This window comes from Chloroflexaceae bacterium (assembly GCA_025057155.1).
Classification (GTDB): Bacteria; Chloroflexota; Chloroflexia; order Chloroflexales; family Chloroflexaceae; genus JACAEO01.
The window spans coordinates 115,344-160,678 of record JANWYD010000013.1 but is presented as its reverse complement, the minus strand read 5'-3'; the positions used below and the strand labels follow the sequence as shown (position 1 = coordinate 160,678).

At 65.2% G+C, this 45,335-nt stretch carries 39 protein-coding genes (1 of these 39 only partly in view); 20 read left to right on the top strand and 19 right to left on the bottom strand.

The window, feature by feature from the left end; all coding sequences use genetic code 11:
* Both NZU74_13600 and NZU74_13595 read left to right on the top strand, forming a co-directional pair.
* The coding region (locus NZU74_13600; protein MCS6882362.1) for a UDP-glucose 6-dehydrogenase at positions 1–525 on the top strand (525 nt) is incomplete at its 5' end.
* 94 nt (positions 526–619) lie between these two features.
* Positions 620–1,651 carry a 2-dehydropantoate 2-reductase gene (locus NZU74_13595; GenBank protein ID MCS6882361.1) on the top strand — a complete coding sequence of 344 codons (1,032 nt, stop codon included), beginning with the start codon at positions 620–622 and terminating at the stop codon, positions 1,649–1,651.
* 126 nt (positions 1,652–1,777) lie between these two features.
* On the opposite strand, the gene NZU74_13590 is transcribed toward NZU74_13595, so the two are convergent.
* From NZU74_13590 to hoxE, 15 genes are all read right to left on the bottom strand, one after another.
* Complete coding sequence (locus NZU74_13590) at positions 1,778–2,272, bottom strand: hypothetical protein (GenBank protein ID MCS6882360.1); 495 nt, start codon at positions 2,270–2,272, stop codon at positions 1,778–1,780.
* Between the two features lie 212 nt (positions 2,273–2,484).
* Positions 2,485–2,901 carry a MaoC/PaaZ C-terminal domain-containing protein gene (locus NZU74_13585; GenBank protein MCS6882359.1) on the bottom strand — a complete coding sequence of 139 codons (417 nt, stop codon included), beginning with the start codon at positions 2,899–2,901 and terminating at the stop codon, positions 2,485–2,487.
* Positions 2,902–3,187: 286 nt separating this feature from the next.
* The gene (locus NZU74_13580; protein ID MCS6882358.1) at positions 3,188–3,640 is read right to left on the bottom strand and encodes a MaoC family dehydratase N-terminal domain-containing protein; all 453 of its coding nucleotides are present in this window, start codon (positions 3,638–3,640) and stop codon (positions 3,188–3,190) included.
* On the bottom strand, positions 3,637–5,247 hold the full coding sequence (locus tag NZU74_13575) for an AMP-binding protein (protein ID MCS6882357.1): 1,611 nt from the start codon (positions 5,245–5,247) through the stop codon (positions 3,637–3,639). The genes NZU74_13580 and NZU74_13575 overlap by 4 nt, the downstream gene beginning before the upstream one ends.
* A gap of 275 nt (positions 5,248–5,522) precedes the next feature.
* Positions 5,523–6,035 carry a YbjN domain-containing protein gene (locus NZU74_13570; protein MCS6882356.1) on the bottom strand — a complete coding sequence of 171 codons (513 nt, stop codon included), beginning with the start codon at positions 6,033–6,035 and terminating at the stop codon, positions 5,523–5,525.
* Positions 6,036–6,334: 299 nt separating this feature from the next.
* Positions 6,335–7,216, bottom strand: coding sequence for a phosphodiester glycosidase family protein (locus NZU74_13565; protein MCS6882355.1), 882 nt, complete (start codon positions 7,214–7,216; stop codon positions 6,335–6,337).
* A gap of 151 nt (positions 7,217–7,367) precedes the next feature.
* Complete coding sequence (locus NZU74_13560; GenBank protein ID MCS6882354.1) at positions 7,368–7,835, bottom strand: flavin reductase family protein; 468 nt, start codon at positions 7,833–7,835, stop codon at positions 7,368–7,370.
* Positions 7,828–8,373, bottom strand: a complete 546-nt coding sequence (locus NZU74_13555; protein ID MCS6882353.1) for an acyl-CoA thioesterase — start codon at positions 8,371–8,373, stop codon at positions 7,828–7,830. The genes NZU74_13560 and NZU74_13555 overlap by 8 nt, the downstream gene beginning before the upstream one ends.
* 237 nt (positions 8,374–8,610) lie before the next feature.
* Positions 8,611–9,759 (bottom strand): ABC transporter permease, encoded by a 1,149-nt coding sequence (locus tag NZU74_13550; protein ID MCS6882352.1) that lies wholly within the window; start codon positions 9,757–9,759, stop codon positions 8,611–8,613.
* A gap of 40 nt (positions 9,760–9,799) precedes the next feature.
* Positions 9,800–11,371, bottom strand: a complete 1,572-nt coding sequence (locus tag NZU74_13545) for an ABC transporter ATP-binding protein (protein ID MCS6882351.1) — start codon at positions 11,369–11,371, stop codon at positions 9,800–9,802.
* Positions 11,372–11,612: 241 nt separating this feature from the next.
* A complete protein-coding gene (locus NZU74_13540) occupies positions 11,613–13,037 on the bottom strand; it encodes a Ni/Fe hydrogenase subunit alpha (GenBank protein MCS6882350.1) in 1,425 nt (474 codons plus the stop codon).
* Between the two features lie 460 nt (positions 13,038–13,497).
* The gene (locus tag NZU74_13535) at positions 13,498–14,031 is read right to left on the bottom strand and encodes an oxidoreductase (GenBank protein ID MCS6882349.1); all 534 of its coding nucleotides are present in this window, start codon (positions 14,029–14,031) and stop codon (positions 13,498–13,500) included.
* A 7-nt stretch (positions 14,032–14,038) separates the two neighbouring features.
* Positions 14,039–14,746, bottom strand: coding sequence for a bidirectional hydrogenase complex protein HoxU (gene hoxU, locus NZU74_13530; GenBank protein ID MCS6882348.1), 708 nt, complete (start codon positions 14,744–14,746; stop codon positions 14,039–14,041).
* Positions 14,747–14,886: 140 nt separating this feature from the next.
* Positions 14,887–16,506 (bottom strand): SLBB domain-containing protein, encoded by a 1,620-nt coding sequence (locus NZU74_13525; GenBank protein ID MCS6882347.1) that lies wholly within the window; start codon positions 16,504–16,506, stop codon positions 14,887–14,889.
* A gap of 12 nt (positions 16,507–16,518) precedes the next feature.
* Positions 16,519–17,034: a bidirectional hydrogenase complex protein HoxE gene (gene hoxE, locus NZU74_13520; GenBank protein MCS6882346.1), complete on the bottom strand. Its 516-nt coding sequence runs from the start codon at positions 17,032–17,034 to the stop codon at positions 16,519–16,521.
* Positions 17,035–17,301: 267 nt separating this feature from the next.
* Here hoxE and bchJ point away from each other — a divergent pair, with 267 nt between their 5' ends.
* From bchJ to NZU74_13485, 7 genes are all read left to right on the top strand, one after another.
* Positions 17,302–17,913 (top strand): bacteriochlorophyll 4-vinyl reductase, encoded by a 612-nt coding sequence (gene bchJ, locus NZU74_13515; protein MCS6882345.1) that lies wholly within the window; start codon positions 17,302–17,304, stop codon positions 17,911–17,913.
* Positions 17,914–18,015: 102 nt separating this feature from the next.
* The gene (bchE, locus tag NZU74_13510) at positions 18,016–19,650 is read left to right on the top strand and encodes a magnesium-protoporphyrin IX monomethyl ester anaerobic oxidative cyclase (protein ID MCS6882344.1); all 1,635 of its coding nucleotides are present in this window, start codon (positions 18,016–18,018) and stop codon (positions 19,648–19,650) included.
* A 273-nt stretch (positions 19,651–19,923) separates the two neighbouring features.
* Complete coding sequence (locus tag NZU74_13505) at positions 19,924–20,352, top strand: phage tail protein (protein MCS6882343.1); 429 nt, start codon at positions 19,924–19,926, stop codon at positions 20,350–20,352.
* Positions 20,353–20,582: 230 nt separating this feature from the next.
* A complete protein-coding gene (locus NZU74_13500) occupies positions 20,583–21,746 on the top strand; it encodes a LysM peptidoglycan-binding domain-containing protein (protein MCS6882342.1) in 1,164 nt (387 codons plus the stop codon).
* 104 nt (positions 21,747–21,850) lie between these two features.
* Positions 21,851–23,386, top strand: a complete 1,536-nt coding sequence (locus NZU74_13495; protein MCS6882341.1) for a carotenoid oxygenase family protein — start codon at positions 21,851–21,853, stop codon at positions 23,384–23,386.
* 225 nt (positions 23,387–23,611) lie between these two features.
* Complete coding sequence (locus NZU74_13490; protein ID MCS6882340.1) at positions 23,612–24,460, top strand: kinase/pyrophosphorylase; 849 nt, start codon at positions 23,612–23,614, stop codon at positions 24,458–24,460.
* Positions 24,461–24,794: 334 nt separating this feature from the next.
* The gene (locus NZU74_13485) at positions 24,795–27,719 is read left to right on the top strand and encodes an N-acetylmuramoyl-L-alanine amidase (protein ID MCS6882339.1); all 2,925 of its coding nucleotides are present in this window, start codon (positions 24,795–24,797) and stop codon (positions 27,717–27,719) included.
* Between the two features lie 75 nt (positions 27,720–27,794).
* Here the strand turns inward: NZU74_13485 and NZU74_13480 are convergent, their stop codons facing one another.
* Positions 27,795–28,793: a radical SAM protein gene (locus tag NZU74_13480; GenBank protein ID MCS6882338.1), complete on the bottom strand. Its 999-nt coding sequence runs from the start codon at positions 28,791–28,793 to the stop codon at positions 27,795–27,797.
* A gap of 561 nt (positions 28,794–29,354) precedes the next feature.
* On the opposite strand from NZU74_13480, the gene lepB reads away from it, so the two are divergent.
* From lepB to chrA, 5 genes are all read left to right on the top strand, one after another.
* On the top strand, positions 29,355–29,993 hold the full coding sequence (gene lepB, locus NZU74_13475) for a signal peptidase I (GenBank protein MCS6882337.1): 639 nt from the start codon (positions 29,355–29,357) through the stop codon (positions 29,991–29,993).
* 182 nt (positions 29,994–30,175) lie between these two features.
* Complete coding sequence (locus tag NZU74_13470) at positions 30,176–31,312, top strand: glycosyltransferase family 4 protein (GenBank protein MCS6882336.1); 1,137 nt, start codon at positions 30,176–30,178, stop codon at positions 31,310–31,312.
* 172 nt (positions 31,313–31,484) lie between these two features.
* Positions 31,485–33,632 carry an alpha-glucan family phosphorylase gene (gene glgP / locus NZU74_13465; protein MCS6882335.1) on the top strand — a complete coding sequence of 716 codons (2,148 nt, stop codon included), beginning with the start codon at positions 31,485–31,487 and terminating at the stop codon, positions 33,630–33,632.
* A 1-nt stretch (position 33,633) separates the two neighbouring features.
* A complete protein-coding gene (locus tag NZU74_13460; GenBank protein ID MCS6882334.1) occupies positions 33,634–34,482 on the top strand; it encodes a Fe-S cluster assembly protein HesB in 849 nt (282 codons plus the stop codon).
* Positions 34,483–34,491: 9 nt separating this feature from the next.
* Positions 34,492–35,703 (top strand): chromate efflux transporter, encoded by a 1,212-nt coding sequence (gene chrA, locus NZU74_13455; GenBank protein ID MCS6882333.1) that lies wholly within the window; start codon positions 34,492–34,494, stop codon positions 35,701–35,703.
* Positions 35,704–35,808: 105 nt separating this feature from the next.
* On the opposite strand, the gene NZU74_13450 is transcribed toward chrA, so the two are convergent.
* From NZU74_13450 to NZU74_13440, 3 genes are all read right to left on the bottom strand, one after another.
* On the bottom strand, positions 35,809–36,378 hold the full coding sequence (locus NZU74_13450) for an aminodeoxychorismate/anthranilate synthase component II (protein MCS6882332.1): 570 nt from the start codon (positions 36,376–36,378) through the stop codon (positions 35,809–35,811).
* Positions 36,379–36,495: 117 nt separating this feature from the next.
* Positions 36,496–37,368, bottom strand: coding sequence for an alpha/beta hydrolase (locus NZU74_13445; protein MCS6882331.1), 873 nt, complete (start codon positions 37,366–37,368; stop codon positions 36,496–36,498).
* 267 nt (positions 37,369–37,635) lie between these two features.
* Positions 37,636–38,604: a carbohydrate kinase gene (locus tag NZU74_13440; GenBank protein ID MCS6882330.1), complete on the bottom strand. Its 969-nt coding sequence runs from the start codon at positions 38,602–38,604 to the stop codon at positions 37,636–37,638.
* A 174-nt stretch (positions 38,605–38,778) separates the two neighbouring features.
* On the opposite strand from NZU74_13440, the gene NZU74_13435 reads away from it, so the two are divergent.
* From NZU74_13435 to NZU74_13410, 6 genes are all read left to right on the top strand, one after another.
* The gene (locus NZU74_13435; GenBank protein MCS6882329.1) at positions 38,779–39,294 is read left to right on the top strand and encodes a gamma carbonic anhydrase family protein; all 516 of its coding nucleotides are present in this window, start codon (positions 38,779–38,781) and stop codon (positions 39,292–39,294) included.
* Between the two features lie 290 nt (positions 39,295–39,584).
* Entirely contained in the window at positions 39,585–40,289 is a 705-nt protein-coding gene (locus NZU74_13430; GenBank protein MCS6882328.1) for a uracil-DNA glycosylase, read from the top strand.
* On the top strand, positions 40,256–41,038 hold the full coding sequence (locus NZU74_13425; protein MCS6882327.1) for an aminotransferase class I and II: 783 nt from the start codon (positions 40,256–40,258) through the stop codon (positions 41,036–41,038). The genes NZU74_13430 and NZU74_13425 overlap by 34 nt, the downstream gene beginning before the upstream one ends.
* Entirely contained in the window at positions 41,016–41,411 is a 396-nt protein-coding gene (locus NZU74_13420) for a DUF3037 domain-containing protein (GenBank protein ID MCS6882326.1), read from the top strand. Before NZU74_13425 ends, NZU74_13420 begins: the two co-directional genes overlap by 23 nt.
* 893 nt (positions 41,412–42,304) lie before the next feature.
* Entirely contained in the window at positions 42,305–44,026 is a 1,722-nt protein-coding gene (locus NZU74_13415; protein MCS6882325.1) for an ABC transporter permease subunit, read from the top strand.
* Positions 44,027–44,043: 17 nt separating this feature from the next.
* Positions 44,044–45,335, top strand: the 5' portion of a protein-coding gene (locus NZU74_13410; protein ID MCS6882324.1) for a nitrate/sulfonate/bicarbonate ABC transporter ATP-binding protein. The gene runs 40 nt beyond the window's last position; only the first 1,292 of its 1,332 coding nucleotides appear in the window; the start codon lies at positions 44,044–44,046; the stop codon falls past the right edge of the window.

The window sequence follows — 45,335 nt, the reverse complement described above, 5'->3', positions numbered from 1 at the left end:
ATGGCGGCCTCGGCGGGGTGCCACCCGCAGTTGTTGCAGGCGGTGATGGACATCAACCAGAGCGCCCGCGATCGCTTTGTGGAGAAGGTCATCACGCTGCTTGGCAATCTCACCGGCAAGTGCGTGGGTGTGCTGGGGTTGTCGTTCAAGCCGAATACCGACGATATGCGCGAGGCGCCCAGCGTAGACATTATCCGCGCCCTGTTGCGCGAGGGTGCGCGGATCAAGGCGTATGACCCGGTGGCGATGGAACGGGCCGCCGAGATCATTCCTGAAATCACCTTCTGCCGCACGGCTTACGATGTGGCTAAGGAGGCCGATGCGCTGCTGATCATCACCGAATGGAACGAGTTCAAGCAACTCGACTGGGATAAGATCAAAGGTTTCATGAACCAGCCCGTGGTTCTCGACGGGCGCAACATCTACGAGCCGGCGGAGATGGCTGCCCGGGGCTTCGTCTACTGTGGCGTGGGGCGCGGCAGTCAGCCTGTCCTGGCCGCCCAGGGCGAGGACAGGCTGAGGTAACGATGAGGAGACTGGCTTCCCCCACGGCCTGTGGAGGAAGCGTAGTAGCGCAAGCCTCTGGCCTGCGCTACCCGTCAGATTCCAAGGGAATGTTGTGGCAATCGTGGTCGTAGGGGGCGGCGCCATCGGGTTGCAGGTGGCCGGGCGCCTGACGCTGGCCGGGACGGAGCCGACGGCGCTGCTGGCCCGGCCCGCCAGCGTGCGGGCGCTGAGTGTCGCGCCGCTGCGGATCGGCTTCCCCGACGGCGTCAGGCAGGTGCGCCTGGCTGCCGCCGCCGCCCCTGGCGAGTTGCCCGAACCCTGCCGGCGCCCCGACCTGGCCATCCTCTGCGTGAAGGGTTACGACACGCCAGGAGCGATCCAGACCCTGCGCGACCTGGCGCCGCAGCGCGTTCTCTCGTTGCAGAACGGCATCGGCAATGAAGAGCGCCTGGTCGAAGCCTTCGGGTTGACGCGCGTGATTGCCGGCGCCATCACCACCTCGGTGGAGATCCCCGGCCCCACCGAGATCGTGATCACCAAACTCGGCGGCGTCGGTCTGGCCTCTATGGATCCATCCACCGACCTGGAGCGCTGGCTGGCGGCCTTCCGCGCCGCCAATTTCCCCACCCGCGCCTACGCCGACCCACGCGCTCTCAAGTGGTCCAAGGCGTTGCTGAACATGCTGGGCAACGCCCTGGCGGCTATTCTCGATATGCCGGTGGAGCGTATTTACGCCGACAACCGTCTGATTGACGTTGACCTGCGGGCGGTACGCGAGGCGCTGGCGGTGATGAACGCTATGGGCGCGCGTCCGGTCAATCTGCCGGGATATCCGGCGGCGACGATTGTCTGGCTGGCGCGGCTGCTGCCCGGCGCCGCCCTGCGTCCGCTGATGCGCCGCCTGGTGGGCCGGGGGCGCGGCGGCAAAGACCCGTCGCTGCTACGAGACCTGCGGGCGGGTCGCACCCGCTCCGAAGGCGAGTTTCTCTATGGGGCCGTCGCCGCGGAGGCCGCCATGCGCGGCATCCCCGCGCCAGTTAACGCTACCCTCTGGCGCGTCCTCGATGGCATCGTCCGCGGCGAGATCTCCTGGAACGAATACCGCGGCCAGCCTGAACGCCTGCTGGCCGCGGTGGGGCGCTAGAGGTGTGGAGCTGTAGAGGTGTGGAGATGTGGAGCTGTAGAGATGCGGAGATGTGAGTCTATTTGTTGCACGCGCCCACACCTCTACACCTCCACACCTCCACACCTCCGCACCTCCACATCTCCCTCACCACCGGCGGCCTTGCTGAACCACTGTCGGCTCGAAGCCGAGAAACCCGCTCAGGCGGGGCACGCCGGCCATTCCAAAGCTCACCACATAGTAGGGCGTGAGCGGCACGCGCTCTCCCGAGCGCATGCGCAATTCCAGGCGGTGCTGCGCGCGCCGCAGTATGCGCACGTCGAGCCCCACTACGTCGCTCAGGCGCCGGTCGTCCACCCGGCGTCCCTGGAGGCCATAGCGGGCGATGCGCACCGCGTCGCGTTCCCGGTCAAACGTGGCTACCACCAGATGCCCGCCCGTATAGAGGACGAAGGCGGTCAGAGCCAGAAGCATGGCGATGGCCGTGAATGGCCCTGCGGCGACGGGAAGGCGACCGTCGAGCATCCGGGCAACGATGTCGCCAATCCCGAATAAGGCCAGCACGGTGAAGCTCCAGGTGAGCACGGGCAGATAGCGCACCATGAGCCGGCGCTCACCTCCGGCAAGATGGACGATGGTCATACTATCAGCCAGTAATGGTCGCTCGAAACCCGCTTTATCCCCCGCGGACAGCGGGCAAACCACAATTCTCCTGCGCATTCCTTAGACGGAGTCCGGAGAAACCGGGTTTCCCGCCTCTCCTCCAGATGATCAGAGAACGAAGTGCGCCCGGTTAGAGTGCAGCTCTCCCAGCCGCTTCCTTCGGGCGGGCATATTCCGTTCGGCCACGTCGCTCAGGACAGCAGCGCCGCGACAACCACGCCGCTGGCGCGGGCGCTCCCGTCCTGACCGACTGCCCAGAGTTCCGCTTCGACGAAGGTGCGCCCCTCGCGCTCGTAGATTGCCGTGATGCGCCCGCCGCAGCGGAGCCGGTCACCCGGACGGGTCGGGGCCTGAAAGCGGGCGCGAAACTCCTGGAATGTCCCCGGGCCGCCCAGGTGGGCTGCGACGCGACCAAGCAAGCCCATAACCAGCATGCCATGGGCGATGACCCCGCCGTGGCCTGCCGCCTGCCCAACCGCAGGGTCGGTGTGGAGTGGATTGTAATCGCCGGAAGCCACAGCGTAGCGGCTGAACCAATCCAGCGTCAGCGGTTCGGTCTCGAAGCCGGGCAACTCGTCGCCAATGCGGTAGGTGTTGGAAGATAGCATGGTTCTAGAGCACTGACCGGAATGCTTGATCCACTGAGGACACTGAGCCGTGTGGCTTGCCAGGCTTGCGCCGCCAGTGTTGCGAGTCAACCTTTCCGAGAAACGCTATAATCTTGCAATGAGTAGTCTGTGAACTCAGTTTCCTTGCTTTTCCGCCCCCCTCCCCGCCTCCCCCCGCCGGGGGGAGGAGCCGGACTTCCTCCCCCGGCGGGGGAGGGTTGGGGAGGGGGCAGACGTTTAGCGAAAAACTCAGCTCACGGATAAGGACGCCAGGGTTCCTGGTTGATTATGCGCCCAGCACTACTACGACCAGCGTATCGATGATAGCCAGCTCGTCCCATTGATTACGCCAGCGCGTCTCCAGGGTGAGCACCTGGAAGGGGCCGCGCCGGCCCTCCTTGCGCGCCAGCGCGGCGATAACCGGCGCGCCGGTCAGCGTGTCGCCGGCAAACACAGGAACGTGGTACACGTAGCCCTGCTCCCCGTGCAACAGGCGCAGGAGCGGCGCCCCCAGGGCCTCCAGTTCAGCGAGCAGGGGCGGGTTGGCCCACAACCCGTAACAGGTTGCCAGCGTGGGTGGCGCGGGCAGATCGGGCAGACCTGCGGCCCGTGCGGCCGACTCGTCGTAGTAGACTCGTTCGGGGAGGCCAAGGCTTTCGGCAAAGCGGCGGATCTGCTCACGCTCCACCGTCACCGTGTAGGGGCCAAAGGAGCGGCCAAGGTGAGCCGGATCAATCATTGCCTGGTCGCCTCCTGTTTCGCGCGGGCCCGCAACTCCGCGCGGCGGATCTTGCCGCTGACGGTCTTGGGCAATTCGCGGACGAACTCAATCTCGCGGGGATACTTGTAGGGCGCGGTGTTCCGCTTCACGAATTCCTGCAGTTCGTGGGCCAGGGCCTCGGACGGGCTGGCCGTGGAACTGAGAACCACGTAGGCCTTGACGATCGCCCCCCGCGCCATGTCAGGCTTGGCCACCACAGCGGCTTCAGCCACGGCAGGATGTTCGATCAGGGCGCTCTCAACCTCGAAGGGGCCAATGCGGTATCCCGCGCTGATAATCACATCGTCGGCGCGCCCCACGAACCAGAAGTAGCCATCCTCGTCCACATAGGCCCGGTCGCCGGTGATGTACCAGTCACCCCGATGGCAGGCCGCGGTCGCGCCCGGTGTGCGCCAGTACTCCTTAAACAGCCCTACCGGGCGCTCGGGCTTCACCTTCACGGCCAGATCGCCCTCTTGCCGCGGCGGCAGAGGGTTGCCCTCATGGTCAATCACTGCCAGGGTAAGACCGGGCAGCGGCTTGCCCATCGAACCGGGCCGCAGGTCCTGACCAGGCGGGTTGCCGCAGAGTAGCACCGATTCGGTCTGCCCATAGCCATCGCGCACGGTGATCCCCGTCGCCTTGCGCCAGACGGCAATGACCTCGGGGTTGAGCGGCTCGCCAGCGCTGGTGCAGGAGCGCAGATGCGGAAAGCTATAGGCCCGCAGATCCTCCTGAACCAGCAGGCGGTAGATGGTAGGCGCGGCACAGAAGGTGGTCACCGGGTAACGCTGGAGCAGTTCCAGCGTTTCGCGAGGGTTATACTTGCCCCGACCATCATGGACGAACAGAGCCGCGCCCATGTTCCACGGCCCAAACAGGCTCGACCAGGCCGCCTTGGCCCAGCCGGTATCCGAGAGGTTCCAGTGCAGATCGTCGGGAGTGAGGGCCAGCCAGTAGGCTCCAGTGATGCGATGGCCGATGGGGTAACTGGCGTGGGTATGCAGCACCATCTTGGGGTTGCCCGCCGTTCCCGAAGTAAAGTAGATCATGCACGGGTCATCGCCAGGAGTGGGCAGGCGCGAACGGTCCGCCGCGCCGCTGGCAAGCGTTTCGGTGAAGGTGCGCCAGCCCGGGCGCGGCTCGCCGACGATGACCAGCAGTTCCAGGCTGGGGCACTCGGCGCGAATGGCGTCAACTTTGGCCGCGCCATCGGCATCGGTGATGACGGCGCGGGCCTCGGCGGCGTTGATGCGATAGGCAATATCTTTGGCGGTTAGCAGGCTCGTGCCAGGCATGACCACCGCGCCCATCTTCATAAGCCCCAGCACACTCTCCCACCACTCCACCACCCGCGGCAGCACCAGCAACACCCGGTCGCCCCGCGCCAATCCCAGGCGCTCCAATCCCCCGGCGAGCCGGTTGGTGCGTTCGCGCAACTCAGCGAAGGTGATCGCCCGTTCCTCGCCTGCCGGCCCGATCCAGCGCATCGCCAGCTTGCGCGGATCTTCGGCCCAGCGATCCACGACGTCGTAGGCCCAGTTGAAATCGGGCGGCACGGAGAGGTCGATCACGGGAATGGTCATGGTTCCTCCTTACGTTGTTGAATGTCGGGCCCCTGGAGCGCCGGCCGGAATGATTGATCCGCTGAGGTCGCTGCGCCGGGTGGCCCGCGGCGCTCGCGTCGCTATCGTTACGGGTCAATCTTGTTGAGAAACGCCCTATACTGCTGCGCCGTACAACAAGGGATGAAAACAAGCGTTTCCGGGATGGCGCAGTCCTCCCGGACCTTCCCGCGGGCGGGCGCCAGGGTTTCCCGGGAGAACGCTCCCGGCGCCCTCATCTCTGGCCCGTTTGCCTCTCAGGTCCCTTCCACAGCACGGATGGCCTCCGCTGGCGCGGCGCCGTCTATAACCCGTTTCAGCCCGGGCAGGTACGTTTCCATAATCCGCACAGCGACGCTGAGCGCGTTGCGGATGAGGCGGGGGCTGAGCGGCTCGCCCTCGAAGTCCAGGCCGCAGCGGGCGCATACCTTGCCGCTGTCCACATCCAGATCCAGGCTGCCAACGTAGAGGCCCCAGGTAGCCCGGAGCACATACTCAGCGGCGGCGGCCCGACGATCAAGAGGCACGGTCAGCGGGGCTGCCGCTTTCACCACCAGTTGCTCGGAGGCAACGATAATCTCCGCCCACACTTCGAAGACCGCACCGCTGGAGCGATAGGTCATGGCAAAACATCCAGGGCCGCCAGGGCGAGGGCGCCAGCCATCGTCGGCCAGCAGACGCGAGAGGGTGGCCAGCGCGCGCTCGCCGCGCAGGCGGCGCAGCCCTCTGGTATCCTGAGCGGGCGGTTCGCGAGAAGGATCGTTGCTCATCGTTGAGCGCCTCGTGCGATTTCGGATTTTGGATTTTGGATTTCCGTGGCTGTAGTGAGACCAGGCGATGATGCTCACGCAGTTTGTTCAACGGGAACTGTCATGATAGCGACTTTGTGTTACTTTGTGTTAATGTGATATGGTAGCGCACGTTGCGGCGCAGCGCAACGTGATCGTAAGTCCGTAGGTGTTTGGATTTACCGCAGAGCGCGCAGAGGAGCGTATAAGGATGAGCTTTTTGAAGTCCTTTGCGGACCTCCGCGCCCTCTACGGTGCGAATGTGCGCCGGTGCTCTGGCCCTAGGCTGGCAGCGCGAGGAGCACGATCGGCAGGGGCACGAACGGTTCGATACGTTCTGGAGCGCTATCGCTGCGCACGATCAGGCCGCTGGAGGCCCCGCCATCGAGATTGACCGCCGACTCGAGTTCCAGATCAGAGGCGGCCAGCCAGGCCGAAAACTCGCTCAGCGTGAACACCGGTGCAGAGGCCACAATGAGCACCACCCGTCCGCCGTGGTCGAGGCCCAGGGCGCTACGGCGCGCCCGGTCGTAATCCTCGGCATGGTAACTGGCGCCGAGGCCCGGTTTGATGAGCATCGGCCAGCCCTGGAGCGCCTGAGCCAGCGCCACGTCGGGGTCAAAGGGGCTTTCGGCAAGGCTTTGCAACCAGACCGCTCCCCCCGGCGAAACGGCGAACATGCCCCCCTGCCCGACGTAGCTGCTCCCTTCGAGTTGACCATCGTGGACCAGCAGAGCCACACTGCGCCCATCGGCATCGAAGAAGCCGCCGTTAATCGCGACCCGCGCGCCAGCGTGTTCGGCCCAGCTTGCCAGCGGCAGAGGGGCCTCTGGAGCGTACCCGACGCGAAAGCGCACCTGCTGCGGGTCGAGCCGGACGGCGCTGATAGTCGTTTCGCGTCCGGCAACGGAGGCGCGCAGGCGGCGAGTTTCGACGCCAGGGGCGGCGAACAGCCAGCCCGTATCGGCAGGCGCGGCCGTGACCACGGCGGTTGGCGCAGCTATGCCAGTGGGGGTCGGCATCAGGGTGGGCATGGAAGCGCCGGTAGGACTTGAGGCCGACCCGCCAGTGGCCCCGCAGGCGCTGATGAGCGCGGCCAGGAGCCAGAGCACGAAGCCGGGCGACAGGCGCCGCCGGACGCTCTGACCCGGTTCGCGTGCCACCGGCCACAGGTGAGGATACAGAGTTCTAACCTGACAGGTGCGCCACATATGGCCCTTTTTACCTGAGCGCAACCCGGCGGGGGTACGGGGAAACCTGGTTTCCCTACACCCCTTCATAAGCGGAGGGCGCGGCCCTTTCGGGACTGGCCGTTCACGTCAACGTATGGTAGCCCGAGCGATAGTAGAGCAGCGGGCGGCCCTCGAAGCAGCGGGCCGCCACGACCTCGCCGACGTAGATCGTGTGGTCGCCGCCGGGCAGGGCGCTGTGGAGGGCGCATTCGATGTGCGCCAGGGCGCCGTAGAGCAGCGGCAGACCACGCTCCGAGAGGTAAAACGTGCCCTCGGTGAACTTGGTTGCCTCATCGCTGGCGAAGCGTCGCGAAAGGTATTCCTGGCCCTCACTGAGGATGTTGACGGCGAACTGTCCGGCGGCGGCGATCACATCGTGGCTGCCGGCGCGCCGGTCAATGCAGATCAGCACCAGCGTGGGTTGTAGCGACAACGAGGCGAACGAACTGACCGTCAGGCCGGCCAGGTGCGCTTCGTGGGCGGTGGTGACCACGGTGACGCCCGAGGCGAAGCGGCTCATCACCTGGCGAAAGAGCGTCTCATCAATCATTAAGATGGCCCGATCCAGGCGCGACGGGAGGCAGGCCCGTCCCGCGATTGTTCTTTCTGGCGACAATGCTGGCGTGGATCTCGGCGCCGAGGGCATGTTCGGCGCGCGCCACGTCGTCGGGCAGGATCAGTTCAGGTACCGGCTGGACCGGGTTGCCATCAACGCTAATGGCGACCATGCTAAAGTAGCCGGTGGTGCAAATGCGTCGTTCGCCCTTAAGTGGATGCTCGGCAAAGACATGCACCCGCACGACCAGCGAGGTCCGACCCACATAGATGACGCGGGAATACGCCTCGATAATCTCACCCTGGCCGATAGGAGTGCGAAAATCGATCCGCTCGCTCGAGGCGGTGACGACAGGCTGGCGGCAGAAGCGCATTGCAGCGATACCTGCGGCCTTGTCCATCATCGCCATAACGTCGCCGCCGAACATGGTGCCGTAGCCATTAGTCTGGCCAGGCAGGATGAGGTCGGCCATGCGCTCCTCGGCGGCGATCTTTCGTGGACGGTAATCGCTCTGTTCCTGGTGGTTGTGCATAGCTTTCTAATGAGGCTTAAGAATCAAATCCGGTATACGCGGCGGGAGTATGCTGCGAGCTAACGCCCTCGCCAACTCTCCCCTGCCGGGGGAGGGCGCCTGGCTCCTCCCCCCAACGGGGGGAGGCCGGGAGGGGGGCGGAAACGCCAGGAAACTTACTTCACAGGCTAATGAGATCGTTCACTTGAAAATGAGGAAACCGCGTTTCACTGCGCCCCTGCCAACAGAGACTCCAGACTATCCTCCGCCCCAGCCCTTCGAGATCATCGTCTCCTCGCCGGGCGGGCGCCGGGGGATGCGGTAGATGAAGCGCACGATCTGGTCGGCGGCGACGAACATGATGATTAAAGCCTGAACGATCTTGATCACGTCAATGGACAGCCCGGCGCGCACCTGCATGAGCCGCGCCCCGGTCAGCAAGCCACCCCAGAGCAGCCCGGAGAAAACGATCCCGATCGGGTTGGCGCGGGCGAGGAGCGCCACCGCGATAGCGTCGAACCCCAGCCCGGAGAAGAAATCGGTGCTCAAGGCATAACGCACGCCCATGACCTCGCCAGCGCCGCCAATGCCGGCCAGCGCGCCGGCAAAGGCCATCGCCAGAATGATCGTCTTTGGTACGCTTATGCCGGCGTAGCGCGCGGCGTTGGGGTTGCTGCCCACGGTGCGGAGTTCAAAGCCAATGGTGGTGCGATTGAGGAGCCATGCCACCAGGAAGACCAGACCAATGGCGATCAGGATTCCCAGGTGCAGAATGATCGTGTCGGATACGCGAAAACCGGGCAGGCGCATCGTCTCCGCGATGTACATGGTGCGGGCGGAGCTAGGATCGGCGGGGTCGCCGAGGAGATAGGGATTCTTGCTCTTGATCAGCCAGTCTGTGAGGCGAATGGCGATATAGTTGAGCATGATCGTGTTGATCACCTCGTGGGCCCCGGTGCGGGCCTTGAGGAACCCGGCGATCGAGGCCCAGGCGGCGCCGCCGATCGCCCCGGCCATGATCCCCACCGGGATGTGGATCACTGGCGGGAGCTGGAGCAACGTGCCTGCCAGCACCACGCAGACCGCCCCGGCATAGAGCTGTCCTTCGGCCCCGATGTTGAACAGCCCCGCCTTGAAGGCCACCGCCACTGCCAGACCGGCGATAATAAAGGGCGTTGCCCGCACCACCGTATTGGCAATCGCTGTCGGGGAGCCGAACGACCCTTCCCAGAGGCCGATGTAGGCCGCCAGCCAGTCGCCGCCCGTCAGGCCGATCATCAGCGCGCCAACCACCAGGGCGGTAAAGACCGCGAAGACCGGCACCAGGTAGGGCGCATAGCGGGAGTAGTACTCGCGGAACCCCGCCGGACCGGGCGTGGGGGCGCGTCCTTCTACTGCCTGATCCATGCTGTCTCCGGAGGAGGATGGAGCGACGGTCGCGCTGAACTTACGAACGGGCCAGCGAAGGTCCCATTGCCGGTGTTTCCTCCAGGCTCGCGCCGGCCATCAGCAACCCCAGTTGCTCGCGGCTGAGGTCGCCGTTGTTTACCGTCGCCACGATGGCGCCGTGGTAGATTACGGCAATCCGATCAGAAAGGGAAAGGATCTCGTCCAGTTCGGCGGAGACCAGGAGCACGGCGACGCCCTCGTCGCGTTTCTTGACGATCTGGTTGTGGATGAATTCAATTGAGCCAACGTCAATGCCGCGCGTGGGCTGAGCGGCGATCAGCAGCCGCAGATCGCGAGTAAACTCGCGGGCGACGATCAGTTTCTGCTGGTTGCCGCCGGAGAGCGAACTGGCTGGCACCGTCACCGCTGGCGTGCGCACGTCGAACTCGTGCACCAGGCGCTCGGCATGGTCGCGCACGGCCGCGTCATCACGCACGAGGCCGCGGGCGAAAGGAGCAAGGTAGTATAGTTCGAGCACCGCGTTATCGGTCAGCGGGTAGCTGGTCACCAGCCCGTCGCGCTGGCGATCCTCGGGGATATGGGCGACCCCAAGTTCGCTGATCTGGCGGGGTGCGGCGCCGGTAACGTCGTGGCCGGCGATGCGTATGCTCCCGCTCTCCGGCGCGCGCAGACCAGTAAGGGCCTGGACCAGCTCCGTCTGCCCGTTGCCCTGCACGCCGGCGATGCCGAGGATCTCTCCGGCGCGCACCTGCAGGTTCACCCCGCGCACCGCCAGGAGCTGGCGATCATCGCGGACATGGAGGTTTGTCACCTCCAGCACCACCGCGCCGGGGTGCGTCTCGCCCCGTTCAACCTGGAGCATCACGCTGCGGCCCACCATCATCGCGGCCAGACTGGCTTCGGTTGCCTCGGCGGGGGTGGTTTCGCCGACCACGCGCCCGGCGCGCAGAACCATGATCCGGTCGGCGACGGCCAGCACCTCGCGGAGCTTGTGAGTAATAAAGATGATGGATTTGCCCTGGCCAGCCAGTGTGCGCATCATCTGCATCAGATCATCGGCTTCCTGGGGGGTGAGCACGGCGGTCGGCTCGTCGAGGATGAGGATATCGGCGTTGCGGTAAAGGGCCTTGATGATCTCCACCCGTTGCTGGGCGCCTACATCGAGGTCGGCAATGAGCGCGTCGGGGTCAACCTCCAGGCCATACCGGCGCGATATGGCGTGGATCTGTTCGCTGGCGCGCCGGAGGTCGAGCCAGCCGACGCCGCGGGTGACCTCGTTGCCCAGGATCACGTTCTCGGCGACGGTCATCACCGGCACGAGCTGAAAATGCTGGTGGACCATGCCGATGCCCCGCTCGATAGACTCGTGGGGACTGGAAACCCGCAGCGGTTCGCCCTTGACGAAGATCTCGCCCTCGTCCTGATGGTAGAGGCCGTAGAGGATGTTCATCAGGGTAGACTTGCCGGCGCCGTTTTCGCCGAGCAGAGCCAGGATCTCGCCCTGATGGAGCCGGAGCGACACATTATCGTTAGCGACAACGCCGGGAAAACGCTTGGTGATCGCGCGGGCTTCGAGCACCACCGGGCGATCGCGGCCTTGCTGGGTCACGGTCCACCTCGTCTGGCTAGCGGGTGAGAAATCATTTTGGATTTTGGATTTTGGATTGCCGTATTCAGCGTCTCAATCAGACGGGGCGATGATGCGCATGGACCGTATTCAACAGGAATTGGTGTGAGAACATTGGTATTGTAACATACCTGGGGGAAGGGGTGTTGGGGGCCGCTCCTCACCCTCCCCCAGCCCCCTCCCTCTCCACCGCAGGCGGAGAGGGAGGGTGAGGAACCTTCACTCAGCGCGTCAACTCATCGAGGATGCGCCCATCGGGGCCGTGGAGGCGCACGGTGAGGGCGGGCATGCCAACGGCGTGGGTCGAGCAACTCAGGCAGGGGTCAAAGGCGCGAATGCCGCCTTCGATGCGGTTGAGCAGGCCCTCGTCGAGACGCCCGCCGCGCAGGTAACGTTCGGCGATCTGGGTCACGGTGCGGTTCATGGCCAGGTTATTCTGCCCGGTAGCGATAATGAGATTGACATAAGTTAAGAGACCATGTTCATCAACGCGGTAGTGGTGGAAGAGGGTCCCGCGGGGGGCCTCGCTGCACCCGACGGCCTCGAGCTGGTTAACATCGGCCTCGGCGCGAAGGCGACGGGCGCGCAGGTCGGGATCGTCAAGCAGGCGTTCGATCAATTCCAGGCTGCCCAGGATCTCAATCAGGCGCGCGTAGTGGTAGTAGAAGCTGGAGGTCACCGGGCCGCCGCCAGCACGGCGACGCATCTCCACCAGTTCCGCGTCGGCGAGCGGCGTGCCGAAGCTGCGACAGATGTTCAGACGGGCTAGAGGACCGACGCGGTACATACCTTCGGGGAAACCGTAGGGCCGGTAGTAGGGGAATTTCAGGTAGCTCCACTCCTGTACGGCTTCGCCGATCACGTCGGCGTACTCCTCCGGCGGCACCCGGTCGCTGAGGATGTGACCCTGCGAGTCCATGACGCGCAACCGGCCATCGTAGTGCTCCCAGGCGCCGCGGTCGTTGGTGAGGGCGAGGAACAGGCTGGCGAAGCGCCCGTAGGAGGCCACTTCGTCGGCGAAGCGGTCGAGCATGCCCTTGAAACGCGCCAGGGTCTCAAGGACGGTGGCGCGCGCGGCGGGCAGGCCGGCGGCGATGGCGGCGCGGTCGGCCTCCTCCAGGCCGTGGCGCACGCCGCCGGGCACGGCCCAGGCAGGGTGGATCTTGCGCCCGCCCAGCCGTTCGATCACCTCCTGGCCGAACTGACGCAACGCGATGCCCTTGCGGGCCAGTTCCGGCTCGGCGGCGATCAGGCCGAAGAGGTTGCGCCGGGCCGGATCGCTCTCGAAGCCCAGGAACAGGTCGGGACCGCTGAGGTGAAAGACGCTCAGCGCATGCGACTGGATGATCTGGGCCAGGTTCATCAACCGGCGCAGCTTCTCGGCAGCAGGCGGCACGTTGACCGAGAGGATGGCGTCGCCGGCCCTGGCCGAGGCCAGGGTGTGGCTGACGGGGCAGATCCCGCAAATGCGCGCCGTAATCGCGGGCATCTCCCAGAAGGGGCGCCCCAGGCAGAAGCGCTCGAAGCCGCGAAACTCGGTGACGTGAAAGCGCGCGCCGGCAACCTCGCCAGCTTCGTCCAGAAAAATGCTTATTTTGGCGTGTCCTTCGATCCGGGTGACCGGGTCGATGACGATAGTTTTGGTCATGGGATTTATATTCTAGATTCTCAGTTCAGACTTATGTTGCCATCTGGAGGGACGCAGAGAGGCCATGCCTCTTCTCAAGTGTAGGGTTTTTCGAGTGAGAAGCGGTTTTCGGCATTCCACTGCGCTGACGATCCTCACTCTCCCCGCCCCCCTCTCCTGCGAGCGGGAGAGGGGAGAGTTGGGCGTCCCAATGCCCCGGATGGCGCATGCGACGCGAGCATGCGCCGGAAAACCCTGCACCTGAGAAGGCCATGCCTCTCCGGCGCCTTTTGTCATGTTCCATCCGCGACAGTAGACCTGTCCCGGCTTCGCTGGAGGGCTTGCCTGCCACAGGCGGAACAAGAAGGATCGCGGAGGGCGTAGCCCTCCGAACCTCCCCTGACCGCGCATCCAGCGGGCCGCAGAGCGGAACCGCGAACGCGGATCGCCCTGGCGGAGCGATGCCCCCCAGATCATGCAGCTAGCCAAAACGCCCGATCTCGGACGGTTCCGCGCCAGCGAGCAACGCTTCGAGCATGGCCCGGATGCGCGGTGCGGAGGGCGGGCAACCGGGGAGAAAATGGTCCACCGGCACCGCGGCGTGGAGTGGCGTCACCCGTTCGATAAGGCGCGGCACGATGCCCGGCGCCCTGGGAACAGCGAGCGTCGGGTCGCCGCGCTCGGCATAGATCTGCTGGAGCAGGCCCGACGGATCACCCGCCAGGTTGCGCAGGGCGGTGACATTGCCGGTCACGGCGCAGTCGCCCAGAGCAACGAGGACGCGGGTTTTCCGGCGGATCTCCCGCGCCAGGGCCAGGTGCTCTTCGTTGGCAATCGCGCCCTCCACCAGGGTCAGATCCACCCCGTCGGGGAAGGTCTTCTGATCGGCAAGCGGGCCATAGACCAGCTCGACCTTACTTGCCAGGTCGAACAGCCAGGCGTCGAGGTCGAGCAGCGACATATGGCAGCCCGAGCAACCTCCAAACCAGACGGTAGCGAAGGTGATCCTGGACATAGTCAATTTACCAGCGCTCCTGGCGCGCAGCGACGATCTGCGCGATGCGTTTCGGGTCGCGTTCGAGTTCGGCGACACTGGTGCCACGGCGGAAGATCGCCCCGGTGGGGCAGGCCAGCAGGCACTTGCCGCAGGAGGTGCATGTCTCGGCCTGGCCCCAGGGAACGCCCAGATCCGTAATTACCCGCGCGTGGATGCCGCGCCCCGCGACGTCCCAGGTATGCACCCCTTCAACCTCGTCGCAGGCGCGCACACAGCGGGCGCAGAGCACACAGCGATTGTGGTCAATGCCAAACTGGGGATGGCTGATGTCTACGGCGCAGACGGGGTTGAGATAGTCGTAGCGCACGTGGGTCATCCCCACCTGGATAGCCAGGTTCTGCAACTCGCAGTTCCCTGAAGCCACGCAGACCGCGCAGACATGGTTGCGTTCGGCGAAGAGCAACTCGACAATCGCCCGCCGGTGCTCGCGTAGCCGTTCGGTGGCGGTTTGCACCTCCATCCCCTCGCTGACCGGTGTGAGGCAGGCGGGCAGGAGCCGGTTCGAGCCGGCCACTTCGACCAGGCAGAGGCGGCAGGCGCCCACCTCGGAGAGACCGTCGAGGTAGCAGAGGGTGGGGATATGGATGCCTGCATCGCGCGCCGCTTCGAGGATGCTCTCGCCGGCGCGGGCGCTAACGAGCCGGCCATCAATGGTCAGGGTTCGAGCTGCCATACATCCTCCGAAGGCATAGTTCACGTCTGCTTGACAATCTGACCCTCAGCGTCACACCTCAACCGCTCTCCTTTGCAGAGGTGTAGCGGTCATTTCTCCACCTCCACACCTCCACACCTCTCCGCCTGATCTGCCGCTCCTCAGGGTTTTCCATTCGCGCTGGCGGCGGCATCTTCGCGCAGCAAAGCCTCGTACTCCTCGCGGAAGTAACGCAACGTGCTCAACACCGGATTGGGGGCCGACTGGCCGAGGCCGCACAGGCTGGTTTCACGCACGAGGCGGCAGAGTTGTTCAAGCTGTTCAAGATCGACGGGTGTGGCCTGGCCGGCGGCAATCTTGCTGAGCAGCCGGTGCATCTGCACCGTGCCGACGCGGCAGGGGACGCACTTGCCGCAGGACTCGTCCATGCAAAAGGCCATGTAAAACCGGGCGATCTCGACCATGCTGGTGTGGTCGTCCATCACCACCATGCCGCCGGAGCCCATAATCGAACCGGCGGCGGCGAGCGACTCGTAATCTACCGGCGTATCGAAGAGCCGGGCGGGGATACAGCCGCCGGAAGGCCCGCCGGTCTGCACGGCCTTGACGGGCGTGCCGTCGGGACTGCCGCCGCCGAGGTCTTCGACGATCTCGCGCAGGGTCATCCCCATGGGCACTTCGATCAGGCCGGTGTTGCGCACCTTGCCGGTAAGGGCGAAGACCTTGGTGCCCTTGCTCTTCTCGGTGCCGATCGCGGCGTACCAGTCGGCGCCATTCTCGATAATCGGCACGATGTTGGCGAAGGTCTCGACGTTGTTGATCAGGGTGGGGAAGCCCCAGAGCCCCTTCTCGGCGGGGTAGGGCGGGCGGGGGCGGGGCTGGCCGCGACGGCCCTCGATGCTGGCGATCAACGCGGTCTCTTCGCCGCACACGAAGGCCCCGGCCCCCACGCGGATCTCGACCTTGAAATCGAAGGCGGTCTCAAAGATCTGGCTGCCCAGGAGACCGAGCTTCCTGGCCTGGTTGATGGCGCGATTCAGACGCTGGATGGCAAGCGGGTACTCTCCGCGCACGAAGATGTAGCCCTCGTGGGCGCCGACGGCGTAGGCGGCGATGGCCATGCCCTCGAGCACCAGGTGCGGGTCACTCTCGAGAATGCTCCGGTCCATGAACGCGCCCGGGTCGCCCTCATCGCCGTTGCACACCACAAACTTGCGTTCGCCGGGACTTTTGGCGACGGTGGCCCATTTCAGACCGGTGGGATAACCGGCGCCGCCGCGCCCGCGCAGGCCGCTGCGGGTAATCTCCTGGATAACCTCGGCAGGCGAAAAATCGTGCAGCACCCGGTAGAGGGCCTCGTAGCCCCCGGCGGCGATGTACTCCTCGATCCGTTCGGGGTCAATGATGCCGCCGTTGCGCCGTACCACGTGCATCTGGCGGGTGAAGAAGGGGTGATTGGGATCGCCCCGTTCGACGCTGCATGGCTGCCCTGCGAGGGCGGCGATAATCTCCGGGGCCTGTTCAGGACGCACCCGCTCGAAGAGCAGATTGGCCGGTTCAACTCGAACCATCGGTCCCTGGCCGCAGAAGCCCATACAGCCCACACTGGCCACCTCAACCGCCTCGTCCTGGCCCGTGGCGGTCACGGCGGCCTCCAGTTGGTGAAACAACTCGAGCGAGCGGGACGCCTGGCAACCCGAGGAGGTGCAGCAGAGCACGCGAACGGCCTTGCGTCGCGCGCGTTCACGCTCGGCAATGGCATGCAGTTCGGCGAGGTCCATGGAAGCCTTCTCTCACGATGCGACGGGCGTCGCTTCGAGCAGGGCGTGCAGCCGGGCGCGCAGCGTCTCGGCATCGGCATGGCCGATGACCACCCCATCGAGCACCACGGCGGGCGCGATGCCGCAGGCGCCCAGGCAACGCGCCGTGAGCAGCGAGAGGCGCCCATCGGGGCTGGTGTGGCCGGCCTTGAGGCCCGTCTCCGCCTCCAGGGCGGTCAGAATCTCCATCGCGCCCTTGACGTAGCAGGCGGTGCCGAGGCAGACGGTGCAGGTGTGCTCACCCTGGGGCGCGAGGGAGAAGAAGTGGTAGAAGGTCGCCACGCCGTAGACGCGACTGGGCGGCAGGTGGAGGCTACGGGCGATGGAGGCGAGCAACTGAGGTGAGAGATGGCCGTACAACTCCTGGGCTTTGTGCAGCACCTCGATCAGCGCGTCGGGGCGATACTGATGGCGCCGCATGGTCGCCTCGAGCAGCTTCTGCCGGTTATCGGCGGTTGGCGCCGGGTCGGCTGGCGCCCGGTTGGACATGGATCGCTCCTCAACACTACTTCGTCTCGACGGACCTGCGGAGGGGTGAAGCCTCTCCGCGCCTCTCTCGAAGCGGGAACGCAAAAAGTTGCACCGGGATACAATCTCCCTGCGGTTCATCCTAGCACCGGGGCGCGGCGCCGTCTGAGAAGAAATGCTTACAGACCGTTGAGCGATTACCACTGTGCGACGCAAACGGTCATGGTAGACTGCGCACGATTCATGTATAAAATGTAACAACACTTCCATTCCATGAAAGGAGCTCCCATGCAGGCGACGCACGCGGCCACAGGCGCAGCGCGGATCGGCCCCAACGCGATCATCCAGACGGTCGGCGCGCTCGAAGAGGCGTGGGGCCGGGAGGAGACCCGGGGCTTTCTGCGGCGCATGGGCCGGAGCGACCTGGTGGAGCGCCTGCCAACGACGATGGTGGACGAGCAGGAGTTCGTCGCCCTGATTGACGCGCTGCGGGCCGAAGCGGGCATAGCGGAGGCGGGGCGCGTCCTGGCCCGTTCGGGCGAGCGCACCGCGGGCTACCTGCTGGCGCACCGCATCCCCCGGCCGGCCCATCGCGTGCTGCCGCTGCTGCCGCCGGCCGCGGGACTGCGCGTGTTGCTGAAGGCCATCGCCGCCCACGCCTGGACTTTCGCCGGCACGGGGCGCTTCAGCTACGCGGTGGGGCGTGGCGAAGCGGTGCTACGGCTGGCCGATTGCCCGGAGTGTCGCGGTGCTGCCGCTGCCGAGCCGATCTGCCGCTACTACGAGCAGTGTTTCCAGACTCTGTTGCGAACCCTGATCGATCGGCGCGTGCGCGTGCGCGAAACGGGCTGTGTGGCCTCCGGGGCCGAGGCCTGTACGTTCACCGTCACCTGGCGCTGATGCCGGGGAGGAGACCCTGCCCGGCCCCTTTTGGTTGCTTGTAGTTCAGAGTCTGTCGCAGGGATGCGGGGCGCCGCCCCACAAGCCAGAGGGGAGACCAGTATGCGGATCATGATGATCCAGCCGAACTATCACGCCGGCGGGGCCGAGATTGCCGGAAACTGGCCGCCGAGTTGGGTGCCCTACATTGGCGGCGCCTTGAAAAAGGCGGGCTACGACAACATCCGCTTCGTTGATGCGATGACCTTCCACATCCCCGACGACCAACTCCGCCAGATCATCCGCGTCAACCAGCCTGACGTAATCATGGCCACGGCGATCACGCCGATGATCCTCAAGGCCCAGGATACGCTGAAGATCGCGCGCGAAGAACGGCCCAACGCCAGACTGATCCTCGGCGGCATCCATCCCACGTTCATGTACACCCAGGTCTTCAGCGAGGCGCCCTGGATTGACTATATCGTGCGCGGCGAGGGCGAAGAGATCATCGTCAACTTGATGCGCAGCATCGAGGCCGGGTCGGATCTGAAGGACCGCCCCAACATTCGCGGCATTGCCTATATGGAAGACGGCAAGGTCGTTGCCACCCCGGCCGCCGATCCCATCGCCGACCTCGACACCCTCTCTCCCGATTGGAGCCTGCTCGACTGGGATAAGTACATCTACGTGCCGCTCAACGTGCGCGTGGCGGTGCCGAACTTCGCCCGCGGGTGTCCCTTCACCTGCCGGTTCTGCTCGCAGTGGAAGTTCTGGCGGCGCTACCGCACGCGCAATCCGATCAAGTTTGTTGACGAGATCGAGTCGCTGGTGCGCGATTACAAGATCGGCTTCTTCATCCTCGCCGACGAGGAGCCGACGCTTAACCGCAAGAAGTTCACCGCCCTCTGCGAAGAACTGGTCCGCCGCAAGCTGCCGGTGCTCTGGGGCATCAACACTCGCGTCACCGATATTATGCGCGACAAGGATCTGCTGCCCCTCTGGCGGCGCGCCGGGCTGATGCATATCTCGCTGGGCACTGAAGCCGCAGCCCAGATGAACCTGGAAATCTTCCGCAAGCAGACGACCATTGAGCAGAATAAGACGGCTATTCGCCTCATTCAGGAAGCGGGCATGGTCGCCGAGGCCCAGTTCATTATGGGATTGGAAAACGAAACTCCCGAAACGATCGAGGAGACCTACCGCATGGCCCTCGATTGGAAGGTGGACATGGCCAACTGGAACATGTACACTCCCTGGCCCTTCGCTGAACTGTTCGAGGAACTGGGCGACCGGGTCGAAGTGCGCGACTACTCCAAGTATAACTTCGTCACCCCGATCATGAAGCCCGATATGATGGAGCGCGAGCAGGTGCTTAAAGGCGTGCTGCGCAACTACGCCCGATTCTACATGCGCAAGGCCTTCCTGGAGTACCCCTTCATCAAAGATAAGGCCAAGCGCAAGTACATGCTCGGCTGTCTGCGCGCCTTTGCCAAGACCACCTTCGAGAAGCGCTTCTACGACATCGGCCGCATCCATATGAAGGGAGCCTCCATCCAGGTTGATCTGGGCTTTGACCAGAGCCGCGTGTTCACGCGCGAGGAGATCGCCCGCCTCAAGGAGGAGCGCCCCGAACTGGTGGCCGACACGACCTTCGGCGGCGCTATCCCCAGAGGCATTGATCCCGAATTGATCCGCGATCAGGCCGAGAATCCGTTGAACCTGCCGCTGCGCGATCCCAATCGGCAGGTAGGCTGCTGAGTCTGCAGCGGGATGGCAAGCGGGGAGGGCAACGCCCTCCCCGCTCTGTTAGCGGCGAAATGGTAAAGGTCTTATAACCCCGACGGCAGCTTTCTTTTCCGTCCTGAATGCCGCGCTGCATTATACTGAATCAACAGAGGTGCAACAGCTTCGGAACGTCTTGTCGTTGTCGTTAACGGGTCGTGGAGTTATTTCGCCGCGCGAGACAGGGTTGGGGCGGGGAGCGGGGGCGTCTGCACCCGCCGCCCTTCTCACCAGCGAGGAGGTATGGTGATGCGGAACATCGTGTTACCGAGTAACCTGCGCGAGTATCGCTTTATCGTTGAAGTCGAGGGGGTGCCCTGCGCGGCCTTTCGTGAGTGCGTAGGTCTGCACGGCTATGAGGATCCTATCGAGTTCTATATCGGCGACGACGAGATCAGCCTGCTCGACCTGGCGGAGCCGGGCCATGATATGGTGATCCGTCTGTCGAATGGCGTCACCCTCGATCAGTCGCTGATTGAATGGGAAGATATGACCTTGAGCGGCCACCCGGTGCGCCACGATGGCTCGATTATTGAACTCGATTCCTTCGGGCACGTGAAGGGCCGCTGGCGCTTCAGCGGCGCCTGGCCGTCAACCTGGGAAGTGGCTCGCGCCGACGGCGACAGCGGCCAGATCGCGATGCTGGAGATCGTCTACGAAGCCATCCGCCAGGTCTGACCGCCCCGGGAGAAGCCGGCGCAGCAGTGCAGGGGCGCCTGTTGACCTCGCAGGTTCGCCAGACCTGTGAGGTCTGAGTTATCTACGACCTATCCGAATACGGTAAGTACGCACCCGCGGAGGACCACGGTTCCTTCGCGGTTTTCTCATGCCTCTTGACCATTGGCGCGAGTGTGCTATGCTCTTAACACGCTCAGGGGCGCAGGGCCCCGTGAGAGAAGGGGTATGCCATGAATGCCAAAGCTTCTGCAGGTCGTCGAGGCGTTCTTGCCCCGGCTGGCGCCGAGGCTGCGCTCCTTGAGGGCCTGCTTGCGACCACGGCGAGCGCGCCGCCCTGGGCTGCCGCGGCGCGCCTGGCCCCGCTGCGCTCGCCCGCGTCGGCTTGCCGCGCAGCGTCCCGATCCGGCGCACGAAGGACTTCCCGCCTCCTCGGCGGCGCCGCAGTGGTTCTGCTGGCAGGCGGGATTGCCATGGCCAGTGTGCGAGCTACGCCGGTCCGGGCCGCCCGGGAGGGCGTGGCGCCTACCCTGGCCGCCGCGCTGGTCCCCGCGGTTCATACGCTCGCCGAACAGGCTGCCGCCGATCAGGCCCTCCTCGCCAGCCTCCTCGCCGCGCCTACCGCCGAAGATGCGGCAATGCTGGAGAGCATCGTCGCGCGCCCTCCCGTTGCGCCGGTTGCGTTCCCGGCTTTTGAACTGGCCGAGGCGCCGGCCGCCGCTCGCCCCGAACCGGTTAGCTTTACCACGGTTAATCGCCTGCCCGACGCTGCGTTTGCCTACACTCCGGTAACCATGAGCCTGCCGGCTATCACCCTGGCCGACCAGATCATTCCCCCGCCCCCGCCGCCAGCGCCGCCAGCGGCCCCGGTGCCGCAGCCCCCGCCACCGCCCGGCTATGTGCAACCTCCCGGCTACCAGGACGGAGTGCCCTTCGGCGGCCAGATCGGCGCTGTGCCGCCCGCTGGCCCCGGTCGCCCCGCTGGCGGCGCGGTTGCCCGCCCGGCACGGCCCGTCGCGGCAGTGTATGTGGTGCGCAGCGGCGATACCCTGAGCAGCATCTCGCTGCGCTTCTACGGCGCCGCGCGCTTCGCCCCGGTGATCTGGGACGCTAATTACCACGTGATCGGCGCCAACCCCAATCTGCTGCGCCCCGGTCAGCGCCTGGTCCTGCCGCGGATCGCCGCGTCTCCAACGGCGCCCGCACGGCTCCCCGCCCGCGGTCCGATTGCCCGCCACAGCTTCTACACCATCCAGCCTCACGACTACCTGCGCTGGATTGCTGTGCGAGCCTACGGCAACGAGCTGCTCTGGCCCCGGATCTTCAACGCCAACCGCAACGTGCTTGGCCCTGATCCCGACCTGATTTACCCCGGCGTGCGGATTTACATCCCATAGGGGCAAATGCGCCGCCCCATAGCGGCGCTATGGGGCGGCCCGCTTTCCAGGTATTCAGGTACAATAATTTATGGTGTGCCAGATCCCTGGAAAGGACCCGTTCCGTGACTACGCTAACCCTGCCCGAAGCGGGCGTCTCTCTGCTTGATGACTGGGCTCGTGGCTACGAATCACAGCCTGAAGAATATAGCTTCTGGATCGAACATATCGAAGGTCATATTCCCGTTGAGTTGCACGGCACCCTCTACCGCAACGGCCCCGGCTTGCTCGATGTCGCCGGCTATCCGGTGCATCATCCCTTCGACGGCGACGGGATGGTTGTGGCGGTCAGCTTCCGCGAGGGGCGAGCCTACTACCGAAACCGCTTCGTGCGCACCGAAGGCTTCCTGGCCGAGCGACGGGCTGGCAGACCGCTCTACCGCGGCGTGTTTGGCACCCAGCGCCCCGGCGGGTGGCTGGCCAACATCCTGGACCTACGGCTCAAGAATGTTGCCAATACAGGGGTGTTGCCCTGGGCCGGGCGGCTCCTGGCCCTCTGGGAAGCGGCTGAACCGTATCGCCTTGACCCGCTGACCCTCGACACCCTGGGCCTCGACCGCCTTGATGGTCTGCTGCGCCCTGGTGACGCCTTTGCCGCTCACTATCATATCGATCCCGCTTCGTCCTGGGATGACGGGGCGCCGGTCCTGGTGAACTTTGGCCTCAAGCCGGGACCTTCCACGACCCTCAACCTCTACGAGTTCGACCCGGCCTTCCGGCTCCTCCGGCGCAGCGCCTTCGCGATCGATCGCTTCGCCTTTCTGCACGACGTGGCGATCACGCCGCGTTTCGCCGTGTTCATTCACAACCCGGTGCGCTACGATGCGCTGCCCTACGCCCTTGGCCTGCAGAGCGCGGCCCAGGGTCTGGCTTCGCAGACTGGCCGGCCCTCAACTATCATCGTCCTCCCGCGTCATTCGAGCGTGGGCGCGCCGCGCGCCTTCCGCGCTCCAGGCGGGTTTGTCTGGCACCATGCCAACGCCTTTGAAGACGGTGATGACCTAGTGATCGACTCGGTCTGGTACGACTCGTATGTCGGGATTGACCCGCGGACCAACTTCCGCCGGATTGACTTCGCGGCTCTGCCGCCCGGCAAACTCGCCCGGACGATGCTCAACTTGCGTTCGGGCGCGGTGCAGAGCCGGATCTTCGACCAGCGCGCCTGTGAGTTTCCAGTGCTGCACCCGGCCAGGGTTGGCCGCCCGTACCGCTATGTCTACCTGGCCGCCGCTGATCCGCCTGAGGGAAACAGTCCTTTGCAGGCCATCTGGAAGCTCGATCTGGAGAGCGGAGCACAGGAACTGTGGAGCGCGGCGCCGCGCGGCTTCGTCAGCGAGCCGATCTTTGTGCCCCGGCCCCGCAGCGCCGCCGTCGCCGGCGCCGTCTCGCCCGACAGCGGCGACCCCGCGCGTAACAGCGCCCCCGCCGAAGACGATGGCTGGCTCCTGGTCCTGGTCTACGACGCGGCGCGCCACGAATCCGACCTGGTTATACTCGACGCCCGTCGCCCTGCCGAAGGTCCGCTCGCGCGGCTCCACCTTGGCCACCACATCCCGCACGGTTTGCACGGTGCGTTTACCTCTCGGGTCTATTGCCCCTGATAGAGCAACCGCCGTGGCCTGACCCTCCAGGTCGGGCCATGGCGAACCTGGTTTCTAGACTCCCACGCCTGACGGGATGCGGGCCGAAACCTGCGACACTGGTCACATATTCACGCGGCGTGATCGGGTTTTCACGCGCTACCCGACACGGATTTCGTATGCTATGGGAAGTAGCCGTTGCGTGCGGAACCAGTTCTGCAGATTGTACCCCGGAAGGAGAGAGCGATGTTGACGCTGGCGCGAACGGATGATCACCTTCCGGCCATCTTCATCATCTCCGGGGGGGCAGGGGCTCTTGGCAAGCACGTGGCGCGGATCGCCCTTTCCCAGTTTCCGGGTATTAACCCGGCGGTCATTGTGATCCCCCAGGTGAGCCAGGAGGATCAGTTGCCGGAAATCATGCAGCAGGTGGCCGAGCGGGGCGGGATGATCATCCACACTATGGTCAATCCGACCATGCGTGAGGCGGTGATCAGGCTGGCGGCGGAATATGGCATCCCTGCCATTGACACTATTGGCGAACCCCTCGCCTTGATGGCGCAGTTGTTCGGACGCATGCCGGTTGGGCAGCCAGGCCTCTACCAGCGTTGGCACGAAGTCTACCAGGATCGCATCAGGGCCATCGAGTACACGGTGGATCACGACGATGGGCGCAACCCGGGCGATCTGCATGAGGCCGAGGTGGTGCTCACCGGCGTGTCGCGGGTCGGCAAGACGCCGTTGAGCATCTACCTGGGCGTGCTAGGGTGGAAAGTAGCCAATGTGCCGCTGGTGCCGAATGTGCCGCCGCCACGCCAGCTCTTTGAGATTGACCGGCGCCGGGTGGTCGGTCTGACCATTGATGTGGACGTGCTGAGCCATCACCGCCACTGGCGGCAGCGCCTCTTTCAGGGCAATGTCAACCATGGTTACACTGACCCTGACGAACTGCAGGACGAACTGGCCTATGCCCGGCGCATCTTTCGCCAGGGGGGGTTCTCGGTCATCAATGTCACGAATAAGCCTATTGAGGAAACTGCCGACCAGGTGATCGCCCTCATTAATCGGTACTTTGAGCATCACGTAACGGTCTGATGCGATTTTGGATTTTGGATTTTGGATTTTAGATTGCCGTCTGTAGGATGAGGCCTGGCGCTCATGCGCATGCGCGTATGCGACCGGAACTGGTTTGAGCGTCTCCGGGATGCCCAGAGGTCCGACTGTAAGACGGCTATGCTCTCTTGGAGCCTCCCGTCAGCAGGGGAGTGGAGAAAGCCGGTTTCCCCGCCCCCTGTTCGATCCCCGTATGCGGCGAAGCGGCAGGATGGCTCACGAGTCATCCAACCGTCATCTTAATCTCTCCCCAACCTCCACGCAGCGCCGGTAGTATGAAGCCGATGTGCAATCGCTTCCTGCGTGGAGGTTCATTATGTCTTGCCGTTATCGCCGCTCCGCCACGCTTGCCATAGTGTTGCTCCTGGTCGGTGCGTTGACCCTGGTTCTCGGAAGGGTGACAGCCAGTTCCATCTCCGCCTACGAAGCCGGCCGCCCCGACCGGGCCGTGTTGATCCCGCCCGGCGTTTCCACGCAGCCCTCTCCAGGGCCGCTTGGCGGGGAAGACGCGGCCTATGGTTACGTCTCGCCCGCGACCGCCGCGCCGCGGCCCTTTACCCACCTGCTGCTGCGCTGGGAGGCCGCCGTGCCGCCCGAGGCGCGCCTGGAACTGGAGATGCGCGTCTCCGCCGACGGGCAGCAGTGGTCCCCCTGGGGCGCGGCAGGTGAAGATGAGGATCTCTGGCAGGCCGAGGACGGTGCGCAGGCGCGCTGGAGTCAGATCATCGCCGCGGGTTTCGAAGCGCGCTTCTGGCAGGTCCGCGCGCGCTTCAGCCCCGCGCCTGACGGCGCTCTGCCCGAACTGCGGCGGGTCGAGGTCAACACGGTTGATGCCCGCTTTGGACCAGCCGAGCCGTTGCCGGAAGGGCCAGGTGAGGCAACCGTCGCCCAGGCGAGCCGCCCGCCGGTGGTGAGTCGCACCGCCTGGGGCAACCCGGATGGGCAGGGCAGCCGTGTGCCCCCTGCCTACTACCCTGTGCGCCATATGATCGTGCACCACACCGCCGACTCGAACACTCTGTCCGGGAACCAGCAGAACTGGGCCGATCGGGTGCGGGCGATCTGGTCCTTTCATACCTTTACCCGTGGCTGGGGCGACATTGGCTATAACTATCTGATCGATCCCAATGGCGTCATCTACGAAGGGCGGGCAGGCGGCGACGATGCGGTGGGCTTCCACGACACCGGCAACTATGGCTCGATGGGCGTGGCGCTGATCGGCGCCTACAACACCGTAGCCCCTTCCGCCGCCGCTGTGGATAGCCTGGTGAACCTCCTGGCGTGGAAGGCCGAGCAGAAGGGCATTGATCCCCTCGGTCGCTCCTACTACTACGGATGCGCCATCTCTCGCTATTGCAACCCCTTCGTCCCTGGCGCGATGATCAATCACATCGCTGGTCATCGCACCGTTACCCCGGGCCATACGACCTGTCCCGGCGATCGGCTGGACGCGTTGTTGCCGACGATCCGCCAGCGGGTGCGCGACCGGCTGAGCGACGCCGCCTGGGACAATGGCGATCTGACCGTGGACGACCGCGAGAGCGGCTTCGAGCGCAGCAATGCGACCTGGTACCGGTGGCCCTGTGGCTATGATGGTAATACCACCTACACCTTCGGCGCCGACAATCCGGCCGAAAGCGCCAATCGGGGGGTCTGGCGCCCGAACCTGCCCGAGGCCGGGCGCTACCACGTGCTGGTCTACGTTCCACGAGGGTGCGGGCTGCCCCAGGCGACTGCCCGTGCCACCTATCGCATAGCCGCTGCCGACCGGGTGTATGAAGTGAGCATTAACCAGGACACTGCGGAGGAGTGGGTCTCGCTGGGCACGTATCAGTTCTCCGCGGGCCGCCAGGGCTATGTCGAGCTTGGCGACCTGACCGGGGAACCGCTCATCCGCCAGCGGGTGGTCTATTTCGATGCCGTCCGCTGGATCAAAGAGGACCCTGCGGCGGCGCGGGTTGAACTCCTGAATGTGCGCTACGACCGGCTGAGGCTCTCCGCGGGTGAACTGCTCAAGGTCACTTTTACCATCCGCAATAGCGGCGCGACGCCGGTGGAGAGCCAGGCCCCTGAGGCGGATCGCGCCGCCGATGGGCGCTACAACCTCAACGAAGGCTACGTCTATGAAGAGGGCGAGTGCTTCCTGGGAACGCCGGGGCAGGCTTACCCTATCTATCCGAAGGAATTTGGACGCATCCGTCTGACGCTTGGCCCCGTCGAGGCGGAGCGGCAACCCCGGTGCGCTGGCGACACCGGCGGCTACCCGTGGCGCTGGGGCATCAACGGCCGGCTGATGCCAGGTGAAACCCGCGAGGTCGTGGGCTACCTGCGCCTGCGCACTCCGGGAGACTTCCGCTTGCGCGCCGGGCTGATCAACGAATACGTCGGCTATTTCGCTCGCGACGCGGCCATAATGCCGCTGAGCGTCACCCCGGAGCGCCAACCGCCTGCGCTGGCGGCCTATGATGAGTTGCTGCGCCCGCTGGCCCGACTGTACCGCGAGGGCGGAACGCCGGCCAATTTTCTGGCCCGTACCGCCGACGGCTCGGCGCTCGCCCGGGGCGCCTTGCTGGGCAGTTTCGTCTGGCACGGTCTTCCCAGCGACGATCTCGAAGCCGTGTCAGGGATCGGCGTAGGGGCGGATGAGCGCCTGGTCCTTGAACAGACGCGCGTCTTTGTCGCCCCGGTGGCGGGCGACTACACCTTCCGGCTCAGCAGCGACGATAGCGCCTGGCTGTGGATTGACGGCCAACTGGTGGCCAGCGTAAGCGGGCAGCAAGACGAGACCGCCGTGGAGCAAACGGTGAACCTGCCCGCCGGGCGGCACGTGCTGGCATTCCGTTCGCTGGAGCGGGGAGGCGGGCGCACGGCCGGTTATGCCGTGCGCGCCCCGAACCAGACGCAGTTCGGCTCGCCCCTCGATGGGTTAGCCGGTGCGGGCGCCACGCTCACCGAGCGTCTGGGCAACACCTTTCGGCGGCTTGACGGACTGACCCTTGCTGCGGACGACCTGGGCGGCAGCGGCGTCGCGAGCCTGCTGGTATCGGTGAACGATGGCCCCTGGCAGGAGCGAACCGGTTCCATTACCACGCTTGGCGGTCTGCCCGATGGCCGGCATCAGGTGCGCTACGTGGCCGTGGATCGGGCTGGGAACCGTTCTGAGGAACGGGTCCTGAGCTTCCGTGTTGACTCAAGCCTGGCGTTGCGGCAGGTCTATTTGCCGTTCGCCGGGCGGCCATAGCGCCTCTCGGCGGTCCGGCGTCTCGGAGGGACCGGAAACGCAGCGCTTCGAGTTGTGGAAGGTGGCCGTTCCACCTCACCGCTGCTTGAAGATTGACAGGTGCAGCTTCGCGTTGTAGCCGCAGTTGGTGCAGACGGAACCTTCGAGACCGACCAGACTTGTCAAGCCGTTGACACGGGTAATCAGCAACTGATGGCATATCGGGCAGCGAGTCGGCTGGTTGGGTTCGGCCCCGTAGATGAAGTGCAGGCCAACTTCGTGGCCGATCCTGCGGGCGCGCGTGGTCGAAGCGGCCGTCTCGCTGCCGGCGTCTCCAGGAAGTACGTGCCAGGGTGTATGTTCACCCAGCGTCTCTTTGATCCACGTAACCAGGGCGCGCACCTCGCCCGGATCATCGTTGACGCCGTGATGGATGCGCGTGGTCACCTCGATGTGCACGCGCCAATGTCGCAGCGCCCGTTCGGCGATGCCCAGCACCTCGCGCCAGGCGGGCAGTCCGCCCAGGCGCGCGTAACTCCCATCGCTAAAGCCGCGCAGGTCGAGACTGATGCCATCGAGGTAAGGGCCCAGTTGATCGAGGGCCTCGATGGTCATCGCGCCGGTGGTGATGAGGGCCGTGTAGCGACTGGCGGCGCGGCTGAGTTGCAGCAGTGCGCGAACATACTCGTGATTGACGGCGGGTTCGCCGTAGGCCCAGATGACGCCCCGGCAGAGACGTTCCAGCGCGAATGAGGCGACGCGTTCGGGATCGAGTTTGCGCCGCCGAGCGGGGTCGTCGGGCAGGGCGCCGTAGGGGCCGCGGCTATGATCGGTCACCGTCGCGTAGCCCCACCCCCCGATCGCCAGCGCCAGCGTATCAGGCAGAAAGTGCCAGAGCCGGTAGTCTTCGATCGGCCCGATGGTTGCGGCGCTGATCAGACCGTACCCCGGCAAATTGATGCCCTTATCGCCGCCAACACGCACCTGACAGCGCCCTACATCGCCAGGGCGTAGCGCGCACCGCCACTGACAGGCCAGACAAACTACCCTCCCATCGTTGCCTGAAACGATCAGATCGGCCCGTTCCGTCGCCATGCGAGCTCCTGCTCTCGGAATCACGTTCACTTTCTCCGTACTCACCGCAGAGGGCAGGGAGAGGCGCAGAGCAGTTCAACAGACCGGTCATCTGCGCTTTCGCCGTCCTCCGCGGCGCGTCTGAACAGGCGCGCTCTCGCCGGTGGCTGGCATTCTGAGCGCCGTTCGAGTATAATGCACCGGTGGTCCTCGAGGGCTGCGCTCTTACCATCCCCGCGGCTCGTGTGACCTCGGCCTCCCGCGGGAAGGTGTGCGGCTGCGGCGCTGCAAGGGTTGCGTTCCGGAGGTGCACGAGCCGCTAGAACCAGAACCGGGCTGTTGGATTTGGCTCCGGAGGCGTTGCCCCGGTCCTGCTCCAGACCCCGAATATCAGGGGGTAATTCTCACATTAGTGTAACATAGCAATTACCATAAAGATACAGGCAAATCATGGATCAGTTCCCCCAACGGCGCGGGCCAGGCATAGAACCACCCCAACCGCCTGTGCTCGATACCCCTGTCTCTGATAGATTGCGACGGTTTATTCCCGACCAGGCTACATCCCCGGCAGGGCAGGTTCGCGTGCGTAGTGTGGTGCGTGAACTGGTCGAGACGGCGCTATTTATTGTACTGGTGTTTTTCATTGTTCGCGGCATCGTCCAGAATTTTAAAATCGAGGGCTCCAGCATGGAGCCAACGCTTCATTCAGGGCAATACATTCTGGTCAACAAACTGGTCTACTTCCACTTCGATTTAAACGCCCCCCTGCGCCTCTTGCCCGGCCAGGAGCCGCTTGAACAGCGGGTCATCTACCCCTTTCACCAACCCAGACGCGGCGACATTGTGGTGTTTGAATATCCGCGCGATGTGTCGAAGGATTATATCAAACGCGTCATCGGCTTGCCAGGCGACACAATCGAGATCCGCGACGGGCAGGTGCTGGTGAACGGCGCCCCCCTTGACCAGCCGTATCTGGCCGATGCCAAAACCTTCTGCGTCGCCGGCTACGCCTGTCAGAACGGGCCAATCGAGGTGCCTCCGGGCCACGTGTTCGTGATGGGCGACAATCGGGCCAATTCCAGCGACTCGCGCGAATGGGGGCCGCTGCCCCTGGATCGGGTGATCGGCAAAGCCTGGCTGATCTACTTTCCCCTGACAGAATGGGGTCTGGTTCCACACTACGACTACGGTGAGTCGCCAGTGGTTGCGAGCGGCCCCTAGGGCGATTGCTGATTGTGAATTTTAGATTGTGGATTGAGCGCGGCGTAGCCGGACGAAGTTCATATGGCGCCGCGCTCGGATTCCAATTCCTGTTGAGTTGAACGGACGGCAAGCGCATCTCGTGTCTCATCAGGATGCCATATACGGCAATGTAACATCTACGATCCCAGAGGGATCGCTGCATGCACATCGCGATCAACGCCCATCTCCTGGCGCATACGCGCTCATTTCGGCGCGCGGGCATCTCCCACTACGTTGAGCAGGTGCTGATCCAGCTCGGGCAGATTGACCGCTCCAATCGCTACAGCGTCTACACCACTCGCGGGCTTGACCGGCGCGCCCTGGGCCTGCCCGACAATTTCCGCGTCATCCCCAGCCGCCTGCCGACAATTAACCCGCGGGTGCGCATCCCCTGGGAACAGTTGCTCGCCCCGATGCTGCTGCGGCGCAGCGGCGCCGATCTCTTCCACGGGGTGCATAGCGTGGTCCCCATAGCCTGCCCCGTGCCGAGCGTGGTTACCGTGCACGACCTGGCCTTCATCCGCTTTCCCCAGACCTTTCGGGCCTACAATCGGATCTACCTGGATCTGGCCACGCGCCTGAGCGTGCGGCGCGCGGCGCGCGTTCTAGTGGTCTCCGAGCACACACGCCGCGAGGTGATCGGGCTGCTCGGCGTCCCTCCCGAACGGGTCGTGGTGACCCCGAATGCCGTGCGCGAACATTTTCGCCCGCCTGACCCTGCGGCGCTGGAGGTCTTTCGCGCCCGCAAGGGGCTGCCGGAACGCTTTGTGCTCTACGTCGGCACCCTTGAGCCGCGCAAGAATCTCACCACGTTGCTGGAGGCCTACGCGATGGTCGCGCGAGACCGGGCGGCGCCGTTGCTGGTGGGCGGGGGCAAGGGCTGGATGTACGATGCCGTCTTTCAGCGCCTGGAGGCGCTGGGGCTGCACGAACGGGTGCGCTTCGTCGGGTATCTCGACGAGGAAGAACTGCCCCTCTGGTACGCGGCCGCGACCGTGTTCGTCTTTCCCTCGATCTACGAAGGCTTTGGCATGCCGCCCCTGGAGGCCATGGCCTGTGGCGCGCCGGTGGTTGCCTCGAACACCTCAAGCCTGCCTGAAGTGGTCGGTGATGCCGGGTTGACCGTTTCCCCATATGACCCCGCGGCCCTCGCCGCGGCGATCCGCCGCCTCCTCGACGATGCCGATCTGCGCCAGGAATTGCGCGAACGGGGGTTCCGGCAGGCGCGGGCCTTTAGCTGGCGCGTCACCGCCGAACGCACCCTGGCCGCCTATGAGGCTGCCGCGCGGCACGGGTGAATGGCGGCTCTTCCCCAAAACCGCCCATGAACGGAGCGGGAGAGCGGTAGCTCTCGCATACGTCTAGACAGTTTTAACCGAAACGGCTACAATGCGAACTATCGCAACCACGAAAGCACCATACATCGTCTCGCGCCACGGATTGTCAACGCGCAGCACATAAGGAGCGCACATGGCCCGTCTGGAACAGGACATTCTCTTCACCCCGATCCCCGAGCGGATCGCCCGCCTTCGCGAGCTGGCCTACAATCTCTGGTGGACCTGGCATCCGGAAGCACAGGATCTCTACCGGCAGATTGACCCCGAGCTGTGGGAGCTGGACTACCACAATCCCGTGGATTTCTTGCGCGATGTTCGCCAGCGCAAACTGGAAGAGGCCGCAGCTAACCCGACCTACCTGCAACGCTACGATGCGGTGATGAAGAGTCTCGACGCCTATATGGGCGCGACGAAGACCTGGTACACCCAACGGCATGGCGATGCCGCCGACGTGCAGATCGCGTACTTCTCGGCTGAGTTCGGGCTTCATGAGTCGCTGCCGATCTACTCCGGCGGTCTGGGCATTCTCTCCGGCGACCACGTGAAGGAAGCCTCAGATATGGGATTGCCCTTTGTGGCTGTCGGTTTCATCTATCCGCAAGGCTACTTCCGCCAGCGTCTTGACCCCAGCGGCTGGCAACAGGCCGAGTATAACAAGCTGAACTTTGCCGACGTTCCCGCTATTCCCGCGCTCGATCCCGACGGGCGCGAGGTCGTGGTCGAAGTCGAACTGCCCGGACGCACGATCTATGCCAAGGTCTACAAGTTCCAGGTGGGCCGGGTCAACCTGTACCTGATGGATACCGATATTCACCCTAACAGCCCGCAGGACCGGGAACTCTCGGCGCGGCTCTATGGCGGCGACCAGGAGATGCGCATCTCGCAGGAACTGGTGCTGGGCGTGGGCGGCGTGCGGGCGCTGCGCCGGCTCGGTTACAAGCCCACGGTGTGGCATATGAACGAGGGCCACTCCGCCTTCCTGGTGCTGGAACTCTGCCGCGAACTGGTGAGCCAGGGCATGCCCTTTGAAGAGGCCATCCAGCAGGTGAAAGCCCACAGCGTCTTTACCACCCACACCCCGGTGCCCGCCGGTAATGACGCCTTCCCGCTGCCGCTGATGGAGAAGTTCTTCTGGAGCTACTGGCCGCAGTTGAACCTGACCCGCGACGAGTTTATGGCCCTGGCGCTCCAGGAGCAGCAGTGGGGCCCGACCTTCGCGATGACGGCGCTGGCGCTGCGCTTCTCGGAGTATCACAACGGGGTGAGCAAGCTGCACGGGCACGTGGCGCGGGGGATGTGGCAGTGGCTCTACCCCGGCAAGAGCCAGGACGAGGTGCCGATCAGCGCCATTACCAACGGGGTGCATACCGCCACCTGGCTGGCCCCGGAACTGCGCGAGCTGTACGACGCCTATCTGGGCAAGAACTGGGAAGAGAACCTCGATGACCCCAAGATCTGGCGCAAGGTCTATCAGATCCCTGACGATGTGTTCTGGAACGTGCGCCAGAAGTTGAAGCGCCAGATGATCGCTTTCGCCCGACAGCGGCTACAGGCGCATTACCGCTTCGTCGGCCAGAGCGCGCCGATCTGGCCGGTGCTGGAAGAGCGCGTGCTGACCCTGGGCTTCGCGCGGCGCTTCGCCACCTACAAGCGCGCTACGCTGCTGTTCAAGGATCTGGAGCGGCTCAAGTACATCCTCAACCGGCCTGATAAGCCGATCCAGATCATCTTCGCCGGCAAGGCGCATCCTAAGGACGATCCGGGCAAGCACTTCATCCAGCAGGTGTATCAACTGTCCCGGCAGCCGGGCCTGGCGGGGCGCATCGTCTTCCTCGAAGAGTATGATATGGCGGTGGGCCGCGCGCTCACTCAGGGGGTGGACGTATGGCTGAACACGCCGCGCCGCCCCTATGAGGCCAGTGGCACGAGCGGAATGAAGGCCAGCCTCAATGGCGTCCCGAACTGCTCCGTCCTCGATGGCTGGTGGCCCGAAGCCTACAACGGCAAGAATGGCTGGGCCGTGGGCGAAGAACGCGACTATATCAGCCAGGACGAGCAGGACTGGAACGATGCCCAGGCGCTCTACAATGTGCTGGAGCACGAGATCGCCCCGCGCTTTTACGAGGGACGCGACGCCAATGGCGTGCCCACAGCCTGGGTGCAGATCTGCAAGGAGGCGATCGCCACTGTCGCGCCGACGTTCAGCCTGCGCCGCATGTTGACCGAGTATGTCGAGCAGTTCTATCTGCCGGCTGCGGGGTACGGCGTGCCGGTGAAATAACATGGCCCGACCCCTGAATGCGCGGCCCCTGGAAGCGATGCCCGCGCCGTCCGGCGCGGCATCGCTCGGGGCGATCTTTGCCCGCCTGCAGGCGCACTTCGGCTCTCTTACCGGCCCGGAAGCCGCGCGCCCCTGGTGGCCGATTTTTGGCGCCGACGCCCCCTTCGAGATGCTGGTCGGCGCGGTGCTCGTGCAACAGACGCGCTGGGAAACGGTCGAGGGAGCCATTCTGCGTCTGCTTGCGGCGGGCTTGCTCAGCCCACAGGCCGTTGCCGGAACTGTTGCCGAGACCCTGGCGGGGTTGATCCGCCCGGCGGCGTTTTATGGCCAGAAGGCGACAGGTCTGATCGCCATTGCCCGGCATATCGTCGCAGGTTATGGCGGCGACACCGCCCGTATGCTGGCGCGCCCCACGGCCCAGGTGCGCAATGAGTTGTTGCGGTTGCCCCGCATCGGCAGGGAAACCTGCGATGTGATCCTGCTCTACGCCGGCGGGCATCCGGTATTTGTCATTGACGCCTACACCCGGCGGCTGTTTGAACGGGTCGCGCCGGCGCTCAGTCCTGGCGCAGACGATGGCCCGGCGTCGTCGCTCTGGCAGCGGCCCTATGAACGCCTGCGCCACACCATCGAAACCGAGTTGCCCCATCACAACCCCGCTGCACTCTACGCCGAGTACCACGCACAGATCAACGAGGTGTGCGTCCGCTACTGCCTGGCGCGGCCGCGCTGCGACGGGCCGCCCGCGCGCCGCGTCTACAGCCGCCAGGAGGGCCGCGAGAGCTACCTCGGTCGCCAGGATGGCTGCCCGCTCCGCCCAGTGTGCGCCTGGTATCGCCAGTTGCAATGAGGAGCGACTATGGCCCAACCTGGCGTCGCGCCAGCCAGCGAATCCGTCGGCAACCTGGCCGAGGTGCTGGCCGTGTTTCTTCGGCTGGGCCTGACGTCATTCGGCGGGCCGGTGGCCCACCTGGGCTACTTCCGGGAGGAGATTGTCGCCCGGCGCGGCTGGGTGGATGAGGCGACCTACGCCGACATGGTGGCGCTGAGCCAGTTTTTGCCCGGACCGGCGAGTAGCCAGGTGGCCATCGCATTGGGAACCGCGCGCGCCGGCCTGGTCGGTGGCGTGGCGGCCTGGCTGGGCTTCGCGTTACCCTCGGCGCTAGCCATGACCCTCTTCGGCCTGGGGTTGAACGCGTTCGGCGCTCATATCGGCGCCGGCTGGCTCCACGGGTTGAAAGTGGTCGCAGTAGCTGTAGTTGCCCAGGCGGTCTGGGGCATGGCTGTGCGTCTGACCCCTGATCGGCCGCGGGCGACGATTGCCCTGGCGGCGGCGGTGTTGCTCCTGCTCTGGCCAACCGGCCTGGGACAGATGCTGGTGATCCTTGCGGGTGGCATGGTAGGCTGGCGCCTGCTGAGCAGGTCGGTTGTCGGCGGGGCGACCGGCGTGCGCATAGCAGTGCCACGGACGCTGGCCTGGAGCAGTGCGGCGGCGCTGCCGCTCTGTCTGCTGGGGCTGCCGCTGCTGGCCACTGTCACGGGAAGTCAGGCCGTGGCGATGTTCGCGGCCTTTTTCCGTGCCGGGTCGCTTATTTTTGGCGGGGGCCACGTGGTGCTGCCGCTGCTGGAACGCTTCGTGGTCGCGCCGGGCTGGGTCAGCACCGAGCAGTTTGTGGCCGGCTACGGCGCCGCCCAGGCCGTTCCGGGCCCGTTGCTCACCTTCGCGGCCTTTCTCGGCGCCATAAGCGCCGTGCCTCCCAATGGCTGGAGCGGGGCGGCGCTGGCGCTCGTGGCGATCTTCGCGCCGTCCTTTCTCTTCCTCTGGGCGACGCTGCCGTTGTGGGGCCGGTTACGGCAGAACCCGGCGGTCCAGGCGGCCATGCAGGGGGTCAACGCGGCGGTAGTTGGTCTCTTACTCGCCGCGCTCTATGATCCGGTGATTACCAGCGCCATCCGCCAGCCGCAGGATGTGGCCCTGGCCCTGGCAGCCTTTGGATTGCTCCAGGTCTGGAAGGCGCCTTCGTGGCTGGTGGTGGCGCTGACGGCCCTGGGCGCATCCTTCCTGGCCTGAAATGTGGTTTCGGGAGGCTGTGAGACGGGCCGGCAGGGACGACCGTCCAGTCGTCCCTGCCGGTCCTGACGGTGCGGCCAGGAGGCCCTATCTCCCGGCAAGCCTTCAGGCGGCTTCCAGAAACGTTCGCAAGATCTGCTTGCCGTGCTCGGTGAGAATGGACTCGGGGTGAAATTGCACGCCCTGGATGGGATAGGCGCGGTGCCGGAGACCCATGATCAGCCCATCGTCAGTCCAGGCGGTGACTTCTAATTCAGCCGGCAGATCATCGCGGCGCACGATCAGGGAGTGGTAGCGCGTGGCAATGAAGGGATCGGGCAACCCGGCGAAGACGCCGACGCCGCAGTGGTGTATGGCCGACAGTTTGCCGTGCATCACCCTGGGCGCCCGTACCACGGCGCCTCCGAAGGCTGCGCCAATGGCCTGGTGTCCGAGACAGACGCCGAGAGTGGGGATGTGGGGACCGAGTTCGCGGATCAGAGCGATGCTGATGCCCGCCTCGGCTGGCGTGCACGGCCCCGGGCTGATCACGATGCGCTCAGGCCGCAGCGCCGCGGCGTCGGCCACGCTAAGCGCGTCGTTGCGGCGCACATCCACGCTCGCCCCCAGCTCGCTGAGGTACTGAAACAGATTGTAGGTGAACGAGTCGTAGTTATCAATCAACAAGACACGCATCGGCGCTTCCTTCACGCTGGCCTGGAGGTTGCCAGGCGCTGTGTCGCTCTTGCCGGTGGACGGCGCCGGGCGCCGCCGGCGCCCCCTGCGTTTTCCATTCACTGCCATGATACTCGATCACGCCCGTAAAAATGCGCCCAGCGTGCCGTAGAAGGGACCGGGCTGTTCGGCCATGGGCACGTGCCCGCACCGGTCGAAGAGCACCAGGCCCGAGCGTGGCAGCGCGCTGGCGAGCGCCCGCGCCGAGTCGGGCGGGAAGATGCGATCCTCGCGTCCGCCGATGATCAGCGTGGGCGCGACGACGGCGCGCGAGGCGCCGATCACCGTGGGGTCGCCGGTGGTGGTTGCCGCTTCCAGGCCCACCCGCACGTGCATCGCCACCAGGTCGGCCGCGCCGACTGCCAGCGCAGGGTAGGGCACCTCTCTGACATCGTGCACAACCTGCCCCGCCAGAATATGCGGCACGGGCGGAATGACCGATACGGCCTGGGCCAGCGGGCGCACCGCGGTCTGCCAGATCCCCCACAGATCCAGCCAGGGCGCCCACAGCATGGAGTTGAGGATCAACTGCACGTGCAGGCAGCTCATCAATTTGGCTTCAACTGCGCTACGGGGCAGGCCGAAGCTGGTCAGCGCCAGACGATTGACCAGCTTGGGACGGGCGCTGGCGACCAGCAGCGCCACCGCCGCGCCGAGCGAATGCCCCCCCAGGGCGATGTCAGAGAGTTCCAGGGCCTCAATCAGTTCGAGGGTCGCCACGGTAAGCGTGCCCAGCCGCGCGGGCATCGCAGGCGGTGGAGACTCGCCAAAACCCGGCAGATCGATAGCGATCACATCGTACTCATCGCGCAGGGTTGCGAAAGCTCCGAGCCAGTGTCGTGATGAGCCGCCCCAGCCGTGGATCAGCACTATCGGTGGGCCGCTTCCGGCGCGACGGTAGGCCAGACGGCCAGAAGGAAGACGAACGAAGGAGGGGGCAGGCAGGGACATAGGAACCCCTTTCCAGGTCCGTGACTGAGAATGGCGACGCGGCCCAACTCTCTGCGCGGTGCATGTGTTTCTGTCGGGGGACGCAAGACTTCTCTTTCGAAGGCGCTCACCAGCACAAGGCCACACTGCATCAGACGTTTATTGCTGAGCGTCTGGAGGACGATTGTTTTGCATCCATGATGGGAACATGAGTTACAGGGAACTGGCGGTAGCCCAACCCGGAGGGTTGCGCACGGGGGCAACCTGGTTTCCTCCCTTGTCCCCGGCCTACCCGGTCGCCGCCAGAAAGGCGTCAACCTCGGCGCGGCGGGGCGGATCGGCGCCCGGACGGGTGCAGGTGAGGGCGGCAACAGCCGCGGCGAAACGCAGGGCCGCTGTGAGTTCCGCCGCTGGCAGCGCCGCCAGAGCTTCGCGCGAGAGAGCTGCGCGTTCGGCCAGGGCCGCGAGCAATCCTGCGCTGAAGCTGTCGCCCGCGCCCACGGTATCGGCCACCGCCACCGCGAAGCCAGGAACGTGCAGGGTTTCAACCTGACCGTCGCGTCGCCGCAGGGCGGTCACCCCGGCGCTTCCGCGGGTGAGCGCCACCAGCGCCGGGCCGGCATCGAGCTGGGCCGCGGCGAGGTGCAGTGGATCGGCGGCAGGGGCGAACCAGGCGCAATCGGCGGCGCTGAGTTTCAGCAGATCACACGCGGCGATGGCGCGGGTCAGCGTGGCGCGATAGGCCGCCGGGTCGTCAATCAGGCCCGGGCGCGCATTGATGTCGAGCGAAACCAGCGCCCGGCCACGCAGGCCCTCGGCAGCCGCCAGCGCCGCTGCGGGCGTGGCGCCGCGCAACAGGCTGATGCCGCCGAAGTGCAGGCTCGCGGTCCGCTCAAATAGAGTCGGAGGCAGGTCCGCTGGCGTCAGCAGCGTATCGGCGGCCCCCGCACCATAGAAGGTGAAGACCGGCTCGCCGTCTTCGTGGGCCACGAAGGCCAGGGTGGTGGGTGCAGGCGCGTCGGTGAGCCACGTGTCGTCAATACCCTCGGCGCGCACCGCGCGACGCAGGCGCCGGCCAAACAGATCGGCGCCGAGTTTGCCCACAAATGCGGTAGGTTGGCCCAGACGCGCCAATCCCACCGCCACGTTGAACGGCCCGCCGCCGGGATGCAACGTAAAGCCCCTCAGTTCCCCGTCCGTCTCCAGCGGCAGAAAGTCGATCAGGATCTCACCCAGGCAGACCAGGAGATTGCGCATGTCTGGCTCCAGACGCTACAATTGAGAGCGGGCGCGGAGGGTCGAAGCCTCTCCTCCCCTCAGGTGGGGTTCGGAAGGGCGCGACCGTCCCGCGTCTTTTCCTCTAGCACAGGGCTACGGAGAAACCTGGTTTCCCCGTAGCCTCTCGACCGGCTCTCGCTCGCGAGCAATCCTATGAACGAAAACGCACCAGTCTTGATTGACCGGATCAGCGTCCATCCGAGCGCGTATGTCTTTCCCAACACCTTTCTGGCCGGGACGATCACCATCGGCCCGGAGAGCAGCGTCTGGCCGATGAGCGTGCTTCGCGCCGACACCGTGCCCATCCAGATCGGCGCCTGTTCAAATGTACAGGATGGTTGTATTATCCACGGTGATCCGGGGTTTCCGGTCATTATTGGCGACTACGTGACCCTCGGCCATGGAGCGATTGTGCATGGCGCGATTATCGAGGACGAGGTGTTGATCGGCATTGGCGCCGTGGTGTTGAACGGCGCGCGGATAGGCCGCGGCTCGATTGTGGGCGCGCGCGCTCTGGTAACCGAAGGCATGCAGGTGCCGCCGGGATCGCTGGTGCTGGGCGTGCCGGGAAGCATCCGGCCCCTCAGCGCCGAACAGGCGGCGCGGATCCGCGGGCCTGCTGAACGCTATGTCGAGCGTAAAGAATTGTACCGCCGCCGGGAAGGGTAAGGTACACGCGAAATCCCGGCGCCCCGATGTGCTGATTTGCTCCACCGTCCCACCTGACCGGTCTGTAGAGGTGCAGAGGTGTGGAGGCATGAACGTACGTGTTCAGATTTACCTTAGAGCATGCAGAGGATGAGCTTTTTGCGCGCCTTTGCGCTCCTCCGCGCCCTTTGCGGTGCAAATGCGTTCGGTAATTATGAACGCTATCCTGTGAAGGTGAAAGAACAGCTCTACACCTCCACACCTCTACAGCTCCACTGCGATCTTTGTGGTGGATTGGTACGGCCGCGCTGATGATGGACATCCAACTCAAAGCGCTCACTCCTTCAGTCGCCGCGCTGATCGCCGATCTGGCCGCACTGCCCGCCCCGGCTGACGCGGTGAACATGTACGCCAGCGACGGGCCGCCAGGGAACGGCGCGCGCCGGCGCAATCTGGCCCTGGCGCTGGAGACGGCGCTCGCGCGCCGGCCCGACCTGCTGCTGGTCGGCGAAGCGCCGGGCTACAACGGCGCCCGGCGCACCGGGGTGCCGTTCACCAGCGAGCGCCTGCTGCTGGAGGGACGCTGGCCGCCGGGCCGCCTCGAAGCCGGTCTGGGCCTGGCGCTGGCGGGCGATGATGGGCGCATCAGCGCCGAACCGACGGCGACCATTGTCTGCCGCGAGCTGGCGGCCCTCGGTCTCGCCGCGGCAGGCTGGAACGCCTATCCTCTGCACCCGCACCGTCCCGGCATTGAGCGGAGCAACCGCCCGCCGCGGGCGAGCGAGGTCGCCCTGGGCTTGCCATTCCTGGCTCGTTTCTGCGCCCTGTACTCCGGAGTGCCGATCGTGGCCCTGGGCCGCGTCGCGGCGGAGGCGCTGACAATCCTCGGCGTGCCGCACCGCCGGCTGCGGCACCCTGCCCAGGGCGGCGCGCGGCAGTTCGCCGCCGGGCTGAGAGCGGCGTATAAAGAGGTAGCACCCCGATGCTCCGTACCATCATCGCCACCCGCTATGTGACGCCGCTGCGTGAGGGCGGCTCGTTGCCCGCCCTGGTCGAAGCGGACGACGACGGGTTGTATGTGCTCAAGTTTCGCGGCGCGGGCCAGGGTCCCAAGGCCCTGATCGCCGAATTGCTCGCCGGTGAGCTGGGCCGCGCCCTCGGCCTGCCGGTGCCCGAAATCGTTCTGGCGCACCTCGATCCGACCCTGGGACACAACGAACCCGATAGCGAGATCCAGGATCTCGTCAGGGCCAGTGGAGGGCTGAACCTGGCAATGGATTTTCTGCCCGGCGCCCTGGCCTTCGACGCGCTCAATGCCGCCAGTGTCGCGCCCGATCTGGCAGCGCGCATCGTCTGGTTCGATGCGTTTGTTACCAATGTGGATCGAACGCCTCTGAATACCAATATGCTCCTCTGGCACCGGCAACTCTACTTGATAGATCACGGTGCGACGTTGATCGTTCACCATACCTGGGAAGACTGGCGCCACCGGGCGAGGAGTCGCTTCACGGCGATCAAGAATCACGTGCTGCTTCCCGTGGCGGGCGATCTGCGCGCCGCCGATGCCGCGCTGGCTCCTCGAATCACCCCCGCCCTGGTGGAGCGTCTGGTAGCGGCGGTGCCTGATGCCTGGCTGGCGGGTGACGGCCCCTTCGAGAGCCTGGAAGAGCACCGGGCGGCCTATGTGGAATACCTGCTGACGCGAGTGTCCGCGCCGCGGTTGTTTGTCGAGGAGGCAATCCATGCCCGCGACCAGCGTCTTTGAGTACGCCCTGATGCGCGTGGTGCCTCGCATCGAGCGCGGCGAATACGTTAACGTCGGCGTGGTGCTCCTCTGCCGGCAGCATGGCTTCCTCGAAGCGCGCCTGCGCCTTGACCCGGCCCGCCTCCGCACGCTCGATCCGACCCTGGATCTGGAACTGCTGGAGGTGCAACTGGCGCACATTCCGATAATCTGCGCCGGGGGCCTTGCCGCCGGTCCCATCGGCGCTTTGCCCCACTACGAGCGCTTCCGCTGGCTTACCGCCCCCCGCAGTACCGTGATTCAGCCTTCACCGGTTCACACCGGTCTCTGTACCGATCCGCGCGTGGCCCTCGAACGGATCTTTGTACGCAGTGTCGGTGAAGGAGGCGCTTGATGCGCGGGCTTCGCCGAGGGCGCAGATGCCATGCAATGCCCTGCTGGCCGAGATGATGTTTGTGTGTAACCGAAAACGTGCTTGCTACGGAGAGTGCGCAGGGTTTCACCCTGGCGTTTCTCCCCGTCCTCGGCGGCAACTTTGCACGAACGCCCTGCCCACATAAATAACGGTTGACACTCCTGAGGTCTACGAGTATACTTCCTCGCGTTCGAGCACCTGTGAAACCCTTCTACGTAACGTCGGACCGATACCCCCTTGCCGCCTGGGAGGATCTGGCAGGTCCCGCGTCTCCCAGGAAAATACTCTGTCCTGCTCGTGCAGTCACAGGGGGTCCAGCATTTCCTAAGGCCTGGGAATGGACGGCAGTCATCCACGTCAACGGCGTAGCGGATCGCCCGCAATCGTGGCCAGTTCCACCGGTCTTATGCGCGCCGGCTGAAACGCCTGAGCGCCAGACGGTTGTTGTTCCCGGTGGGGCCTGGCCCACCGGGTTTTTGTTCATCTGGTCCGTGAGGTAAGGTGGCGCTGCCGCGAGGGTTATACGATTTTGGAATTTAGATTTTGGATTTTGGATTGCAAAATATGGCGTCCCGATGAGACCTGGCGACGGTAGGCATGCAGTCCGGGCAATAGGCGTTGGTGTCAGGACGGCCAGCGCCTCGCGTGTCTGACGCATCCGCTGCGGGCGATGGCCAGGACAGTCGCAGGCGTAGAGGGAGCGGAACATGACCACGGTTCCAACGACCAGTGTAGAGACCATTCGCCACCTGATCGCTTCCCAACGGTGGGCCAAGGTGCGCGCGGCGCTGCAGGTCTGGCCCGAATAGGGGGAGGGTGAGGAGTGACGCCTCAACACGCTTATCTCAAGCACACTATTTCTGGAGAAGGGCATGGCTGCAACTCGCAGGGTTTTTACTCCTATCCCATCTCCCCGACCCCGTATCACGGGCGCTGACCTCGCGATCCTGCTGATCATCGCCAGTCTGCTTGCCCTGGCAGTGTGGCTGGCGCGGACCGCTCCCGCCGCGGTGCGCGGCCCGGAGATCAGCCTGTCGCCCACTGCGCTGCCCTACTACGCGATGCTTTCGGTGGGGCGCATGGCCGCGGCCTATACCCTCTCGCTGCTCTTTACGCTGTCCTACGGCTACATTGCCGCGTACAATCCCCGGGCCGAACGCTGGATGCTGCCGCTGCTCGATGTGCTGCAGAGCGTGCCCATTCTTTCCTTTCTTCCGGTCGTGCTGCTCAGCCTCAGCGCCGTGCTGCCCGAACGGGTCGCTGTGGAGCTTGCGGCGATTGTGCTGATCTTCACCAGCCAGGCCTGGAACATGACCTTTGCCTGGTACCAGTCTCTCACCACCGTGCCCGGCGAACTGCGCGAAGCCAGCGCGATTTTTCGCTTTTCCCCCTGGCGCCGCTTTACCACCACCGAACTGCCCTTCGGCGCCCTGAGCCTGATCTGGAACAGTATGATGAGCTGGGCTGGCGGGTGGTTCTTCCTCATGGCCGCCGAGATCTTTACCCTGGGCGACCGCGACTTTCGCCTGGCCGGCCTGGGGGCCTATCTGCAAACCGCTGCCGATGCCGGCGACATCGCCGCCATTGGCTGGGGCCTGCTGACCCTGGTGGTAGTGATCGTGGCGCTCGACCAACTGGTCTGGCGGCCGTTGCTGGCCTGGGCCGACCGCTTCAAGCTCGAGCAGGTGGAGAGCGATGAGCCGACCTATTCGTGGTTCTACGAACTGCTGCAGCGGGCGGCCTTCCCGCAACTGATCGGGCGCCTGTGGGAGCCGGTCAATGCCGCCCTCGACCGCACGCTGAGCCGCAATCCCGCGCCTGTAAGCACCGCCAACCCCGCCGCCCCGAAACGCTCGCTCCTCACCTGGCTGCTCATCGCAGTTGTCCTGGCGCTGGCGCTGGGCGGCGCGTTCCTGGGCGGGCGGCTGCTGCTCCAGGTGCCGCCTGCCCAGTGGCTCAGCATTGTCCTGGGAGTCGGCGCAACCATGCTGCGCGTGTCGGCTGCCCTGATCATTGCCTTGCTCTGGACGGTGCCGGTCGGCGTGTACATCGGCACCCATCCACGGGCAGCGGCGGTGTTGCAGCCGCTGGTGCAGATTATCGCTTCGATCCCCGCCACGGCCCTCTTCCCGGTGCTGGTGCTGGCTCTGCTCGCCGCTCCCGGCGGGCTGAACCTGGCCGCGGTGCTGCTGATGCTCCTCGGTACCCAGTGGTACCTGCTTTTCAACGTCATCGCCGGCGCCGCCGCTCTGCCCCTGGATCTGCGCTACACCAGCGACCTGCTGCAACTCTCGGGCTGGATGCGCTGGCGCGTCCTGATCCTGCCCGCCCTCTTTCCGTACCTGATCACCGGCATGATCACCGCCAGCGGCGGCGCCTGGAACGCCAGCATCGTCGCCGAGTACGTGGTGTTCGGCGGCGAGACCTACACGACCCTGGGGGTGGGCTCGCAGATCACCTCCGCCACTGCCACTGGCGACTACCCGGGCCTGCTGGCGGCCACCCTGGCTATGGTACTGACTGTAGTAGCCATCAACCGCCTGGTCTGGCGACGACTCTACCGGCTGGCCGAGACGACCTATCGCATGGATTGACGTACAAGGAGCGAGGAATGACCGCCTCTCGAAACCCGGCGCTGGTTGAAGTGCGTGGCGTGGCCCAGCGCTACGGGCGCGGCGACAAACGCTTTACCGCTGTGGAAAACATTAACCTGAGCATCCGCGAAGGCGAGTTCGTGGCCCTCCTCGGTCCCTCGGGCTGTGGCAAGAGCACCCTGCTGCGGATCATCACCGGCTTGAACGAGCCAAGCGAGGGTACGGTTCTCTACCGTGGCCAGCCCCTCCGCGGGGTTAACCCCAGAGCTACCATCGTCTTCCAGACCTTCGCCCTGTTCCCCTGGCTGACGGTCGAAGAAAACGTGGCTGTGGCCCTGCAGGCGCGCGGCGTGGCCCCCGAACCGGCCCGCGCCCGCGCCATCGAATTGATCGATCTGGTCGGTCTCGACGGCTTCGAGCAAGCCTATCCGCGCGAGCTGTCCGGCGGCATGCGCCAGAAAGTCGGCATCGCTCGCGCCCTCGCCGTGGACCCGGAACTGCTCTGTCTCGACGAGCCGTTCAGCGCCCTCGATGTGTTGAGCGCCGAGACCCTGCGCGGCGAGGTGCTGGAACTGTGGACCGGCGGCCAGTTGCAGATCCGCGCAGTACTGATGGTCAGCCACAACATCGAAGAAGCGGTCTTTATGGCCGACCGGATCGTGGTGATGGACAAGGGGCCGGGCCGTATCGTGGCCGAGGTGACGGTGAATATGCCCCATCCCCGCGACCGCAAATCCGACGCCTTTGTCGCCCTGGTCAACCGCGTCTATGCCCTGCTGATGGGCCAGACCCAGCCGGAAGAGGTCGAGTTCGGCACCGAGCCGGGACAGGCCGGCAAGACCCGCGCGCTGCCTATGGCCACGGTGACGGCGCTGGCCGGCCTGCTCGAGCACACCAACGCCACCCCCTACGAGCGCGACGAAATCGCCCAGTTGCGCGAGGATCTGGGCCTGGATCTCGACCATCTGCTGCCGCTGGTGGAAGCAGCCGAATTGCTGGGCTTCGCGCGGGTCGAGGGCGGGGCGCTCATCCTCACGCCGCTGGGTGAGGCCTTCGCCGAGGCCAGCATCCTGGCGCGCAAAGAGATCTTCGCCACGCGCCTGCGGCGCCTGCCCTTCTTCCGCTGGATGCTGCGCATGCTCCAGGCCGCGGGCGACCAGGCGCTGCGCTGGGAGGTGCTGCTTACCGCCCTGGAGCGCGACTTCCCGCCCGAAGAGGCCGAACGGCAACTGGACATCGCCAGCGAGTGGGGGCGCTACGCCGAACTTTTTGCCTACGACGACACCGAGGGGGTCTTCTTCCTGGAGGG

Coding starts and splice junctions, on each gene's coding strand:
- NZU74_13580 (MCS6882358.1), bottom strand. CDS start 3,640: ATGATTGATCCGGCTCACCTTGGCCGCTCCTTTGGCCCCTACACGGTG.
- NZU74_13420 (MCS6882326.1), top strand. CDS start 41,016: ATGCCCGCGACCAGCGTCTTTGAGTACGCCCTGATGCGCGTGGTGCCT.
- NZU74_13535 (MCS6882349.1), bottom strand. CDS start 14,031: ATGTCCAGGATCACCTTCGCTACCGTCTGGTTTGGAGGTTGCTCGGGC.
- NZU74_13450 (MCS6882332.1), bottom strand. CDS start 36,378: ATGCGTGTCTTGTTGATTGATAACTACGACTCGTTCACCTACAATCTG.
- NZU74_13415 (MCS6882325.1), top strand. CDS start 42,305: ATGGCTGCAACTCGCAGGGTTTTTACTCCTATCCCATCTCCCCGACCC.
- NZU74_13440 (MCS6882330.1), bottom strand. CDS start 38,604: ATGCGCAATCTCCTGGTCTGCCTGGGTGAGATCCTGATCGACTTTCTG.
- NZU74_13460 (MCS6882334.1), top strand. CDS start 33,634: ATGGCCCGACCCCTGAATGCGCGGCCCCTGGAAGCGATGCCCGCGCCG.
- hoxU (MCS6882348.1), bottom strand. CDS start 14,746: ATGGCAGCTCGAACCCTGACCATTGATGGCCGGCTCGTTAGCGCCCGC.
- bchE (MCS6882344.1), top strand. CDS start 18,016: ATGCGGATCATGATGATCCAGCCGAACTATCACGCCGGCGGGGCCGAG.
- NZU74_13540 (MCS6882350.1), bottom strand. CDS start 13,037: ATGACCAAAACTATCGTCATCGACCCGGTCACCCGGATCGAAGGACAC.
- NZU74_13485 (MCS6882339.1), top strand. CDS start 24,795: ATGTCTTGCCGTTATCGCCGCTCCGCCACGCTTGCCATAGTGTTGCTC.
- NZU74_13490 (MCS6882340.1), top strand. CDS start 23,612: ATGTTGACGCTGGCGCGAACGGATGATCACCTTCCGGCCATCTTCATC.
- NZU74_13525 (MCS6882347.1), bottom strand. CDS start 16,506: ATGGACCTCGCCGAACTGCATGCCATTGCCGAGCGTGAACGCGCGCGA.
- hoxE (MCS6882346.1), bottom strand. CDS start 17,034: ATGTCCAACCGGGCGCCAGCCGACCCGGCGCCAACCGCCGATAACCGG.
- NZU74_13550 (MCS6882352.1), bottom strand. CDS start 9,759: ATGGATCAGGCAGTAGAAGGACGCGCCCCCACGCCCGGTCCGGCGGGG.
- NZU74_13435 (MCS6882329.1), top strand. CDS start 38,779: ATGAACGAAAACGCACCAGTCTTGATTGACCGGATCAGCGTCCATCCG.
- NZU74_13480 (MCS6882338.1), bottom strand. CDS start 28,793: ATGGCGACGGAACGGGCCGATCTGATCGTTTCAGGCAACGATGGGAGG.
- glgP (MCS6882335.1), top strand. CDS start 31,485: ATGGCCCGTCTGGAACAGGACATTCTCTTCACCCCGATCCCCGAGCGG.
- NZU74_13425 (MCS6882327.1), top strand. CDS start 40,256: ATGCTCCGTACCATCATCGCCACCCGCTATGTGACGCCGCTGCGTGAG.
- NZU74_13430 (MCS6882328.1), top strand. CDS start 39,585: ATGATGGACATCCAACTCAAAGCGCTCACTCCTTCAGTCGCCGCGCTG.
- NZU74_13555 (MCS6882353.1), bottom strand. CDS start 8,373: ATGCACAACCACCAGGAACAGAGCGATTACCGTCCACGAAAGATCGCC.
- NZU74_13575 (MCS6882357.1), bottom strand. CDS start 5,247: ATGACCATTCCCGTGATCGACCTCTCCGTGCCGCCCGATTTCAACTGG.
- NZU74_13590 (MCS6882360.1), bottom strand. CDS start 2,272: ATGACCATCGTCCATCTTGCCGGAGGTGAGCGCCGGCTCATGGTGCGC.
- NZU74_13585 (MCS6882359.1), bottom strand. CDS start 2,901: ATGCTATCTTCCAACACCTACCGCATTGGCGACGAGTTGCCCGGCTTC.
- NZU74_13560 (MCS6882354.1), bottom strand. CDS start 7,835: ATGATTGATGAGACGCTCTTTCGCCAGGTGATGAGCCGCTTCGCCTCG.
- chrA (MCS6882333.1), top strand. CDS start 34,492: ATGGCCCAACCTGGCGTCGCGCCAGCCAGCGAATCCGTCGGCAACCTG.
- NZU74_13570 (MCS6882356.1), bottom strand. CDS start 6,035: ATGAGCAACGATCCTTCTCGCGAACCGCCCGCTCAGGATACCAGAGGG.
- NZU74_13505 (MCS6882343.1), top strand. CDS start 19,924: ATGCGGAACATCGTGTTACCGAGTAACCTGCGCGAGTATCGCTTTATC.
- bchJ (MCS6882345.1), top strand. CDS start 17,302: ATGCAGGCGACGCACGCGGCCACAGGCGCAGCGCGGATCGGCCCCAAC.
- NZU74_13445 (MCS6882331.1), bottom strand. CDS start 37,368: ATGTCCCTGCCTGCCCCCTCCTTCGTTCGTCTTCCTTCTGGCCGTCTG.
- NZU74_13470 (MCS6882336.1), top strand. CDS start 30,176: ATGCACATCGCGATCAACGCCCATCTCCTGGCGCATACGCGCTCATTT.
- NZU74_13500 (MCS6882342.1), top strand. CDS start 20,583: ATGAATGCCAAAGCTTCTGCAGGTCGTCGAGGCGTTCTTGCCCCGGCT.